The following is a 55,815-nucleotide window of genomic DNA, read 5'->3' as shown; positions in this document are numbered from 1 at the left end:
TCCTGCAGCCAGGCGTCCACGGCGATCATCGCGCGCTTGATGATGTCCGCCGCGGTGCCCTGCATCGGCGCGTTGATCGCCGCGCGCTCGGCGCCCTTGCGCATGGCCTGGTTCTGCGCGTGGATTTCCGGCAGGTACAGGCGGCGGCCGAAGACGGTTTCCACATAACCCTGCTCGGCGGCCTGCGCGCGGGTGCGTTCCATATAGCTCAGCACGCCGGGATAGCGGGCGAAGTAACGGTCGATATAGGCCTGCGCCTGCTTGCGGTCGACGTCGATCTGCTTAGCCAGACCGAAGGCGCTCATGCCGTAGATCAGGCCGAAGTTGATCGCCTTGGCCTTGCGCCGCTGATCGCTGCTCACCTCCTCCAGCGCCACGCCGAACACTTCGGCGGCAGTGGCCTTGTGCACGTCGCGGTCGTGGCGGAAGGCATCCAGCAGGCCTTCGTCCTTGGCCAGGTGGGCCATGATGCGCAGCTCGATCTGCGAGTAGTCCGCCGCCAGCAGCTGGTAGCCCTTGGGCGCGACGAAGGCCTGGCGGATGCGCCGCCCTTCGGCGGTGCGGATCGGGATGTTCTGCAGGTTCGGATCGCTCGACGACAGCCGACCGGTGGCCGCCACCGCCTGGTGGTAGCTGGTGTGGATGCGCCCGGTGCGCGGGTTGATCTGGTCCGGCAGCTTGTCGGTGTAGGTGCTCTTGAGCTTGCTTAAGCTACGGTACTGCATCAGCACCTTGGGCAGCTCGAAATCCTGTTCGGCCAGTTCCGCGAGCACCGCCTCGGCGGTGGACGGCTGGCCCTTGGCGGTCTTGCTGATCACCGGGTAGCCGAGCTTTTCGTAGAGGATCACGCCAAGCTGCTTGGGCGAGGCCAGGTTGAACTCCTCGCCGGCGATGGCGAACGCCTCGCGCTCCAGTTCCACCAGCTTGTCGCCCAGCTCGACGCTCTGCTCGCCGAGCAGCTTGGCGTCGACCAGTGCGCCGTTGCGCTCGATGCGCGCCAGCACCGGCACCAGCGGCATCTCGATTTCGCGCAGCACCTTGGCCAAGGACGGCACGGCTTCGAGCCGGCGCCACAGTTCCTGGTGCAGGCGCAGGGTGACGTCGGCATCCTCGGCGGCGTAGGGGCCGGCCTGTTCCAGGGCGATCTGGTCGAAGGTCAGCTGCTTGGCGCCCTTGCCGGCGATGTCCTCGAAACGGATGGTGCTGTGATTGAGGTACTTCAGCGCCAGGCTGTCCATGTCGTGGCGGGTGGCGGTGGAATCCAGCACGTAGGATTCGAGCATGGTGTCGAAGGCCACGCCCTGCACGGCAATCGGCGGCGTCGCGTTGGCCAGGACGTTGATGTCGTACTTGGCGTGCTGGCCGACCTTGGCCTTGGCCGGGTCTTCGAGGATCGGCTTGAGCGCGTTCAAGACCTGGTCGCGGTCGAGCTGCTGCGGCACGCCCATATAGCTGTGCGCCAGCGGGATATAGGCGGCCTCGCCGGCCTTGACCGCGAAGGACAGGCCGACCAGTTGCGCCTGCTGGGCGTCGACGCTGGTGGTCTCGCTGTCGAAGGCGATCAGCTCGGCCTGCTCGAGCTTCTGCAGCCAGGCGTCGAACTGCGCCTGTTCCAGCACCAGCTGGTAGTCGCCGGCACTCGGCGGCAGCGCTTCGGCGACGTCCTCGGCGCCGTCGCTGGCCGGCTCGGCGAACAGGTCGCCGGCCGGGGCCGCGGCCTTGGCCGCCAGGTGCTTGTTCTGCCGCAGCAGCTCGTCGAGCCAGTTCTTGAATTCCAGCTCGCCGTACAGCTCGACCAGCGCCGCCTGATCCGGCTCGCCCGGGTGCAGGTCGTCGATGGCGATGTTCAGTTCGACGTCGGTCTTGATGGTGGCCAGCTGGTAGGACAGGTAGGCCATATCGCGGTGTTCTTCGAGCTTGGCCGGCAGGCTCTTGGCACCGCGAATCGGCAGCTCGGGCACCTTGTCGAGGTTGGCGTAGAGCACGTCGAGCCCGCCACCGACGCCGACCAGCAGGCCCAGGGCAGTCTTCTCGCCGACCCCGGGCACCCCAGGGATGTTGTCGACCTTGTCGCCCATCAGCGCCAGGTAGTCGATGATCAGCTCGGGACCGACACCGAATTTCTCTTTCACGCCATCGGCATCGTAGACGCTTCCGGTCATGGTATTGACCAGCGTAACGTGCGGGCAGACCAGCTGGGCCATGTCCTTGTCGCCGGTGGAGATCACCACGTCGCGTTTCTCGCCGGCGGCCTGACGGGCCAGGGTGCCGATCACGTCGTCGGCCTCCACCCCTTCCACGCACAGCAGCGGCAGGCCGAGGGCGCGCACGCTGGCGTGCAGCGGCTCGACCTGCACACGCAGCTCGTCCGGCATGGACGGGCGGTTGGCCTTGTATTCGGCGAACAGCTCGTCGCGGAAGGTGCCGCCCTTGGCGTCGAAGACCACGGCGAAGGGGCTGTTCGGATACTGCTTGCGCAGGCTCTTGAGCATGTTCAGCACGCCCTTGACCGCCCCGGTGGGCAGGCCCTTGGAGGTGGTCAGCGGCGGCAGGGCGTGGAAGGCGCGGTACAGGTAGGAGGAACCGTCGACCAGGATCAGCGGGGCTTGGCTCATGAGCGGGATCAACCTTTTCGGCGGGTGCGGCGCTAGAATGACCGCATCATTGAAATCAAGGAGCAAGGTTACCATGGGTACAGTCAAACGCCTTTTGCTGGTCGGCCTGCTGGCTTGCGCCCCCCTCGCCGCGCATGCCGAAGATCCGGTTTCCGGCGACCCGGATGTGACCATCCGCCAGGACGGCGACCGCACCATCCAGGAATACCGGGTCAACGGTTTTCTCTACGCGATCAAGGTCATTCCGAAAAACGGCAAACCCTACTTCCTGGTTCGCGCCGACGGCAGCGACGGCAACTTCATACGTTCGGACGATCCGGACATGCTGATCCCTTCCTGGGAAATCTTTAGCTGGTAAGGCAATTAAGGTCTGATATGTCGGTATTCACCCCCCTGGAACGTCACGAGCTCGAAGTCTTCCTGGCGCCCTACGGGCTCGGCCGGTTGCGCGACTTCCAGGGCATCGCCGCGGGTAGCGAAAACAGCAACTTCTTCGTCAGCCTGGAGCAGGGCGAGTACGTCCTGACCCTGGTCGAGCGCGGCCCGGTGGCCGACCTGCCGTTCTTCATCGAACTGCTTGACGTGCTCCACGACGCCGGTCTGCCGGTGCCCTACGCCCTGCGCACGGAAGATGGCCAGGCGCTGCGCAGCCTGGCGGAAAAACCAGCGCTGCTGCAGCCGCGCCTGGCCGGCAAGCACGTGCACGCGGCCAACGCCCACCATTGCCAGGAGGTCGGCAGCCTGCTGGCGCGTATCCACCTGGCCACCCGCGAGCGGCCGCTGGAGCGGCGCAGCGACCGCGGCCTGGACTGGATGCTGGCCGAGGGCCCGAGCCTGGCGCTCAGGCTGCCGGAAGCGGAACTGCCGCTGCTGCGCGACGCGCTGGCCGAGATCGCCGTGCTGAAAGCCCGCATCCTCGCCCTGCCCCGGGCCAACCTGCATGCCGACCTGTTCCGCGACAACGTGCTGTTCGACGGCAACCACCTGGCCGGGGTGATCGACTTCTACAACGCCTGCTCGGGGCCGATGCTCTACGACCTGGCGATCTGCCTGAACGACTGGTGCTCGCACGAGGACGGCAGCCTGGACGGCGCCCGCGCCCGCGCCCTGCTCGGCGCCTATGCCGCGCTGCGGCCTTTCACGGCTGCCGAGGCCGAGCTGTGGCCGGCGATGCTGCGCATCGCCTGCGTGCGCTTCTGGCTGTCGCGGCTGATCGCCGCCGAGTCCTTCGCCGGGCAGGAGGTATTGATCCACGATCCGGGCGAGTTCCAACGCCGCCTGGCGCAGCGCCAGCGGGTCGAGCTGGCGCTACCGTTCGCCTTGTAGGGTGGATCACGCTTCACCGATTCACCAGAACGTTATCGGCTATAGCCCCTCTGGCGCCGAAGTGGTGGATGCAAAAGCGTCATCCACCCTACGCAGACACGGGCGTACCGTTAGCTGCCTGAAACCAGCCCCGGCAGCTGCTCGGCCAGCTTGGCGTTGTTGATCGGCGCGCGGATAAAGCCGCGCTGGGTGCCGTCCGGGCCGATGATCACCAGGTTGCCGCTGTGATCGACGGTGTAGTTGTCCTTGCTGGTGTCGGCGGGGATATAGGGGATGCTCACCGCGTTGGCGAACTTCTGCAGCGTCGCTTCCTCGCCGGTCAGGCCGACGAAGCCGGCATCGAAATAGGCCAGGTACTTCTTCAGCTGCTCCGGGGTGTCGCGCTTGGGGTCGACGCTGACCAGCACCAGGCGCAGCCGCGCGCGGGTTTCCTCGGGCAACTGGCCCTGCAGCTGGCGCAGCTGGGCGAGGGTGGCCGGGCAGATGTCCGGGCAGAAGGTGTAGCCGAAGAACAGCAGGCTCCACTGCTCCTTGAGCTGATCCACCGCCACCTCGGCGCCGTCCTGGTCGGTCAGGGTCAGCGCCGGCAGGCTGCGGCTCTGCGGCAGCAGCACGATGCCGGCGTCGAGCAGCGCGGTGGGGTCGCCCTGACCCTTGGCGGTCAGCACCTTGTTGACGGTGAGCCCCAGCACCAGGGCGACGATGGCGACGAGGACGAAGACGGTGATCTGGGTGCGGGTCATGACAGCCTTTAGATGTTCAGCAGCAGGTAGTGGTCCGCCAGCAGGGCGATGAACAGCAGGAACAGGTACCAGATACTGTACTTGAAGGTGTTGATCGCCGCGTGCGGTTTGCTGTCACGGTACAGCACCCAGGCCCAGTGCAGGAAGCGCCCGCCCAGCAGCAGCGCGCAGACCAGGTAGAGCGGCCCGCTCATGTGGATGGCGTAGGGCAGCAGGGTGACGGCGAACATCACCAGGGTGTAGAGCAGGATATGCACCTTGGTGTAGTGCTCGCCGTGGGTCACCGGCAGCATGGGGATATCCGCCTTGGCATATTCGGCCTTGCGGTGGATGGCCAGGGCCCAGAAGTGCGGCGGCGTCCAGGCGAAGATGATCAGCACCAGCAGCAGCGGCTCGGCGGACATATGCCCGGTCACGGCCACCCAGCCGAGCAGCGGCGGCGCGGCGCCGGCCAGGCCGCCGATGACGATGTTCTGCGGCGTGGCGCGCTTGAGAAAGCCGGTGTAGATCACCGCGTAGCCGAGCAGGGAGGCCAGGGTCAGCCAGGCCGCCAGGGCGTTGGTGAACAGCAGCAGCAGGGCCATGCCGGCCACGGCCAGGAGCAGGGCGAAGCTCAGCGCCGCCGCCGGCGAGACCCGCCCGGCGGTGACCGGGCGCTTGTGCGTGCGCGCCATGATCGAGTCGATGCGCCGGTCCACCACATGGTTGACCGCCGCCGCGGCCCCGGCGCACAGGCCGATGCCGAGGTTGCCGAACACCAGCACGGTCCAGGGCACGCCGGCGCGGGTGGCGAGGAACATGCCGACCAGCGAGGTGATCAGCATCAGCAGCACCACCTTGGGCTTGGTCAGCTCCAGGTAGTCGCGCCAGCTGGCGTGTTCGGAGTGAGCTCGCAGCACTGTAGCCATGGAGTGTCTCCTTGTAGTTGTCAGACGCCTTGCCCGTGCGGAACACGGCTGGACGTTGCGGGAGGTTGTAGATGGGCGGCCAATGCCGACAGCGGCGCTCGCAAACGGTAGTTGACCAGCACCAGGCTCAGCAGCAGGGCCGCACCGCCGGCGTTGTGCGCCACGGCCACCAGCAGCGGCAGGTGGAAGATCACGTTGCTGATGCCCAGGCCGACCTGCAGCGCCAGCGCTAGCAGCAGCAGGCCGGCCAGGCGCGGCAGGCCGGCGGCCTTGAGCCGCCAGGCCAGCAGCAGCAGGGCCAGGCTGACGATCAGTGCGCCGATGCGGTGGCTCATATGGATGGCGGTGCGGGCGTCGCTGTCGAGCTGCCCGCCCAGGTAGTTGGGGCCGATATGCTGGGTCAGGTGAAAACCGTTGGCGAAATCCATCGCCGGCCACCACTCGCCGTGGCAGGTCGGCAGGTCGACGCAGGCCACCGCCGCATAGTTGGAACTGACCCAGCCGCCCAAGGCGATCTGCCCGATCACCAGCAGCAGGCAGGCCGCCGCCAGGGCCCGCAGACGCGCCGGCAGCTGCAGCGGGGCGAAGCGCCCGGACAGGCGCAGGCACAGCAGCGCCAGCAGACTGAGGGTGGCGAAACCGCCGAGCAGGTGCGCGGTGACCACCTGCGGCCAGAGCTTGAGGGTCACCGTCCACATGCCGAAGGCGCCCTGCAGTATCACCAGCGCCAGCAGCGCCAGCGGCAGCTTCAGCGGCTGGCCCGGCTCGCCGCGGCGGCGCAGCGCCTGCACCGCCAGGCCGAGGATGACCAGGCCGAGGGCGCCGGCGAAGTAGCGGTGGATCATCTCGTACCAGCCCTTGGCCACCTCCACCGGCGCCTCGGGGAACCGCGCCTCGGCCAGGGCCAGCTTGTGCTCGCTCATCGGCACGCCGAGGAAGCCGTAGCAGCCGGGCCAGTCCGGGCAGCCCAGGCCGGCGTGGGTCAGCCGGGTATAGGCGCCGAGCAGTACCACCACGGCGGCCAGCAGGGTAGCGCACAGGGCGAGGCGGTAACCGGGTTTGCGCATCGTCGATCCTTAGCAGGCAGCCGCCTGCGGGTCAGCCTCAACCGATTTGGGAAATCTTCAGCAGGTAGCGCAGGTCGTCGAGAATCGCCTTGCCGTCGCTGCCGGCCGGGTAACGCAGCACCAGGTTGCCGTGCGGGTCGACCAGCCACAGCCAGGCGCCGGGCAGGGCCTCGGTGGCCCGCTGGTAAGCCTGACGATCCAGTCCGTAGCGGCCCAGTTGCGGGTACTCGCGGTCGAGCAGCGCGGCGTAGTCGGCCGTCAGCGCGGCGCCCGCCGCCAGGCCATGGCTGGCGCGGAGGATTTCGCGGTTGAGGCCGATCTGGATCTGCCGCGCCAGGTAGACCAGTTGCTGGCAGTCGGCGGCGCAGGCATCGGGGGCGGTGACCAGGATCTGCCAGCGCGGCGCCAGCTCGCCCTGCACGCCGAGGTCGGCGAGGGTCTGCCCGGTGCCGACCAGCACGCCGTGGTAGCTGCGCGTCTCCGGCACCCAGAACCGCCACTGGTACATGGCACTGGCCAGCAGCATGGGGCCGATGGCGATGGCCAGCAGCAACAACAGTTGCCAGCGGCCGCGCCCCTTGCGCGGCGCCTCAGGCAGGGCGATGGCTGGGTTCATGACGACTCTCCCGTGCATTGTGTATTCCAAGATAGATGAACAGGCCGAGCAACGCCGCGGCCAGGGCGAACCATTGCACGGCGTAGCCGGTGTGCTTGTCCGGGCTCATGGCCACCACCGGCCAGTCCACCCGGTAGCTGGCCGGGCCCGGTTCCAGGCGTGCCTCGAAGGGCAGGCCGCCGCGACCGAGCTGGCGCCACAGCGCATCGACCTCGACCGCGCCGATCAGCCGCGGCCAGCCTTGCGCCGGCGCCGCGTCCGCCAGCTGCAGGCCGCCGCCCGGTGGCAGGTAGACCCAGGCGGTCAGGGCCAAGGCATCCTCGGGGGTGGCGAACTGCGGCGGCCGGCGCCGATCCGGCCAGGGCAGCCAGCCGCGGTTGAGCAGCACCCAGAGGCCGCTGGCTTGGTCGTAGAAGGGTTGCAGCAGCTCCACGCCGACACGGCCGTCGCGCATGCGGTTGTCCAGCAGCAGGCTGTGCGCGGCGTCGAACTGGCCGTACAGGCGCACGCGCCGGTAGGCCGGGTCGCGGCTGCGCTCCAGCCGATCGAGGCCGAGCGGCGCGGCCTGGCGGCGGGCATCGAAGCTGGCCAGCAGGGCGCGCTTGTCCTCGGCGCGCTGCAACTGCCAGGTGCCCAGGCCGAGCAGCCCGGGCAGCAGCAGGGCCACCAGCAGGCTGGGCAGCCAGCCGGGACGGAAGGCGCTCATGCGGCCTCCCCACGGACAAGGTGCTGGCTGGCTATACTGCAATACATCGCCCACTCCCCCGGAGTCTCGCATGCTCAAGGCCGCGATCGTCCTCATGCTGCTGGCCACCCTGGTCAGCCTGTTCAGCGGCCTGGTCTTCCTGGTCAAGGACGAGGGCCGTGGTTCCCGCGTGGTCAACGCCCTGACCGTCCGTGTCGGGCTGACCGCCATCACCGTCGCCCTGGTCGCCTGGGGCTTCTACTCGGGGCAACTGGTGTCTCATGTCAGCTGGTAGCGGCAGCCTCTAGCTGCCGCTTGAAACCTGTGGCGTGCTGCTGCCTCAAAGCACATAGACGAAGACGAACAGCCCCAGCCAGACCACATCGACGAAGTGCCAGTACCAGGCGGCGGCCTCGAAGCCGAAGTGCTGGTCGGCGTCGAAGTGCCCGCGCAGGATGCGCACCAGCATCACCGTGAGGATGATCGCGCCGAGGGTCACATGGGCGCCGTGGAAGCCGGTGAGCATGAAGAAGGTGGCGCCGTAGATGCCCGAGCCGAGGGTCAGGCCCAACTCGGTGTAGGCCTCGATGTATTCCTCGATCTGGAAGAACAGGAACACCGCGCCGAGCAGAATGGTGGCCGCCAGCCAGGCCTTGAGCGGGCCGCGCCGGTTCTTCTTCAGCGCGTGGTGGGCGAAGGTCACGGTGAAGCTGGAACTCACCAGCAAGATGGTGTTGATCAGCGGCAGGTGCCAGGGGTCGATCACCGCCGTCGGCGGCGGGAACAGCTTGGAGTCGGGGTTCTGCAGCAGCGGCCAGCTGTACTCGAAGCCTTCCCAGAGCATGTTGGTCACGCCCTTGTCGCCCTCGCCGCCGAGCCAGGGCCCGGCGAAGGTGCGGATATAGAACAGGGCGCCGAAGAAGGCGGCGAAGAACATCACCTCGGAGAAGATGAACCAGCTCATGCCCCAGCGGAACGAGCGATCCATCTGCGCGCTGTACAGGCCGCCGCGGCTCTCCTTGATCACGTTGCCGAACCAGCCGAACAGCATCCAGGCCAGGATCAGGCCGCCGACGAAGAAGATCAGCGGGCCATTGGAGCCGTCGCGGCCGGCGCTCATGTCGTTGAACCAGGTGCCCACGCCATAGACGCTGACCAGCATGCCGAGGGTGGCGATGATCGGCCACTTACTCTGCGCGGGGACGTAATAGTTTTCGTGATTCTCGTGACTCGACATTGTTGTTCTCCTTATGGAGCCTGCGCCACGGGCGGCTTGCGCGCGGTGATATCGAACAGGGTGTAGCCCAGGGTCAGGTGCTTGACGTCCTGCGGCAAATCTCTATCGACGATAAAACGCACCGGCATCTCGATGCGCTCGCCCGGCTGCAGCACCTGCTGGGTGAAGCAGAAGCATTCGGTCTTGTGGAAGAAGGCCGCCGCCTTGGACGGCGACACGCTGGGAATGGCCTGCGCGGTCATCGGCTCGCTGCTCGGGTTGTAGGCGACGAACAGCATGTCGCGCGGCTCGCCGGGGTGCACCAGGATCTCGTCGGCCTGCGGGCCGAACTCCCAGACCATGCCGGCGGCGTTGGTGGCGAGGAACTGCACGCGCACCTGGCGCGCCGCGTCCACCCGCTGCTCGCCCTGGTAGGCGCCGGCGGTCTTGCCGTTGATGCCGAACACCTTGCACATGGCGTCGTAGAACGGCGGCAGGACGAACACGCCGAAGCAGAACATCGCCACCACCACCAGCAGCAGGCGTACGACCAGACGACGGGTGCCGATCACTTCACTCACGGCCGGCCTCCTACTTCACGTCGGGCGGCGTGCTGAAGGTGTGATAGGGCGCCGGCGAGGGCACCGTCCACTCCAGCCCCTCGGCGCCGTCCCAGGGCTTGGCCGGGGCCGGTTTGCCGCCGCGGATGCACTTGATGACGATGAACAGGAACAGCAGCTGGGTGGCGCCGAACATGAAGGCGCCGATGGACGAGACCATGTTGAAGTTGGCGAACATCATGTTGTAGTCGGGAATGCGCCGCGGCATGCCGGCCAGGCCGACGAAGTGCATGGGGAAGAACGCCAGGTTCATGCCGACGAAGCTCATCCAGAAATGCAGCTTGGCCAGGGTCTCGTCGTACATGTGCCCGGTCCACTTCGGCAGCCAGTAGTAGGCCGAGGCGAAGATGCCGAAGATCGCCCCGGGCACCAGCACGTAATGGAAGTGCGCCACCACGAAGTAGGTGTCGTGGTACTGGAAGTCCGCCGGGGCGATGGCCAGCATCAGCCCGGAGAAGCCGCCGATGGTGAACAGGATGACGAAGGCCACCGAGAACAGCATCGGCGCTTCGAAGGTCATCGAGCCCTGCCACATGGTGCTGGCCCAGTTGAACACCTTCACCCCGGTGGGCACGGCGATCAGCATGGTGGCGTACATGAAGAACAGCTCGCCGGTCAGCGGGATGCCGACGGTGAACATATGGTGCGCCCAGACGATGAACGACAGGAAGGCGATGGAGGCGGTGGCGTAGACCATCGAGGTGTAGCCGAACAGCGGCTTGCGGGCGAAGGCCGGGATGATCGAGCTGACCGCGCCGAACGCCGGCAGGATCATGATGTACACCTCGGGGTGGCCGAAGAACCAGAACACGTGCTGGAACAGCACCGGGTCGCCGCCGCCGGCGGCGTTGAAGAAGCTGGTGCCGAAGTGCACGTCCATCAGCATCATGGTCACGCAGCCGGCCAGCACCGGCATCACCGCGATCAGCAGGAAGGCGGTGATCAGCCAGGTCCAGACGAACAGCGGCATCTTCATCAGGGTCATGCCGGGGGCGCGCAGGTTGAGGATGGTGGCGATCACGTTGATCGCGCCCATGATCGAGCTGATGCCCATCAGGTGCACGGCGAAGATGAAGAAAGTCACCGACTCCGGCGCGTAGGTGGTCGACAGCGGCGCGTAGAAGGTCCAGCCGAAGTTGGGCCCGCCGCCCTCCATGAACAGCGTGCTGATCAGCAGGCCGAAGGCCGCCGGCAGCAGCCAGAAGCTGAAGTTGTTCATCCGTGGCAGGGCCATGTCCGGCGCGCCGACCATCAGCGGGATCATCCAGTTGGCCAGGCCGACGAAGGCCGGCATCACCGCGCCGAACACCATGATCAGGCCGTGCATGGTGGTCATCTGGTTGAAGAATTCCGGCTGCACGATCTGCAGGCCGGGCTGGAACAGCTCGGCGCGGATCACCATGGCCATGGTCCCGCCGAGCAGGAACATGGCGAAGCTGAACCACAGGTACATGGTGCCGATGTCCTTGTGGTTAGTGGTCAGCACCCAGCGCATCAGGCCCTTGGCCGGACCGTGGTGATGGTCATGCGCGGCATGGCCATGGGAATCGATCACTGCACTCATGTCCTTACTCCTGAGCCTTCTTGAAGTCGAGGATGTCCTTGGGCGTGACCATGTCGCCGACCTTGTTGCCCCAGGCGTTGCGCTCGTAAGTGATGATGGCGGCCAGATCGACCTCCGACAGTTGCTTGCCGAAGGCGGCCATGGAGGTGCCCGGCTTGCCGTTGACCACTATGTCGATATGGCCTGCGGCCGGCCCGGTGGCGATGGCCGAGCCCTTGAGCGCCGGGAACATCGGCGGCAGGCCCTCGCCACCGGCCTGGTGGCAGGCGGCGCAGGCGGTGCCGTAGGCCTTCTCGCCGCGCGCCATCAGCTCGTCCAGGGTCCATTCCTTGCTGGTCAGCTCGCGTTCGGCGGCAGCCGCCGCCTTGCGCTCGGCCAGCCAGGCAGCGAAGTCCTCCTTGGATTTGGCCTCGACCACCACCGGCATGAAGCCGTGATCCTTGCCGCACAGCTCGGTGCACTGGCCGCGGTAGATGCCGGGCTCGTCGATGCGCGTCCAGGATTCGTTGATGAAGCCGGGGATGGCGTCCTTCTTCACCGCCAGCGCCGGTACCCACCAGGAGTGGATGACGTCGGCGGCGGTGATCAGGAAGCGCACCTTGGTGCCCACCGGCACTACCAGCGGCTCGTCCACCTCCAGCAGGTAGTGCTCGCCCTTGGCCGCGCGGTTGTCGATCTGCGCCTTGGGCGTGGCCAGGTTGCTGAAGAACTCGACGTCCTGGCCCAAATACTTGTAGTGCCACTTCCACTGGTAGCCGGTGACCTGGATATCCAGTTCCGACTCGGAGGTGTCGTAGATCTCGATCAGGGTCTTGGTCGCCGGAATCGCCATCAGCACCAGGATCGCCAGCGGCACCACGGTCCAGAGGATCTCGACCGTGGTGCTTTCGTGGAAGTGCGCGGGCTCCTGGCCGGTGGCGCGGCGGTGGACGATCATCGACCAGAACATGGCGCCGAACACCACCACGCCGATCACGACGCAGATCCAGAAGATGGTCATGTGCAGGTCGAAGACCGAGCGGCTGACCTCGGTGACACCGGGCGCCATGTTGACCGCCCACTCGGCGTGCGCCGAGCCCAATGCCAGCCACAGCAGGAGGCCCATCCAGACTCGTGGATGTCGCATCATTGCGGGTTCCCCTTATGATTCTTGTTATCCCGCCGGCGGAGCCTGCGGCTAAGGGATCGACTGCCGTACGGGGCGACCATGCCGGCGCTCACTGCCCGCGCTGGTGCCCCTGACTGCTGGCGACTGCTGTCGAAACCTCTCCGTGCCTAAGCCCGTCCGGTTCCATCAGGTACTGCCTTTCGAACTCGAGTATAGACGGCGACTTTCAGCTCGCAACGTCACCGCGAAAATGGCCGAAGCCGCGCAAGCCTTGTCCTAAACGCCCCGGCCGGAGCGGGCTGGAGAAAGATCGGCGAGTCCCTATATAGCGAGCTCGCATAAGTATTAAAAAATTATGACAATCGCGTCTTAGCCAGCCACACGCGCCGGCTAAGGTTCACGTCCATGTCCTCAAATCGTAGGAGCAGTCATGAACACCGCCGCCATCCGCCAACTGATCGACCGGGCCCGCCAGCACGAGGCCGGCAGCCAGGCCCTCGCACAGTTCCTGCAGGCCCAGCTGGAGCGCCTGCACCCGGCCATCCGCCTGCCCACCGAGAACGCCGGCGCCACCCTGAATGCCTTTGTCGTCGCCTATATCGAGCAGGTGCCGGACGTGCTCGACGCCGCCGCCACGGTGGCCAGCGAAGCCGGTATCGAGCGCGTGATCCGGCCGGTGCTGCAGGTGGCCGAGCAGTTCTTCCTGCAGCCGCCGGCGCTGATGGCCGGGCACAACGGCCTCGAGGGCCTGCTCGACGAGGCCTACCTGGCCCACCGCCTGGTCGAGGAGGTCAACGACCGCTACATCGGCCACCTCGGCCAGCCGCTGATCCCGCTGGACACCACCCGCGCCAACCTGATCGCCCATCAGTTGATCGGCGAGCCCTTCGCTAACCAGCTGGACGAGGCGGTGCACCACGCCCTGGCCGGCCTGCTCGACGACGCGAGCTTCGCCCAGCCCTCGGTGCAGGCCTACCGCGAGCGCCTCGCCGCGCCGGGTACGGTCGCCGCCTGGCAACGCTGGCCCTGCCTGTCGCAGCGACTGGGCGTCGAGTTGCGGCTGCCGCAGGAGCGCTGAGCGCCTGTGATTCCCGGTCGCCGGCGGGCGTCTAGCTGCGGTACGCCGGGCCTCGCCCGGCCCTGCCGCGAGCCCGAGCATGCAAGCGCTGTTGAACGAGATACTCGATGAAGTCCGCCCGCTGATCGGCCAGGGCAAAGTGGCCGACTACATTCCCGCCCTGGCCGGGGTGCCGGCCAACCAGCTGGGCATCGCCGTGTACGGCAACGACGGTCAGCTGCACGTGGCCGGCGAGGCGCGCACGCCGTTCTCGATCCAGAGCATCTCCAAGGTGTTCAGCCTGGTGCAGGCCATCGGCCACAGCGGCGAGGCCATCTGGCAGCGCCTCGGCCACGAGCCGTCCGGGCAGCCGTTCAACTCGCTGGTGCAGCTCGAATTCGAGCGCGGCAAGCCGCGCAACCCCTTTATCAACGCCGGCGCGCTGGTGATCTGCGACATCAACCAGTCGCGCTTCGCCGCGCCGGCGCTGTCAATGCGCGACTTCGTCCGGCGCCTGTCGGGCAACCCCGAGGTGACGGTGGACAACCAGGTCGCCGAGTCGGAATACCAGCACCGCGCGCGCAACGCCGCGGCGGCCTACCTGATGCAGTCGTTCGGCAATTTCCACAACGAGGTGGAGGCGGTGCTGCGCAGCTACTTCAGCTGCTGCGCGCTGCGCATGAGCTGCGTCGACCTGGCCCGCGCCTTCGGCTTCCTGGCCAACCAGGGCTTCTGCCGGCACAGCGGCGAGCAGGTGCTGTCGCCGCGGCAGAGCAAGCAGATCAACGCCATCATGGCCACCAGCGGGCTGTACGACGAGGCCGGCAACTTCGCCTACCGGGTCGGCCTGCCGGGCAAGAGCGGCGTCGGCGGCGGCATAGTCGCGGTGGTGCCGGGGCGTTTCAGCGTCTGCGTGTGGTCGCCGGAACTCAACGCCGCCGGCAACTCGCTGGCCGGGATGAAAGCCCTGGAGCTGCTCAGCCAGCGCATCGGCTGGTCGGTGTTCTAAGCCTTACTGCACCAAGGCGCCCTGGTGCGCGCGGCGCACCCTGCAGCCGCGCGTCGCCACGGCGCGCTACAGCAGCTTGCGGTACTGGACGAAACCGGAGCGCTCGCCGATGCGTTCGTAGAGCAGCATGGCCTGGCTGTTGCTCTCGTGGGTCAGCCAGTGCACCCGCGAGCAGCCGGCTTCGCGCGCCTGCTGGTAGACGTGCTGGATCAGCTGGCGGCCGATCCCGCCGCTGCGCTGGCCCTTGGCGACGAACAGGTCCTGCAGGTAGCAGTAGTCGCCGACCGTCCAGGTCGAGCGGTGGATCACCCAGTGCACCAGGCCGACCGCCTCATCGCCCTGCCAGGCCAGCGCCGCGCCCATCGGCTCGGCCGGATCGAGAAAGCGCTGCCAGGTCACGGCGCTGGTCTCGGCGGCGATCTCGGTCATGTAGAAACGCTGGTAGCCCTGCCACAGCGGCAGCCAGGCGGCGTGGTCGGCGGCGCTGACGGGACGGATCTCGAGGCTCATGGCTTCCCTCCTGGTTGGCGTGAGGCGTCAGTCGCTCATCTCACCACAGAGATCGCGCGCCAGCCAGTGCTCCACCTCGGCCGGCGCCAGCCCGGCGCCGAGCAGGGCGAACAGCTTGCCCAGCGCCGCCTCGCGGGTCATGCCGCCGCAGGACACCAGACCGGCCTCGGCCAGGCGGCTGCCGGCGGCGTACACGCCGAACTCGACATGCCCCTGCGGGCACTGGCTGATCGCCGCCAGCACCACGCCGCGGGCGTGCGCCTCGTCCAGGACCGCCAGCAGCTCGGCGTCGCCGGCCGGGCCGGTGCCGCTGCCGTAGCATTCCAGCAACAGCCCCTGCACGCCGCTGCCCAGCAGGGCGCGCAGCTGGGCGGCCTGCAGCGCCGGGTGCAGGGGCAGCACGGCCAGATTGGTCGCCCGCCGCGGCTGGCGATAGTCGATGCGCGCGTCGATGGCGGCGCGCTCGGCCTGGCGCCGACGCGGCAGCACCTGGAAGGCGTCGAAGGCGTCGCTGCGCAGCTTGGAGCAGCGCGCGCCGTGCAGCAGCTGGCCGTTGAAGTACAGGTGCACGCCCGGCGCCACACCGCGCCGCAACGCGCGCATGGCACCGAACAGGTTGGGCCAGGCGTCGCCACCGGCCACGCCGGCCGGCTGCATGGCGCCGGTCAGCAGCACCGGCACGCCCAGGCCGAGCAGCAAGAAGCTCAGCGCCGCGGCGCTGTAGGCCAGGGTGTCGGTGCCGTGCAGCACCAGCACGGCATCATGGCCGTCGACCTCGACGGCGGCGACTATGGCGTCGCGCAGGGCCAGCCAGTGGCCCGGGTTCATGTTGGCGCTGTCGATCAGCGGCAGCAGCTCGCGAAACTGCCACTGCGGCAGCTCGCCCTGCGCCTCCTCGGCCTGCTGCGCACGCATCCGCGCCTCGAAGCCGGAGGCCGGCGCCAGGCCCGCTTCGCTCATCTGCATGCCAATGGTGCCGCCGGTGTACAGCACCAGCAGTTTCTCAGGGGTCGCCATGGACTCTCCTCGCAAATCACGGGCAAAAGAAAGGGGGCCTTGGCCCCCTCCTTCCTTGCTTGGGTCAACTCAACGCTGGTGCACCCGGTCGCCGATCTCGGCCGGGTCCGCGGCGACGACGGGCTTGGCCGCCTGGCCGGTCCACACCGCCGGGTCGAGGTCCAGGTCGGCGAACTGCTTGGCGTCGAATACCGGCGACTCTACACCAGCCTTGATCTGGCTGTCGTAGTCGCGCATCAGGCGCAGGCCGACCTTGAACAGCAGCGCCAGGGCCACCAGGTTGCAGATGGCCAGCAGGCCCATGGTGACGTCGGCGAAGGCGAACACGGTGCCCAGGTCCTGCACCGAACCCCACAGCACCAGGCACACCACCAGCACGCGGTAGACGATGACCGGCATGCGCTTCTGGCTGAAGAAGCCGAGGGCGTTCTCGCCGAGGTAGTAGTTGTAGATCAGGGTGGTGAAGACGAACAGCAGCAGCGCCAGGCTGACGAACACCCGGCCCCACTCGCCGACCACGGCCGCCAGGGCAGTCTGGGTCAGGACCACGCCGGCCATTTCGCTGCCCGGCTGATAGACGCCGGAGAGCAGGATGATCAGCGCGGTGCTGGTGCACACCAGCAGGGTGTCGATGAACACGCTGAGCGACTGCACGATGCCCTGCGCGGCCGGATGCTTGACCTCGGCCACCGCGGCCACGTTCGGCGCGCTGCCGAGGCCCGCCTCGTTGGAGAACAGGCCGCGCTTGACGCCCATCATGATCGCCGCGCCAATGCCGCCGGCGAAGGCCGGCTCCAGGCCGAAGGCGCTCTTGACGATCAGGGCGAATACCGCCGGCACCTCAGGCAGGTTCAGGCCGATCACCACCAGCGCCATGCCGATGTAGGAGAAGGCCATCACCGGCACCAGCACGTCGGCCATGCTGGCGATGCGCTTGATGCCGCCGAAGATGATCAGGCCGATCACCGCGGTCAGGATCAGGCCGCTGACGATGGTGGGCAGGCCGAAGGTGTCGTGCAGCGAGCTGGCCACGGTGAAGGACTGCACGGCGTTGAAGCCGAAGCCGAAGGTCACCAGCAGCAGGATCGACACCACGATGCCCAGCCAGCGCTGGCCGAGGCCGTGCTGGATGTAGAAGGCCGGGCCGCCGCGGTAGCTGCCGTCGGCTTCGCGGCGCTTGTACAGCTGCGCCAGGGAGCACTCGAAGTAGCTGGTGGCCATGCCGACCAGGGCCACGACCCACATCCAGAAGATGGCGCCGGGGCCGCCGAGCATGATCGCCACCGACACGCCGGCGATGTTGCCGGCGCCGACGCGGCCGGCTACCGAGAGCATCAGTGCCTGGAACGAGCTGAGCTGACCGGGCTGACGCTGGAAGGCCTCGGCGAAGATGCGGAACATGCTGCTGAAGTAGCGGAACTGGACGAAACGCGAGGCGACGGTGAAGTACAGGCCGAGACCGATCAGCATCACGATCAGCAGCTTGCTCCAGATAAGGTCGTTGAGAAGATCGAGCATGGGAGGCTTTCTCTCTTGTTGTTCTGAATGGGAATGCAGCCCCGCCGGGCGGCTGGCGAATGGTTGGCGATAGGGGCCTTGCCAGACAATTTCGCGGGTCGCGGCAACCTGACGCGAGTTGATGCTAGAATCGCGTCACTTGCATCAGCCGGTACGCCCCCATGTCCGATGCCCTCGGCGCCAACCTGAAACTGCTGTGCAGCCACTACCGCTCGATCGCCGAGGTGTGCCGCAAACTGTCGCTCAACCGCGCCCAGTTCAACCGCTACCTGGCCGGGCAGAGCCGGCCGACCGCGCACAACCTCAAGCGCATCTGCGACTTCTTCGGCGTCGAACCCTTCGAGCTGGCCATGCCGAGCGAGCAGTTCGCCCGCCTGGTCGGTGCACGCAGCCCCGGCGCCCAGGCGCAGGCCGGCAGCGACCCGCTGCTGGAGCTGTTCGAGCCACTGCGCCAGCAGGCCAGCCCGATGGGCCGCTACTGCGGCTACTACTTCGAGTACTCCAACTGCATGTCGGTGCCGGGCCAGGTGCTGCTGTCGCTGGTGCACCTGCGCGAGGAGCGCGGCAACTACCTGTTCGAGCGCCAGGAACGCCAGGAGCGTCAGGAACGCACCCGCGGCGGCGCCGAGGACTGGGTGCGCTGCCGCTACCTGGGCGCGGCCTTCTACCTGCAGGACCGGCTGTTCCTCATCGACTACGAGTCGCTGACCGGCAACGAGATCAGCCAGACCATCCTCATCCCCAGCTTCAAGAGCCGCATCACCCGCCTCAACGGCATCAAGACCGGGGTGTCCAGCGGCGACCGGCGCACCCCGGCCTGCACCCGGGTGGTCTGGCAATACCTGGGTAACGAGATCAACCGGGTCAACGCCTACCGCCAGCTGATGCTCTACGCCCCGGACGACGCGCGGATCGACGATGACATCCGCCAGCGCCTGAGCGGCACCCAGCTGCACGACGGCCTGTTCGTGCTGGAATAGCGCGGCGCCATGTGACGATGGCCAGGATCGGCCAGGGCCGTGGCCGGCTGGCGTGGATAAGGGGTGCGCACGCCGCACCCGGCAATGCGCCGGCAAAAAAAGGGATGGCCGAGGCCATCCCTGAGGAGCGAGGCTGGTGAGGCCTCCTATGAAAATCGTCGTTCAGGCCGCGTTGTCGCTGTTGTAGACGTCGCGATCCAGCTCCTGCTCGCTGCTACCCACCAGGGTGGTGGTCATCAGGTCGCCGGCGACGTTGACCGTGGTGCGCGCCATGTCGAGGATGCGGTCGATACCGGCGATCAGCGCCACGCCTTCCAGCGGCAGGCCGACCGAGGTCAGCACCAGGCCGAGCATGATCAGGCCGGCGCCGGGCACGCCGGCGGTGCCGATCGAGGCCAGGGTAGCGGTGAGGATGATCATCAGGTACTGACCGGCATTCAGGTCGACGCCGAAGGCCTGGGCGATGAACAGCGCCAGCACGCCCTGGTAGATGGCGGTGCCGTCCATGTTGATGGTGGCGCCCACCGGCAGCACGAAGCCGGCAACGCCCTGCGACACACCGAGGTTCTTGCGCGCGCATTCGATGGACACCGGCAGGGTGCCGGCGCTGCTCGAGGTGCTGAAGGCCACCGCCAGCGCCGGGGCAATGCCCTGGAAGAAGCGCAGCGGGCTGAGTCGCGCCAGGCCGCCGATCAGGCCGCCGTAGACCAGCAGCATATGGGCGATGCTGGCCAGGTAGATCACCCCGATCACGCTTGCCAGCGGCAGCAGCACCTCGATGCCGTGGGCGGCGACCACGCCGGCGATCAGCGCGAACACGCCGATGGGCGCCAGGCGCATCACCAGGTCGGTGAGCTTGTAGAACACCTCGGCCAGGCTGTCGAACAGCTTGACCGCCGGCGCCGCCTTGTCGCCGATCAGGTTCATGCTCACGCCCAAGGCGATGGCGAACACGATGATCTGCAGGATGTTGCCCTCGGCGAAGGCGGTCACCGGGTTGGTCGGCACCAGGCCCACCAGGATCTGCACCAGCGAGGGCGCCTGCTTGGCCTCTTCGCTGCCGCTGGCGACCATGTGCATGCCCTCGCCGGGGCTGAACAGGGCGCCGAACGCCAGGCCGATGCTCACCGCGAAGGCGGTGGTGATCAGGTAGATGGCGATGGTCTTGACGCTGATGCGGCCGAGCTTGGCGCTGTCGCTCATGGCGGTGATGCCCGCCACCAGGGAGACGAACACCAGCGGCACGATCAGCATCTTGATCGCATTGAGGAACAGCGCGCCGATTGGCGCCAGCGCCTGGGCGCCGCTCTTGAACAGCATGCCGACGGCGACACCGAGGGCCAGACCGACGAGGATCTGCTGCCACAGCGGCACGCGCGCAAGGAGGGAGAGGGAAGCGGTATTGCTCTGACTCATGGTTATCACCCGGATTGTCGTTGTTGTGGGGCCGTCTGTGCGGCCTTGAGCGGTGCCGCCCGGCAGGCTAGGGCGGAAAGCAACGCGCCGCACTCGAACGAGGGCGGCGCGGGTGTTGCCAGGAAGATCAGCCCTGCAGCGGAACCAGGCGCGGGGCGATCATGTTCTCGGGGCGCAGGATGTCGGCCAGGGTGGCCTCGTCCAGCAGCTGCTCCTCGCGCACCAGCTCCAGCACGCCGCGCCCGCTGTCCAGGGCGACCTTGGCGATGCGGGTGGCGTTCTCGTAGCCGATGTAGGGGTTGAGCGCGGTGATCAGGCCGATGGAGTTCTCCATCAGCGCACGGCAATGCGCCTCGTTGGCGGTGATGCCGTCGATGCACAGCTCGCGCAGCATGTCCATGGCGCGGGTCAGCAGGCGGATCGAGTCGAAGATCTTGTAGGCGATCAAGGGCTCCATCACGTTGAGCTGCAGCTGGCCGCCCTCGGCCGCCATGGTCAGCGCCAGGTCGTTGCCGATCACTTCGAAGGCCACCTGGTTGACCGCCTCGGGGATCACCGGGTTGACCTTGCCCGGCATGATGGAGCTGCCCGGCTGACGCGGCGGCAGGTTGATCTCGTTGATCCCGGTGCGCGGGCCGCTGGACAGCAGGCGCAGGTCGTTGCAGATCTTCGACAGCTTGACCGCGGTGCGCTTGAGCATGCCGGAGAACAGCACGAAGGCGCCCATGTCGCTGGTGGCCTCGATCAGGTCGGCCGCCGGCACCACCGGGTGGCCGCTGATGATGGCCAGGCGCTTGACCGCCAGGGCCTGGTATTTCGGGTCGGCGTTGATCCCGGTGCCGATGGCGGTGCCGCCCAGGTTGACCTCGGTGAGCAGGGTCGGCGCCAGCAGCTTGAGGTGCTGCAGGTCTTCGCCGAGGGTGGTGGCGAAGGCGCGGAATTCCTGGCCGAGGGTCATGGGTACGGCGTCCTGCAGCTGGGTGCGGCCCATCTTCAGCACGTGACCGAACTCCAGGCCCTTGGCGGCGAAGGACTGGATCAGCTTGTCCAGCGCGCTGAGCAGGCTGTCGTGGCCGAGCAGCAGACCGAGGCGGATGGCGGTCGGGTAGGCGTCGTTGGTCGACTGCGCCATGTTCACGTCGTTATTAGGGTGCAGGTGCTGGTACTGGCCCTTCTCAAAGCCCATGGCCTCCAACGCGATGTTCGCGATGACTTCGTTCGCGTTCATATTGGTCGAGGTGCCGGCGCCGCCCTGGATCATGTCGACCACGAACTGCTCGTGGAACTCGCCCTGGATGATGCGTGCGCAGGCGGTGCTGATCGCCGTGTGCTTGGCCGCGGACAGGTGGCCCAGCTCGCGGTTGGCGTCGGCCGAGGCCTGCTTGACCATGGCCAGGCCGATCACCAGTTTCGGGTAGTGCGACAGCGGCACGCCGGACAGGCGGAAGTTCTGCACGGCGCGCAGGGTCTGGATGCCGTAATAGGCATCGGCGGGGACTTCGAGGGTGCCGAGCAGGTCTTTTTCGACGCGAACAGATGCAGCAGAGGACATGATGGGGATGGCTCTTGGGAAATGCGGCGAGTGCCGCGATGCCCATAGACTATGGGCTCAGCCACTAGCTCGGCCAATGCCGTTGCTTGCTGCCCTATGCACAATCGGCATAATGCCGGTGTGACTGCGGGATGGCGGCAAACGTAGGGTGGGTTAGCCGCATGCTGCCATTGGCGAACATCACCTCGTTCGAGACGCGGCGTAACCCAGCATCGGCGCAACGTGATCCATCGCCTGGTGGGTTACGCGACGCACCACGGCAGCTGCGTCTGCCGAACCGAGTTCAGCGTCGCTAACCCACCCTACGCCTCGTGCAAGCCTCGGAAGCCTACGATGAACCTGGAAACCAAATGGCTGGAGGACTTTATCGTCCTGGCCGCCACCCGCAGCTTCTCCCAGGCCGCGGAAAAGCGCTTCGTCACCCAGCCGGCCTTCAGCCGACGTATCCGCAGCCTGGAAGGCATGCTCGGCCTGACCCTGGTCGACCGCTCCTGCACGCCCGTCGAACTCACCGAAGCCGGCCGGCTGTTTCTGGTCACCGCGCGCAGCCTGGTCGAACAGCTCGGCGAAGTGGTGCGCCACCTGCACAACCTGGAAGGTCAGCAGGGCGAGATGCTGTCGATTGCCGCCGCCCACTCGCTGACCCTGGGCTTCTTCCCCGAATGGATCGCCCGCCTGCGCCGCGAAGGCCTGCCACTGACCACCCGACTGGTGGCGACCAACGTCGGCGAAGCGGTGCACTCGCTGCGTGAAGGCGCCTGCGACCTGATCCTCGCCTACTACGACCCGGACGCCGCGCTGCAGATGGACCCGGAGATCTTCCCCTCGCTGCACCTGGGCACCACCTCCATGCTGCCGGTGTGTGCGGTCGACGAGGCCGGCGCGCCCCTGTTCGACCTCGACGGCGGGCAGAGCGTGCCGCTGCTGGCCTACAGCGCCGGTGCCTTCCTCGGCCGTTCGGTCAACCTGCTGCTGCGCCAGCGCGCGCTGCGCTCGACCACGGTGTACGAAACCGCCATGGCCGACAGCCTCAAGAGCATGGCCCTGCAAGGCATGGGCGTGGCCTGGGTGCCACGCCTGTCGGTCACCGCCGAACTGGCCCGTGGCGAACTGGCGATCTGCGGCGGCGAGCACTGGCAGATCCCGCTGGAAATCCGCCTGTACCGCTGCGCCCTGGTGCGCAAGGCCGCGGTGCGCCTGCTGTGGCGCAAGCTGGAGGGTGGTCTGGCCATGTAGGTGTTCGGAGGTGCGCGCGGCGCACCCTACGCCGCCGTGCAGCTCGGGCTTGCCGCGGCACCCAGTTGGCCATCGAGAAACTCCAGCACGCGCCGGGCATAGGCCTCCGGCTGGGCGACATAGGCCAGGGTATGGTCGGCGCCCGGCACATGCCAGAACTCGCACTGGGTGGCGGCGGTCAGCGCCGCGTGCAGTTGCTGGCCGTCCTCGAGCGGGGTGTGGCGATCCTCCTCGCCGTAGATCAGCAGCAGCGGCGGGCGGCCGACCAGGCGCTGCGCGGCATGCAGCGGGCGCAGGCGACGTTCGCCGGCCGGATAGAGCAGGCGGCTGAGCTGGATGCCCAGGCGCGGCAGCGGATAGGGCCGCCAGAAGTGCAGCAGGGTGGGGAAGGCCGACTCCAGCACCGCCGCCTTGAACGGATGCTGCGCCAGCGCCAGGGCGCACAGGCCCATGGCCGCGCCCATCGAGGCGCCGAGCAGCGCCACCGGCAGGTCCGGGTAGCGCGCCTGCAGCGCCTGGCCGGCGGCGAGCACGTCGAGCGGGTAGTCCATGGTGGTGGAACTGCTCTCGCCGAAGCCGTTGAGGTCGAACAGCATCACGTGATAACCGGCCGCGCGCAGCAGCTCGGCATGCCCGTGCTTGAGCCAGAAGCCCTTGGCCGCGGTGCCCATCGGGTGACACAGCAGCACCGCGCCGCGCACCTGCCCCGCGCGCGCCTCGCCCAGCAGCGCGGCCAGGCTGGCCCCCGATTCGCTGGTCAGCGACAGGCGCTGCCAACGTGCGGCATCGACCTGCTCGGGCCAGCGCCAGGGCTTCATGAAGCGCCCGAAAAAGGGTTTTTTGAAGAGCCGGTAGGCTGTATGTTTCATCGCCGCTGTTCTCCTGCCTGATGGGTCGCGGGCCGCCAGTGGCGCCCGGGTGAGGCCATGCTAGGAAGCGCAGCGGCGCCTCACCATGGGCAAAAACGACCAATAACAGGCGGATAATTCCGCCAGCGGGGCGGGAAGGATGAAGGTCACGGTGGTGATGGCCGAGCGCTGCTCGGCCACCAGCGTCTCGGCGGCGCTGGAGTTTCTCGAATGCGCCAACGTGCTGCAGCGCTTTCTCACCGGCGACCCGGCGGCGACCCCGTTCGAGGTGCACAGCGCCTCCCTCGACGGCGCCCCGGTCGAGTGCACCGGCGGCCTGCGCCTGACCCCGCAGCGGGCGCTGAGCGAGGTGCCGCACAGCGATCTGGTGATAGTGCCCGGCTTCATGTTCAACATCCTCGCCGTGCTGCCGGCCCTGGAGCCGCTGAGCGCCTGGCTGCGCGAGCGCCATGCGCAGGGCAGCTACATCGCCAGCATGTGCACCGGCGCCTTCGTCACCGCCCAGGCCGGCCTGCTCGACGGTCGCCGCGCCACCACCCACTGGATCTTCAGCGAGCAGTTCGCCCGGCGTTTTCCGCGGGTGCAGCTGCAGGCCGAACGCAGCGTCACCGACGACGGCCAGCTGCTGTGCTCGGCCGGTTCGACCACCGGCAGCGACCTGCTGCTGCACATCATCCGCCGCTTCGCCTCGCCGCAGCTGGCCATCGAGTGTTCGAAGAAGCTCCTGGTCGATAGCGCCGAGCGCCTGCAGACGCCCTACATGAGCGCCTCGTTCAACAAGGCACACCAGGACGCCGAGGTGCTCAGGGTGCAGATCTGGCTGGAGAAGCACAGCGCCGAGCGCATCGTCCTCGACGAGGTCGCCGCGCGCTTCGCCCTGAGCCCGCGCAACCTGATCCGCCGCTTCAAGGACGCCACCGGGCAGACGCCGGTGCAGTACCTGCAGAGCCTGCGCCTGGAGCGGGCCAAGCACCTGCTGGAGGCCAGCCAGGAGCACTTCGAGCGCATCACCCAGCAGGTCGGCTACGAGGACGGCAGTTCCTTCCGCCGCCTGTTCAAGGAGCGCGTCGGCCTGTCGCCGGGCGCCTACCGGCGACGCTTCAACCGCCTGGCCTGAACGCCCCGCCAGCGGGGCGCCCGGTCGCCGCTCACTTGCCCGACTTGATCGAGGTCCAGGCCCGCGTACGCACCCGCTCGATCTTCTGCGGCAGCGGCTGCACCACGTACAGCGACTTCTGCAGCTCCGGCGTCGGCGTCAGGTCGGCGTCGGCGGCAATCGCCTTGCCCACCAGCTGCATGCCCGGCACGTTGGGGTTGGGGTAGCCGAGAAAATCGCTGATCGGCGCGATCACCCCAGGCTCGAGCAGGTGGTTGATAAAGGCATGCGCCTCGTCGACGTTCTGCGCACTCTTGGGAATGGCCCAGGTGTCGAACCAGATCGGCGCGCCTTCCTTGGGCAGGCGCCAGTTGATCACCACGCCGTTGCCGGCTTCCTTGGCGCGGTTGGCGAACTGGTAGAAGCTGCCGGAATAGCCGATGGCCACGCAGATGTCGCCGTTGGCGATGTCGGTCATGTACTTGGCCGAATGGAAGTAGGCCACATAGGGACGCACCTTGAGCAGCAGCTCGGTGACCTTGTCGTAGTCGGCGGGATTGGCGCTGTTGGGGTCCAGGCCCAGGTAGTGCAGGGCGATGGGGATGATCTCGGTGGGCGAGTCGAGCATGGCCACGCCGCAGGATTTCAGCTTCTTCATGTACTCGGGCTTGAACACCAGGTCCCAGCTGTTGACCGGGGCGTCTTCGCCGAGCGCGGCCTTGACCTTGTCCGGGTTGTAGCCGAGCAGCACGGTGCCGTACATGTAGGGCACGCCGTACTGGTTGCCCGGGTCGTTCTTCTCCAGCAGGCCGAGCAGCACCGGGTCGAGGTTCTTCCAGTTGGGCAGCTTGGACTTGTCCAGCGGCATGAACACGCCGGCCCTGATCTGGGTTTCGAGGAACTGGTTGGAAGGGATCACCAGGTCATAGCCGGAGTTGCCGGTGAGCAGCTTGGCCTCCAGCGCCTCGTTGGTCTCGAAGGTGTCCCAGGTCAGCTGGATGCCGGACGCTTTCTGGAAGTCCTTGGGCACCGACGGCAGGATGTAGTCGGCCCAGTTGTACACGCGCAGCTCCTTGGCCTGCAGCGCGCCGCTGAGCAGGGTGGCGCCGCACAGGGCGACGCCGAGCAGGTGTTTGATCGTTGTCATCGTATTCACCCTTGCAGACGTTATGAAATAGAGAGGGTGGACCTGGCGCCGCCTTGCCCACCCTTGGGCGGACAGGCCGCCCTAGGCGCCCTCGAAGCCTTCCAGCACGTTGACCGCGTTGACCCCGATGGCCTCCACCGCGTAGCCGCCCTCCATGACGAACAGGGTCGGCAGGCCGAGCGCGGCGATGCGCCGGCCCATGGCCAGGTAGTCCGGGCTGTCCAGCTTGAACTGCGAGATCGGGTCTTCCAGGTAGGTGTCCACGCCGAGCGACACCACCAGCACCTCGGCACCGTACTCGGCGATGCGCCGGCAGGCGTGCTCCAGCGCCTGGTTCCACACCTCCCAGGAACTGCCCATGGGCAGCGGGTAGTTGAGGTTGCAACCCTCGCCGGCGCCCTCGCCGTGCTCGTCGGCGTAACCGAGGAAGAACGGGAATTCCTCGGCCGGGTCGCCGTGGATCGAGGCGAACAGCACGTCGCCGCGGCGGTAGAAGATGTCCTGGGTGCCGTTGCCATGGTGGTAGTCGACGTCGAGGATGGCCACCTTGCTGCGGCCCTGGTCGATAAAGGCCTGGGCGGCGATGGCGGCGTTGTTCAGGTAACAGTAGCCGCCCATCAGGTCACCGGCGGCGTGGTGGCCCGGCGGCCGGCACAGGGCGAAGGCGCTGCGCGCGCCGTTGGCGATCTCGGCCTGGGCACTGAGCGCCACCTGCGCGGCGCTGTAGGCGGCCTGCCAGGTGCCGGCGGTGATCGGCGCGCCGCCGTCGAAGCTGTAGTAGCCGAGCTGGCCGTGCAGGTCGTTGGGGGTGATCCGGCGCAGGGTGCGCGCCGGCCAGGTGAAGGGCAGCAGGTCGCCCTGGCCGCCCTGTTCCTGCCAGCGCGCCCAGGCACCCTGGAAGAAGTCCAGGTAGGCCTTGCTGTGGATGCGCTCGATGGGCGCCAGGCCGAAGTCCTTGGGCGCGCGGACGTCGCCGAGCTGGCGATTCTTCACGCGGGCCAGAATATGGTCGGCGCGCTGCGGCTTCTCGAAGCAGGGCATCAGCTGGCCGTCGATCAGCTCGCACTTGCCGTGGTGCAGGTGGTGGTCGTCGCTGTAGTAGGTGAGCATGCGAGGCGGCTCCGGGCTTGTTGTTGTGCCGCAATTGTTCGCCCGCCGCGCCCCGGCGGAAAACGCTGGCAACGGCCAAAAGGGGATCGAAATGGCCAAACTGCGCTGGCCCTGCCGTCGTAGCCCGGATGCAATCCGGGAATGCCTGACACCCTGTCCCCGGATTGCGGCCAGGGTGCGCCATGCGCGCCGATTGGTTCCAGGTGGATGACGCTCTTCTCATCCACCTTCCTTCACATGGCCCTGGTGGATGGATAAAGCGCCATCCACCCTACGCGCGAAAGCGACTCGGCGGCACGCCGCTCCAGCGCTGGAAGGCATGACGAAAGCTGGCGGTCTCGCTGAAGCCGAGCGCCTCGGCGATGCGGTACACCGGCCAGTCCTGCTGGCCGAGCAGGGCCTTGGCGCGCTCGAAGCGCAGTTCGTCGAGCAGGCCCTGGTAGCTGGTACCCAGCTCCTGCAGGTGGCGGCGCAGGGTGCGCGGCGAGCAGTGCAGCTGCTGCGCCAGCGCCTCCAGCCCCGGCGGCGCGGCCAGCTGCGCGGCGAGCGCCTGGCGCACCCGCTCCAGCCAGGCCTGACGGCTGGTGAATTCGGCGTTCTGCCGGCGGCAGCGCTCGACCACCTCGCAGTGGGTCACCGGGTCGGCCAGCGGCAGGCGCCGAGTCAGCAGTTCGGCGGGAAAGGCGAAGGCATTGCGCGCAGCGTCGAAGCCCAGCGGGCAGTCGAAGCTCAGCTCGTAGCGCGCCACATAGGCCGGCCTGGCATGGCGGAACTCGGCGCGGGCCAGCGGCAGCGGCCGGCCGAGCAGCTCGTCGCCGATCAGCTTGAGCGAGGCCAGGCACATCTCCACGTTGAACACCTCCAGTTCGGCGGCGTCGCGGTAGTCGCCGGCGCTGACCCAGGCCAGGCCGTCCGCCACCTGCAGTTGCAGGTCGAAGTAGGTGCCGAGCAGCGCCGGGTACTGCAGCAGCAGGCGCCAGGCGTCACCAAAGGTGGCAGCCGAGAGCGCGGCGTAACCGAGCAGACCGTAGGACGACACATGCAGGCTGCGCCCCAGCTCCAGGCCGAGGTCGGCGCGCAGGGCCAGGGCATTGGCGCACACCTGCAGCTCCTGCACCCGGGTGATGCGCGCCTCGCCATTGCCCGGCTCGTCCGCGGCGATGCCGCTGCCTTCGAGCAGCCGGGGGATCAGCTCGGGCTGCGCGGCGAAGCGTTGCAGGATCAGGGCGACCACGTGCAGGGTGGTCAGGTGGGCGTGCAGCATGGGGTCTTCCGTCTTCGCAGGTCAGCGAAAGAACGCAAGAAGCATGCCGCGGTATGGTGGGCCTTACCCGCCAGAGGCGATCAACGGTTGCGCAGAATCGCGTTGATGAAGTCGCCCTGGTTCGGCTCGTCCTTGCGCGTGGTGAACAGCAGCTGGCCGTTTTCCTCGCGCAGCTTCATCGCCTCGCCGAAGCGGCACTCGACGCCCTTGATGCTGCGCGCCTCGGCCTTGTACGGCGCGGCACGCTCGCACAGGTAGGCGATCTGCCTGACCACCTCGCCGCAGAAGTGCGGCACGCTCAGGCTCATCAACCGCTCGTCGTCGATGGCGTTCCAGTCCACCCGGGTCGCCAGCGGCGTGTCGCAGGCCTGCGAGGCCTCGCGGTCCATCTGCTGCAGGCGCTGGCTGTAGTCCTGCAGGCGCTTCTTGCGGTCGAAGGCGGCGAAGCGCGCCTGCAGTCCGGCCCTTTCCTGGCGCTGGTAGAGCGCCAGCAGCTCGTCGAGGTTCAGCGCCTGGGTCTGCGCCTGGTCGTAGCCCAGCTCGAAACCCGGGGTGTCCGGCAGGTTGAGCTGATAGCTCTCGCCGCCCCAGGCACGGCGGCGGTTGAGCAGGTTGTAGTCGCGGCCGTCGAGGCGGATGGCGAAGTCGCTCTGCTCGTGGCCCAGCTCGCGCACCTGGGTGAGGAACACCACCTCGTCGAGCGGATGATTGATGCCCCTGACCTGTACCAGGGCCTGCCGGCCGTCGGCGCTGGGGGCGAGGATCAGGCTGACGCCCTGGCCGGCGTCGAACGCCTGCGGATGCTTGGCCAGCTCCAGGGCGGCGACCTGCAGCGAGCACAGCGCCAGGGCGACGAACGAAACAGGCTGCTTCATGGCGATACGTCCTTGTACGGGTGAAGAGTACGCAGTATAGACCGCGGCGCCGCCGCGGTCGGCGCAGGCTAGAACTGCAGCACCACCCGCCCCTCGATCTGGCCGCCGCGCTTGCGCGCGAAGATGGCGTTGATATCGTCCAGCCTGTCAGCCTGCACCGTGGCCTTGACCAGGCCCTCTCCGGCGAAGTCCAGCGCCTCCTGCAGATCGGCCCGGGTGCCGACGATGGAGGCGGTGATGCCGATGGCCTTGAGCACCACGTCGAAGATCGGCGCGGGGAAGTCGCCCGGCGGGGCACGCCGGCATTGCTGCAGAGCAAGGTTCGGGTGGCTTTTCCCCGCTGCCACAGCTTGCATGACAAACGGTCATGGCCAGTGCCCGCCAGCCGCGGCTTTGCGTTATACTGCGCGGCCTTCGGCCGGCTGCACCCGGCCACCTGTCGCTCACAAGCCACGCCGGTTCTCCCGCGTGGCTTGTTGGTTTTTGACGCGCCGACCGGCGCCGATAGTTAACGCGCCGCAAGGCGCCGATATTTGCCGCGCCGCAAGGCGCCCGATAGAGAGGCACGACGATGAGCGCACTGGTTGGCGTGATCATGGGCTCCAAGTCCGATTGGTCCACCCTTAGCCACACCGCCGAGATGCTGGACAAGCTGGGCATCCCCTACGAGGTCAAGGTGGTCTCCGCCCACCGCACCCCGGACCTGCTGTTCCAGTACGCCGAACAGGCCGAGGAACGCGGCATCCAGGTGATCATCGCCGGCGCCGGCGGCGCCGCCCACCTGCCGGGCATGTGCGCGGCCAAGACCCACCTGCCGGTGCTCGGCGTGCCGGTGCAGTCGTCGATGCTCTCGGGCGTCGACTCGCTGCTGTCGATCGTGCAGATGCCGGCCGGCATCCCGGTCGCCACCCTGGCCATCGGCAAGGCCGGCGCGGTCAACGCCGCCCTGCTCGCCGCCAGCATCCTCGGCCACCAGCACCCGCAGTTCCACGCGGCGCTCAAGCAGTTCCGCGACGAGCAGACCGAGACCGTGCTGAGCAACCCGGACCCGCGCGAGGCCTGATGCGATGAAGATCGGAGTAATAGGCGGCGGCCAGCTGGGCCGCATGCTGGCCCTGGCCGGCACCCCGCTGGGGATGAACTTCGCCTTCCTCGACCCGGCGCCGGACGCCTGCGCCCAGGCCCTCGGCGAACATATCCGCGCCGACTACGGCGACCAGGATCATCTGCGCCAGCTGGCCGACGAGGTCGACCTGGTCACCTTCGAGTTCGAAAGCGTGCCGGCCGAGACCGTGGCCTTCCTCTCCCAGTTCGTGCCGGTCTACCCCTCGGCCGAGGCGCTGCGCATCGCCCGCGACCGCTGGTTCGAAAAATCCATGTTCAAGGACCTGGGCATCCCCACGCCGGACTTCGCCGATATCCAGTCGCAGGCCGACCTGGATGCCGCGGTGGCCGCCATCGGTCTGCCGGCGGTGCTCAAGACCCGCACCCTGGGCTACGACGGCAAGGGCCAGAAGGTCCTGCGCAAGCCCGAGGACGTGGTCGGCGCCTTCGCCGAACTGGGCAGCGTGCCGTGCATCCTCGAGGGCTTCGTACCCTTCACCGGCGAGGTGTCGCTGATCGCCGTGCGCGCCCGCGACGGCGAGACGCGCTTCTACCCGCTGGTGCACAACCGCCACGACAGCGGCATCCTCGCCCTCTCCGTGGCCAGCAGCGCGCATCCGCTGCAGGCGCTGGCCGAGGACTACGTCGGCCGCGTGCTGGAGAAACTCGACTACGTCGGCGTGCTGGCCTTCGAGTTCTTCGAGGTGGACGGCGGCCTCAAGGCCAACGAGATCGCCCCGCGCGTGCACAACTCCGGGCACTGGACCATCGAAGGCGCCGAGTGCAGCCAGTTCGAGAACCACCTGCGAGCCGTCGCCGGCCTGCCGCTGGGCTCCACCGCCAAGCTGGGCGAGAGCGCCATGCTCAACTTCATCGGCACGGTACCGGCGGTGAGCGACGTGGTGGCGATCAAGGACTGCCATCTGCACCACTACGGCAAGGCGTTCAAGGTCGGCCGCAAGGTTGGCCACGCCACCCTGCGCAGCGCCGACCGCGCCAGTCTCGACACCGGCATAGCGGCCGTCGAAGCGCTGATCGCCAAGGGCTGAAACGGCGATTGGCGACTAAGCTCTTGGACGACGGCCGTCGTCCAAGAGCCCCCTCCATGAAGCGCCTGCTCGCCCTGCTGCCCCTGCTGTTCGCCATGACCGGCGTCGCTGCACAGGAGGTGCTGCGCGTCGATTTCCGCGAACGCCCGCCGGAGATGCGCGCCGTCGACGGCCTGCCCAGCGGCCCGCTGATCAGCGTGCTGGAAACCGCCGCACAACGCCTCGGCGTGCGCCTGCACTGGCGCCAGGCGCCCTTCCTGCGCAGCCTCGACGACCTGCGCTCGGGGCGCGTCGACCTCGTACCGCGGGTGCTGCTCACCGAGCAGCGCCGCGCCTATATCCACTACCTGCCGAGCATTGGCAGCCAGCGCCTGAACGTGCGCTTTATCGTCCGCCCGGGACGCGAAGCCGAACTGGCGCGCTACGCCGACCTGTACCAGCAGAACCTGGGGGTCAAACGCGGCACCGCCTATTTCGAGCCGTTCGACAGCGACGACCGACTCGGTCGCGTCTACGCCAGCGACGACGCGCAGCTCGCGGCGATGTTCCGCGCCGGCCGCCTGGACGCCCTGGCCATTCTCGACCCGGCGGCCATCGAGGCGCAGTTCGCCGCGATGAAGTTCCGCGACTACAGCTACGCGCAGTACGCCCACGAACAGCTGCTCGGCAACCACTTCGGTGCCTCGCTCAAGCGCTACCACAGCGACCACCGCGCCCTCTACGAACGCCTGGGCGAGGAACTCCAGCGCATGCGCGAGCAGGGCGAAGTCAGCCTGATCTACCACCGTTACGGCGTACCGGCGCCGGACATGGCGAACTGACAGCGCCTCGCGCCTGTCTCATGCAACGTCTGCCGCACGCGCGGCGCCCCTCAAGGAGAAACGCCACATGGGTATCATCGGCACCATCTTCATCGGCCTGATCGTCGGCCTGATCGCCCGCTTCCTCAAGCCGGGCGACGACAGCATGGGCTGGATCATGACCATCCTGCTCGGCATCGGCGGCTCCATCGCCGCCACCTACGGCGGCCAGGCGCTGGGCATTTACCAGGCCGGCCAGGCGGCCGGTTTCGTCGGCGCGGTGATCGGCGCCGTCGTTCTGCTGATAATCTACGGCGCCATCAAGAAGGGCTAAGCGCTCCTCTGCAGGAGCCGGTTGGCCGGCGATGTTGCCGTCAACAATCGCCCGCTTGGCCGGCTCTGGCTTTTCCGCCGTCACGAGACTCCACCCACCATGCGCCACCTGCTGCTCGCCCTACTGCTGCTCACCGGCCTGGCCCACGCCGAACTGCCGGAAACCGACTGGCTCGACCTGATGCCTCCCGAGGACCGCCAGGCCCTCGAAGAAATGCCCGAACTCCAGCACCAGGGCCCGGAGGGCGACAGCACCTTCTACGCCCCGGGCGGCCTGCGCCAGCAGGAGCAGAACCTGCCGGCGGTGATGTACTCGAGCAAAACCGTGGCCGAGCTGGACGGCAAGGCCCTGCGCCTGGGCGGCTACCCGGTGCCGCTGGAGAACGACGAGCAGGGCAACAGCACCCTGTTCTTCCTCGTGCCCTACCCCGGCGCCTGCATCCATGTCCCGCCACCGCCGCCCAACCAGCTGGTGCTGGTGCGCTACCCCAAGGGCATCCCGCTCGAGGACATCTATGCCCCGCTGTGGGTCAGCGGCACGCTGAAGGTGGAACAGGTCAGCAACGACCTGGCCGACGCCGCCTACGCCATGGACGCGGGCGAAGTACGCCTGGTGACCGACGAAGACCTCTACTGATCGCCCCGGAGCCCGCGCATGCGAGCCGTCGCAAACCGCGCAGTGGGCTCGCCTGACTGTCACGGACAGGGGGTCGGCCTCCCATGCGGCTCGGCCTCCGTTGCGCGTCGTCGATTCGCCATGCAACCGCCATCACTCGGTCATCCTGCCGACATACGCCTGTCCCATCCTGCTCCCTCCAACCAGACAGGGAGCCTTCCATGCACAAGTCAGTTCTCGCCGCCGGCCTGCTCGCCTGCGGCCTGGCCCAAGCCGCCGCCTCGCCCAAAGCCATCCAGCTGACGCCGCTCGGCAGTTACACCAGCGGCCTGTTCGGCCAGTCGGCAGCGGAGATCGTCGCCCACGACCCGGCCAGCCAGCGGCTGTTCGTGGTCAACGCCGCCAGCGGCCTGATCGACGTGCTGGACATACGCGAGCCGAGCCGGCCCACATTACTGTTCAACCTCGACCTGTCTGCCCATGGCGGGGCGGTGAACAGCGTCGCGGTGCGCGGCGGGCTGATCGCCGCAGCGGTGGAGAATCGGGTGAAGACCGAGCCCGGTCGCGCCGTGTTCCTCAATCGCGACGGCCAGGTACTGGCCTCGGTGCAGGTCGGTGCCCTGCCGGACATGCTCGTCTTCACTCCGGACGGCAAACACCTGCTGGTAGCCAACGAGGGCGAACCGAGCGACGACTACCTGACCGATCCGGAAGGCTCGGTGAGCATCGTCGAGCTGCCGAAGGACATCGCCAAACTGACCCAGGCCCAGGTCCGTACCGCCGACTTCCGCGCCTTCTCCCGCGCCGACCTGGACCCGTCGGTGCGCATCTTCGGCCCCAATGCCAGTGTCGCCCAGGACCTGGAGCCGGAGTACATCAGCGTCGCCCACGACTCCAGAACCGCCTGGGTGACCCTGCAGGAAAACAACGCGGTGGCCGTGCTGGATATCAAGCGCGGTCAGTTCAAGGCCATTCACGGGCTTGGCCTGAAAGATCACAGTCTGACCGGTAACGAGCTGGACGCCAGCGACCGCGACAACCAGATCAATATCCGCACCTGGCCGGTGCTGGGCATGTACCAGCCCGACGCCATCGCCAGCTACCAGTACCGCGGGCGCACCTACCTGGTCACCGCCAACGAGGGCGACGCGCGCGACTACCCCGGATTCAGCGAAGAGGTGCGCCTGGGCAGCGCCAACTACCCGCTCAGTCCGCTGCACTTCCCGGATGCCGCCAACCTCAAGCAAAACGCCAACCTTGGCCGCCTGACCGTCTCCAGCGCCAGCGGCTACAACCCGGACAGCGGCCACTACGAAGCCATCCACGCCTTTGGTGGGCGCTCCTTCTCGATCTGGAGCGAAGACCTCACCCAGGTCTACGACAGCGGCGCCGACTTCGAGCGCATCACCGCCGCGGCCAATCCGCAGTTCTTCAACGCCGACCACGCCAGCAACAGCTTCGACAACCGCAGCGACAACAAGGGCCCGGAGCCGGAGGGGGTGACCCTGGCCAAGCTGTGGGGCAAGACCTACGCCTTCATCGGCCTGGAGCGCATCGGCGGGGTGATGGTCTATGACATCAGCCAGCCGCAGGCGCCGCAGTTCGTGCAGTACTTCAACAATCGCGACTTCGCCACCACCCCGGGCAGCGCCACCGCGGGCGACCTGGGTCCCGAGGGGCTGATGGTGATCGAAGCCGAGCACAGCCCGATCGGCGTGCCACTGCTGGTGGTGGGCAACGAAGTCAGCGGCACCACCAGTTTGTTCCGTATCGATCGCCAGCATCGCTGAACGGAGCCGGCGGCAGAGAAAAGGCCGGGGGACGTGTCTGGCCTTTTCGATTCACGGAGGACCGTTTGCCCTCTACTGACGTCAGACCGGCTAATGGGCGTCCCCTTTTTCTCCAGGCAGCATTCCTCGCCGACATCAACCGCATGCCTAGCGTCATCGCCACCCCTGTCGCCCTGCTGAAGATGCGCGACTACAACTACCGCATCCTCCTCGACCGCGACACGCGGCTGGCGAGGGCGAAGTGCTGTGGTTGCAGTTGCAAGATGGGCGCTTGGTGGCGGCAGCGGGCATTCAAGGAGGCCGGTGCGCTGGAGCAGGCATTGGCCGCAGAGCGGCCCTGACCGCTGCGCGCTATTTTCTCTCCAGCACGCGCGGCGGGATCCTCGCCTGCTTCTGGGCGGCGAGCATTTTCTCGTAGTACTGGTTGTAGGCTTCCCGAGCCTGCTCCCGCTCGTCCAGCGCCCAGTACGCATCCGCCAGGTTGAGGTAGGCAACGACCCTGTCCGGGTGTTTCCGGGTGATGTGTTTCAGCAGTTCGACCGCCTCCGGGTAATGACCGGCCTGCTCGAACAAGAAGCCGAGGTCGTTCGACCAGCCGACCCTTTGCGGGAAATAGTATTTCTCGACGATATAGCTTCTGGGGTCGCAGGCGCCGTCCTCCTCACCGGCGAGAAAGTAGCCGACGAGAGTCTTCAGTTCTTGCTCGTTACCGGCCTTGTAGGCCCTCAGAGCCGTGTCGAAGTTGCTGGCGACCGTCTCCGGCATCAGCTTCTCCGCCGTGACGGCAGATGATCTCTGATGCGCCAGGCGCAACGCCCTCAATGCGTCGAAGGCGCGGGCGCCATCGAAGTCGGCGACCGACGTGACGCCAACGGCCTTGCTGTCGATCGCATAGCTGCTCAACAGCGACTGGTCACACTCGGTGTTGTTTTCGTTCAGCAGCACCTGGGTCAGGTCGAAGGACTTCGTGGCGCCGTCGTACCTGAACTTCAGGTTGAAGTTGTAGGCGCCATTACCCTCTTCCCGGGTGGTCAGCAGCAGGTGATCCCCGGCCTTGTTCACGGGTGAGAGCAGGGTATGGCGTTCACCTTGCAGATCGACCACCGTCGACTTGCCCTGGCGCTCAGCGAGCAGATCCGCCATGTAGCCGTCGTGGCTGTGGGGCGAATACTCGTTCTCGATGCGTGGCAGAGCGCTTTCTGTGTCGAGCACCACTGCGCCTGAGTGATCGATGATCAGCAGGCGCTGCGCACCGTCGTCGTTACCGTATGCAATGCGCAGCTCCTGCAGCACGGACAGGCCTTCGGGGCGTATCGCTTCGGCGTGGGCGATGACACTGGCCAGCATCAGGAGGGAGGTGAGCGCCATATATCGCCTGTCACGTTTATTTCCGTGCAATCTTGGCATCTGTTCCCTTGGAATTTTATTCACAGCTCATGTGTCGAGTAATAAAAGGTGTAACTACCCTATCCATGAATGCTAGGGAAGTTCTGAAAAAAGCCATTTATCGTCACTCCCGCGAAGGCGGGAGCCCAGGGACTACGCAGGTTCTGGATTCCCGCCTACGCGGGAATGACGGTTATTTCAGAGTTCCCTAGTGGCGCTCATATGTCAGGCGCGATGTGCTTCAAATAATCCGCCCTATCATTACTCATCCTTGATAGGCAGTTGTTAATCGTTACCTGATACGCTTCTGCAGTTTCTTCTATTTCAAAAGCCTCAAGTTTGCAATCGGCATCTCGTAATTTGATCCACTCTCGCTGCGCGCCCCTCAGCAGAGAAATATATTGATCCGCCAGCAAGGGCGCTTGCTTGTACTGGTGCCTGATTCGATCAAGAGCTGCCTTGTAGGCTGAATTCAGAAGTTTATCCGATATGTCTTTTCTATATTCTGCACACTGTGCGATCTGCTGAGAGGCTTCAACTCTTTCACATGGATCTTCAACGGTGTTACTGAGTGCTGGAAATGTACAAAAAAGCAAGAGAAATGGATATATTCTTCTCATACTAAGAGCTCTAGTTATTCCTGAGATAGCGGGTTCTATTTCTTCCCGGTTCGTATTGGCTAATAGCAGGTGTGTTTTCTATATAGCGAATCAATTCTTCCTTGTTATTTTTCATCCCTGCCTTCATCGGATTTGGCCCCTTAGTGAAGCCTTGATAAACAAAATCTACCAGCACATCCCTGATGACTTGGTCAAGAGCGCTCCATTCGACTCTATTCGACTCGCTCGAAGTCCAGTAATTGTAGTTTTTAATAGCGCGCTCTACATAGTCTGGATAAATTGTATTGAAGAGAATAATTTCCTGCTCTACAGTTATTTCCCCAATGCTTGCCTTATTCTCTCTTACAAATTGCTGAGCAGCCGCGCCTTTCTTCCCGAAAGCCTGAGAAATCTTCGTTGCCTGATCATGCTCGATGCCGGCATTTTTCATATGGTTGTAGATTTCTGACTCGTTTCTGGAACCCATATCATAACCACGCCCCAGAGTTACCCCTGACAGATCGTTTCCTGGCCAGTGAATGACACGACTGAAGTACGGAGAAGTGGGGATATTATTCCCTTCAGCGTCAAATGTTATTTGCCCTTCTTTAATCGTGGGGACAGCCTTATCGGCTGTACTGAACGCACCGATAAGAGCGAGCGGTTGCAAGTGCCACGCTTTTCCGTCCGTGCTAATACCATATTTCCCAGCCACATCGCTCCACCAGCTCAGGGCCTGGATGCGCTTCTTCTCTTCGACCCAGTCCTGGTTGGGGTCATCGGCTGCGTGGCCCATCAGGCCGTCGAGTTCGTCCCAGCGCGCAGCATCCCAGAACCACTCGCTGTCATGGCGCGTGACGAGCTGCGAGATGGATTGGGCATGCCAGGGCTTTTCCAGTGCTGCCTTGACTTCTTCGGCGGTCATCTTGCCGTCGCGGTTGGTGTCGATGATGTCGTAAAGACGGTTGCGCACCGGGCCTTTGTCGGACTGGTCGATGGCGCCCTGGTAGCTTGCCTGTTCATCCTCGGAGAGGCGGCGAGCCGCATTGAGGTAGTAGGCCAGCCCCGAGCTGGGGGGATCGGCATCTTCAAGAAAATCGAAGCCTTCCCATTCCCATGGGCTATGGCGGGTGGTGATCAGTTCCTGCTCCGCCAGCCAGCCGTTGATCGGCTTGCCGTCCTTGTCGGCCAGCAGATCGTCGAGTCGCCACCAGTGGACTTCGGGCGTGCAGCCGGTTGCTGTGTTGCTGGCCGGAACCTTGACCCTGGCCTCGGCCGGGATAGCATTCAGCACGCTCTGCGGCAGGATCAGGTCGACGCCGATCTCAGTACCTTCATCGCTCAGTTTCGGCGGATTATCGCTTTTGATGTCATCGCGGTGCGCAATGAGTTTGCTGGCTCCGGCGTGGATCTTGAGCAGGGTCTTTTCCTCGTCCGGCAGGCTCTGCGCCCAGCTGCGGCTTTGGCTGACGAACGCAGGCACGTCCTCGCAACTGAAGACTTCCAGATGCAGCAGTTCCTGAAGCGAACCGTCGCTCTGATTCTGGTACTTACCGACATGGCCGATCAGGTCGCCGGCCTTGATCGGCACGGGCGGATCGAGGAGTACCACCGAGCCCGTGGCCTTGGGCTGCGATTGAGCCGTCAGGAAGGAGGAGGCGACATAGCCCGGCAGGCTGCCGTCCTCTCTTGGCGTGAGGGCGGCCTGGTCATTGCCGCTGATCACCTGTTCGAGCTTGAGGAAGGCGCCCTCGCCCGAGGCGCGAACCTGGGCACCCTTGCTGAGTTTGCCGATGATCGGCGCATTACTGCGGGCTTCGGCCCTGACGTTGAGTTCGCCACTGCGGGTGTTGACGGTATAGATGCCGGAACCCCAGAAGGCTGGCCGCTCCAGCTTCTCGTCCTGTCGGTAGTCTTTCCAACATTTGAGGTGCATGTAGAGGCTGTAGAGGGTCAGCGCAGGCGGCTTGGGCTTCGACTCGTCAGCGGTTGCGGGTACCTTGGGCTGCAGCGTGTGCCTGACAAGAACGAAGCCGGTGGAGAACGGCGCCCTGACCTGCAGCGGTGGTCGACCGGCGTAGGTGCTGACAGGGTATTCATTGTCGATGCGATAAGCGACCACTTCACCATGGGTCATGCAGTTGACACGGCTCTGATCGAAGACTTCAGAGGTGCCCTTGTCCAGGTGGATGCCGCCGTGCCAGAGGCCGTTTCCACCGATGGGGTAGAACCCGGCCCTGGCCTTGCTCAAGGCGGTCAGGTGTTGCAGTGCATGGCCGGCGGACGCCGAGCATGGGTAGCACCAGTCCCCCCTGGCTGCGCTTTCGCCGCCACCGACAACGTCCGGTTTTTCCTCGTCCGGGTTGAGGGTGCCGCTGACCATGTCGGCGATGTAGCGCTTGAAATCGCCTTCCTCCAGCTCGGCATGGACGTGGATGGCGTAACTCTGTGCCCCCGTCCTGCCCGTTCCGGCCTGGAGGCCAATGTGCTGGCCGTAGGTGATAGCGTCTCCGTCGTTGACCTTGAACGTGGGGTGAAGGTGCAGAATCTGCCCGATCAGTTGGCCGTTGCTGGGGGCGTCATAAATCTTCAGCGTGCCGTAAGCGCGGCTGGTCTTGGCATAGCCGGTCAGGGGGCTGGGAACCGGGATGGATTGGTTGCTGCCATCAACGAGCAGCACGAAATCCTTTTTGATAAGCGTGCGGCCACCGACATGACGCACCTCTTCGAGCTGGCCGTTGATGGTCTCGTAATCCCGGTTGGGTTCACGGCCAGCCGAAGGGTGATGCTTGGCAAGATCTTCGTAGCGGTTTACATCCTCGATGCGGCTTCCAACACTTTCAACGATTTTGTAGCGACGTCCTGTCATGACTTGTCCTATGAAAAGCTTGTAATCGTATTCAACGGTCAGAGGCCACAGGCCGCTCCGAAGGTCTTGTAGGTCTCTGTCTCTCCGGCCGATTCGAAGGTGAGGTCAACGTGCCGGTCATGTGACTCGCCGTACTCCGAATGATTGAACTGCCTGACCGTAGTGAGCGTGGCACTCATGTCCTCGTAGGCGTAGGACGTGCGGGTCTCGCTGATATCGGTCTGTTGCAGCTCTTGGACGGTGCCGGCGATCTTGACGAACAGCACCTCATCTATTTCGACGGCTATCGGCTGAGCGTCACGCAGGGCCTGATACTGCTCATCAGCCGGAACCAGCGCGCAGCGGTAATTCTCGATACCGCCGCCCTCCTGGTACTGGGTGACGGCTTCCTGGTAGGTGATGGGTTCAAGTTCGATGGCAGCACAACCCGCCAGATACCCGCAGGACAGGATGAACAGCAGCACCTGACCTGTGGAGTGTTGAAAGGGTCGTTTCTTGATCCTGGTATTCATCGTTTGGTTCAGCCCGAAAAATTCATGGTTCTTTTCACTTTCTTTTTAGGGTTGAGCAGATTGGCGAATGCCTGCTCCAACAAACTCCCCGCTTTGTCGCTATCGGCCGCTCCCGGCAGCACCGGTGGCTTGATCTTGAGTCCCGAGCCCTTGCCCGGCGCGCCTCCGGCGTTGATCCTGGCCAGCGGGCCGGAGATGGTGATGCCGCCGGGGTCGAGTTTGATAAAGCTGCCGCCGGCCTTGATGGTCAGTTCGATGCCGGCTTCGATGACCATTTTCTGCCCGGCCTTCAGATGTATCTCGCGGCCGGCCTTGGTCAGTTGCGCGGTGCCCAGCTTGATGTGCTGGTCGGTCGCCACCGTCAGGTGATCCTGGGGTTTGACCTCCACCTTGCGGTCGGCGGTGACGGTGAGGTGCTCCTCGGCCAGCAGTTCGGTGTAGCTGTTCTTCTCCACGGTGTCGTGGCGTTCGTTGCCGACGCGGATCTTCTGGTCGTGCTCGATGTTTTCGTCCCAGTCGCGCTGGGCGTGGATGTAGATCTGCTCGGCGCCCTTGCGATCCTCGATGCGCAGTTCGTTGTAGCCACCGCCTCCGGGGCTACTCAGGGTCTTGAACACGCTGCGGGTCTTGTTCGCCGGCAGGTCGTAGGGCACCACGTGTTCGGCGTGGTACAGGCAGCCGGTGATCAGCGGCTGGTCGGGGTCGCCTTCGAGGAAGGTGACCAGCACTTCCATGCCGATGCGCGGGATGGTGATGGCGCCGTAGCGATCACCGGCCCGGCTGGAGCTGACGCGCAGCCAGCAGCTGGTTTTTTCGTCGGCCTGACCTTCCCGGTCCCAGAAGAACTGCACCTTCACTCGACCATATTCGTCGCAATGGATTTCTTCGCCAGCCGGTCCCGTGACCACGGCGCTCTGGCTGCCCAGCACGCGGGGTTTGGGGTGAGCGAGTTGCGGGCGGTAGGGCACGTCCCAGGGGGTGGCGAGGAAGCGGTTGCGGTAGCCTTGGGTGAAGTCGGCGTCGCCCTTTTTCCCCTCTCCCCGAAGGAGCGAGGGAGCCGATCTGCGTCGTGTCAGATCGCTCGTGATCGACTCCTCCAGCACCTGCGGCTGCTTGCCTTCGTGCAGCACTTCGGTCAGCAGCCACAGGTCGTTCCATTCGCGGCGTGGGTGTTCGGAGATTTCCAGCAGATGCCCGGTGACCAACCGCGGCTGGTCGCTCTGGCCTTGCAGTTGCTGGTAGTCGGCGCGGTGGCGTTCCAGGGCGCGCTTGGCCAGGTGCTTGCCGCGGGTGCGGTCGGTGTAGCGGCCGGGGTAGTCGTAGTCTTCCAGATCGGGCAGGCCGTCGTTCTCGCCGGCCTGCTCGCCCTGGTAGGCGGCCTCCAGCAGCAGGCGCGGCTGCTCGAAGTGGTAGTCGCGGCGGGCGGTGCGACGGGTGCGGGTTTCCAGGCGCAGGGCCAGGCGCTTGATCACCGGATCGTCGGCGGTCATCCCGCTGTCCTGGATATAGGGCGTAGGCTGGCCGAGCTTGGTGAAGGCGGTCTGGTCATCGCCGAAGCACAGCACGTGGCCGCTTGCGCTGTGCTGGAAGTGGTAGTGGATGCCTTCCTCCTCGCACAGGCGCTGGACGAAGTGCAGGTCGCTCTCGTCGTACTGCACGCAGTACTTGCGCTGCGGGTAGACGCTGGGGCCGAGCTGGAACTGGTAGCCACCCTGAACGATGCCGTGCTCTTCCAGCACCTGGGCGACGATCTGCGGCACCGTCAGGTGCTGGAAGATGCGCTGGTTGGTGCGGTGCGCCAGGTAGGCGAGCTGCGGCACGATGGCCAGGCGATAGCGGGTCAGGCGTTTGCCGGACTCGCCCTGCTCGACCCGGTGGATCAGGCCGTGGATGCCGTCGCCATTGGGGCTGAAGGCAAGGAAGGCGCGCTGATGCAGCAGACTGGTCAGATCGAGATCCGGCCGTTCGCTGATCAGCTCGACGTCGAAGCGATAGGGCTGGCTGATGGCCTCACGGCCGTTGAATTCGAGCACCTGCAGATCGTGCTCGACGCCTTCGATGGTCAGGCTGAAATGGGTTTCATTGGCCGGGTTGAACATATGCGTATCCTTTCGATTAAGTCCTTATGCCTTGCCCAGCCAGCAGCGCAGACGCGAAGCCGGTGGCCGGCGAAACGCCTCGAGCAGCTCGCTGCAGCCGATCTGCCGCTGGCTTTCGTCAAAGGCCAGCGCGGTGCGCAGGGCCTGCCAGCAGTGCAGCGGCACCTGCGCCGGGCATTGCAACTGCCTGTCCAGCTCCATGCTCTTGGCCTGCTTGGCGCTGAGGCGGCGGAACGGGTGTTGCCCGCTGGCCAGCTCGACCAGCACGCAGGCCAGCGCATAGACATCGGCGGCCGCCGACAGCGGTGCGCCTTCGAGCAACTCCAGCGCGGCGTAACGCGGTGTCCAGGCGGCGATGCGGCTACGGCACAGGCGCGGCAGGCCGGGCAGCAGGCCCTCCACCGGCTGGCCGAGACCATAGTCGAACAGGCGCAGGCCGTCTTCGGCCAGCATCACATTGCTCGGCTTGAGATCGCCATGCAGCACGCCCAGCTGGTGCGAATAGCACAGGGCTTCGAGCAGCGGGATGGCGATGCCGCGCAGCTCCTCCCAGGGCAGGCCCTCGGGGCGTTCGCAGAGCAGCTGATCGAGGGTCAGGCCGCGCAGCAGTTCCAGGGTGATGAAGGCGCGCTGGCTGGGAATGTCCACCTCGAAACCGAACAGGCGCACCACGTTGGGGTGGCTGAGCCGTGCGGTGAGGGCGAACTCGCTGTAGAGCAGGGCGTTGGCGTCCGGGTATTCGGCGAAGTCGTCGCTCAGGGTCTTCAGCGCGACATAGGGCTCGGGGTCGCCGAACTGTTCGCGCAGCAGATCGCGCGCGCGGTATACCGCGCCCATGCCGCCGACGCCGAGCAGACGCTCGATCCGGTAGCGGCCGCCGAGCACCTCCGGCAGCTCGCCGGGGGCCTGACGCGGCGTTTCGCGCACCGGTTCCCTGGCGGCGGTGGCGGCCAGGGCGAAGTAGGTGAGGTCGCTGGCTTCGGCGGCTTCGATCATTGGCGGATCACCACGGCACTGAGGTTGTCACGGGCCGGGCCGTCGAGCACGCGCTGGAACAGGCGCTCCACGGCCAGGTGCGGCGAAGGCAGGTTGAGGCAGGCGCCCAGCTCGTCAGCGGAAACGCCCTGGTAGAGGCCGTCGCTGCACAGCAGGAAGACGTCGCCGGGCAGCACGTCGAGTTCGAGGATGTCCAGCTGCAGGGTCTCGCTGGCGCCGATGGCGCGGGTCAGGGCATGCGCCGCCGGATGACGCGCGGCCTCCTGCGGCGTCAGGCCCTGTTCGTCGATCAGTTGCTGCACCAGCGAATGATCCCGGCTGAGCTGATACAGACGCGCGCCGCGCCACAGGTAGCAGCGGCTGTCGCCGGCCCAGACGCAGGCGGCGCGGTCGCCGTCGAGCAGCAGGGCGACCACGGTGCTGCCGATCACCGTGTCCGGGCGCTCGGCGGTCACCGTCAGCTCCTGACCGAGGCGATGATTGAGCCGGTGCAGCGCCTGACGCAGCGCCACCAGACGCTGCTCCAGGCTACCCTGAGCCAGCTCGGCGAGCTGCTCGACGATCAGGCGGCTGGCCAGGGCGCCGTTCTGGTGCCCACCCATGCCGTCGGCCACCACCCACAGGCCCTGCTCGGGCAGGGCCAGGAAGGCGTCCTCGTTGCGCGCGCGCACCTTGCCGGTGTCGGTGCGCGCCGCGCTGCGCCAGGCTTTGGCGACTGCCGGCATCAGAGCGTCGCCGGCAGCTTGAAGCTGCGCAGCAGGCCGATGTCGAACGGGTTCGGCGAACGCTGGCTGTGCAGCAGGTAGTTGGCGTGCAGACCGCCCAGGTTGGCCTTGAGGATCAGCACGTCTCGACCGCTGTGGTAGTCCACGTCCATCAGGTCGAGCAGGCGGAACAGCGACCAGGGACCGGTGTTCTTCTCGATGCCGACGCGGCGACCGCCGAGTTCCTCGACCACCAGGCTGGTGCGGTCTTCCTCGCTCGCCGCCGGCCAGCGGAAGGCGGTGGCGACGATCGGGCCGTGGCGGTATTCCAGCTGCTGCTTGCCGAAGCGGAAGTCGGCGCGGCTCAGGCTGGAGTCCAGCGAGTAGGGCTCGAGCTTGAACAGCACCTGCGGCTCGGCCGGGTTCTCGGCGAAGAAGCTGCGACGGATCACCTGGGCGCGGCTCATCTGCAGGAGGAACTCGCGCGACAGCGGCAGGCCGCGGCCATCGACGCGGCGCAGGCGATACTCGTCAGCGCTGCCGCTGACGAAGGGGCGCAGGTACTGGTCGAAGAAGCGCTCGGCGATGCCCTGGGCCTTGAAGAACTCGCGGAAATCCGCCACTGCCACGTCGCTCTCGCTGTGCGCGCTGAACGGATAGCGCTGCTTCAGCGAGTTGTCGTAGGCGGCGTACAGCTCGCTCTGATAGCGCTGATTGAGGAAGTGGTAGGCGTCGCCCAGCACCAGGGTCCAGCTGTCCTCGGCCAGCAGCGCCAGCCAGTTGCCCACCGGCTGCGGCAGGCGCGCGGCGGCGCTGCGCACCTGGTTGATCGCATCGCGCTTGCCGGCCATGCGCGCCTTGGCCATCTCGAACGCGGCCTGGTCGCTGGCACCGGCATTGGCCAGGCTGGCCAGCTGGCGCTGCAGTTCGTCCAATGCCTGCAGGCTGGCGGCCAGTTCGACGCCGGCACCGCCGTTGTCGTCGAGCAGCTTGTGCAGCACCTCGAAGCGGCGCTCCAGGGTCTTGCGCGCGGTGTCCGGGGTGTTCTTGGCCAGGGCCTGCTGCGCCTGTTCGGCGGCGGCGCTGGCCAGCTTGGCGGCCTTGCCCAGCTTGCCCTTGGCGCCTTCCAGCGCTTCGGCGGCGGCACCGGCGTCGTCGGCGGCCTCGGCCAGGCCCTTGAAGCGGGTGTTGTCGCGCACTTCCACCAGCAGTTGCAGCAACGGCGAATTGGCCGCGGTCAGGCCGCCGAGCAGGGCGGCACCTCGGCCGGCACTGCCGATCGGCTCCAGGCTGAGCTGGGCGATGGCCTCGCCCCAGTAGTTGCCGTAATCGCGGAAGTACAGCTGCTCCAGCTCCACCATCAGGCGGCCGAGGTCCCCGGCGCTGAGGCTCTCACCCTCGCCCAGCACCCAGTTGTCACGCAGGATCTCGCGCACCAGGTTGCCGCCTTGGGCGGTGAAGGTCTTGCTGTAGCCGGCCTGGGTGTAGAAGCCGGGGATGGCGTAGTCGCTGCCATTGATCAGCCCGGCCTGCGGCCCGAGCTTCTGACTCAGGCGGTAGTCCGGCAGGCTGCGCGCCTGTTCGCGCAGCATGCGGTAGACCACATTGGCCAGCGACTCGCTGCGCAGCACCTGGCGCGCCTGGGCGACCAGCTGGGCGTTGAGCGCATAGGGCGCGAAGGACTCGTCGAGCAGACGGGCGAAATGGGTGTTGAGGCCATGCTGCGCCGGGCTGTTGCCGGCATAGCGCAGCGACCAGTCGGCGGCTACCCACTCCTTGAGGAAGGCGGCGTCGCGGCGCTCTTCCAGGTTGAGCATCAGGTAGGCGCGCAGGCTGCCGAGCAGGCGCTCGCGGTCGCCGAGGTTGGCGCGGATCTGCGCCTCCAGCTGACGCGCCACACGCGGGAGCAGCAGGGTTTCCAGCTCGGCGCGGTAGGTCGAATACACCGGTGGATTGACCGCCTCGCCCTGGAACAGGCCGGTACGCTCCAGGTAGGACACTTCGCCCTTGGGCGGGAACACCAGGGTGGCGGCGTAGCTGCTGTCCAGCGCCTTGAGGGTCTGCAGGGCGTCGTCCTGCGGGTTGATCGCCTGGTGCTCGCGGGTGAGCTTCTGGGCGATCTCGCGCAGCTGTTCCAGGCGCCCGTGGTTGGCCGAGAAGCCGCTGGCCCAGAGCACACCGAACAGCGCCAGCACGGCGAAGGCGGTGGCGTACATGGCGCGCTGGCCCCAGTCGATGCGGCGCACTTCCTTCTGGTCGAGCCCGGCCAGGTCGGCCTCGGGGAAGATCACGCGGCTGAGCAGGTGGTTGATGAAGCGTGCACGGCCGGTGCGGAAGGTCGGCAGCGCGCTGCCGGCCAGGCCGAGGTTGCGGCCGATGCCGGCGGTCAGCGGGTCGAGCTGCTCGTTGAGCTGCGGTGCGCTGGTCAGGTAGAAGCCGCGCAGCTTGCTGGCGCGCTGGTAGCGGTTACCGGCGAAGGCCAGCTCGATGAACAGGCACAGGCGCTCGCCGATCTGGCCGAGCTGGTGCGGGAAGTCGAGGATGCGGCCACGGCGCTGGGTGTCGCGCTCCTGGTGCATGCGCAGGATCACCTGGCTGTTGAGGCGGCGCAGCAGTTCCTCGAACTCCTGGCGCACCACGCTCACGTCGCTGGCGTTCTGCTCCTTGCGGAAGCTGGCGCCGAGCACCTGCTCGCTCTCCTCGCGCGACAGCTGGTCGAAGAACTCGTCGAAGCCCAGCACCTTGTCGGCCTTGCTCAGCACCAGGTAGACCGGCACGTCGGCGCCCAGGCGCTGATGGATCTCGTGCAGGCGCTGGCGGGTCTGGCGGGCCAGGGTTTCCAGCTCCACTTCGCTGCCGCCCTGCAGCTGCTCGACCGGAATGCTCACCAGCACGCCGTTGAGCGGGCGCGCGCGACGCTGGCGCAGCAGGCCGAGCAGGGTGCCCCAGGCGCGGCCGTCGACCTGCGCGTCGGGCTGGGTCAGGTAGCGCCCGGCGGTGTCGATCAGCACGGCGTGATCGGCGAAGTACCAGTCGGCATAACGGGTGCCGGAGACGTCCTTGGTCAGGCGCTGGCTGTCGCCGCGGTTGAGCGGGAAGTCCAGGCCGGAGAAGTCCAGCAGGCTGGTCTTGCCGCTGCCCTGCGGGCCGAGCAGCAGGTACCAGGGCAGGTCGTTGCGCCACTTCTCGCTGCGCCCGCGGTACAGGCTGGAGCGCTTGAGGGTGCGCAGGGCGTCCTTGAAGCGGTGGCGCAGCTCATTCTGCTCCTCGCCGATCTGCTCCTCGCGGCGCAGGCGCTCCTGCGCCTCGGCGTCGTTCTCCTCGGCCTTCTTGCGTGCGGTGGCGCGCCAGCTGGCGAACACCATGGCCAGCCCCCAGAGCAGGAACAGCCCGCTGATGGTCAGCAAGCGGCTGGTGGCCGACTCCCAGAACTTATGGTCGTCGACCGCCAGCAGCGGACCGACGAACCACACCAGCAGGGCGAGGACCAGCACCAGCAGCAGGCTCCAGACCCAGGTCTTGCGGAAAAAGGCGCCCAATTTGGCGAAGAAGCTCTTCATTTCACGTCATCCATGCTGACACCCGAGGCCGGGTCGAGTTGCTGATACGGCTTGAGGACGGTGTCGCGCTGCTCGCCGAGCACCCAGGCGAAACCGGCATACATCATCACCAGGCACATCAGGGTGAACAGCGCCACCAGCCACCACGGCACGATGCGCACCAGGCGCCGGCGGGTGTCCTTCAGGCCCTGCCAGTGCGGCGAGACTTCGCGCGGCACGTCGCCGCGCAGCTGGCGGATCTGCCGATAGAGGCTGTCGCGCACCGCTTCCAGCTCGAGCATGCCGCGCGGCAGCACGCGGTACTTGCCCTCGAAACCGAGCGACAGGCACAGGTACATCAGCTCCAGCATCGGCAGGTGCTTGACCGGGTTGCGCGACAGGCGCTCGAGCAGCTGGAAGAACTTCTCGCCGCCGAAGGTCTCGTTGTGGAAGGAGGACAGCAGGCTCATCTGCGACCACTGGCTCTCGTTGCCCCAGGGCGTGGTCACCACGGCCTCGTCGACCACGGTGCACAGCACATAACGCGCGGCCATCACCTGGCTGCTTTCCGCGCCGTCGTGCAGGGCGCGGTGTTCGAACAGCTTGATCTCGCGGGTCAGGCGCTGGTTGAGGGCGTCCAGGTCCTCGCTGTCGAAGCTGTGCTTGAGCCGCACCACCTCAGAGAGCAGCGCGGAGGCCGCCGCCACCAGCGGGTTGAGGCTGATGTTGAAGCTCTCCGCCGGGCGCAGGCGCGCGGCGAAGATCATGCGCTCTTCCAGCTGCTCGAATTTCGGCGGCGCGCTGAAGTCGGTCAGCGGGCTTTCGGCGCGGGCTTCGCCCTTGCGGTTGAGGATGACCGTCTTGTCATCCTGGCCGTATTCCATTTCCTTGATGGTCATCGTCAGTTCCTGATCGCCCAGAATTTCAGCTCAAGCCCGGAGAACTCGCCGGACACGTGGAAGGCGAAGCCGCCGGAGCGTTCCAGCTGCGCCAGTTCCTCGGAGCTGAGCTCCAAGGCGAAGTAGGTCTTGCCCGAGTGGAAGGGAATCTGCCGCGGTGCCACCGGCAGCGGTTTGACCTTGATCCCCGGCAGGTGCAGGTTGACCAGCTGGCGGATGCGCTCCACCGGGCCGACCTTGAGGTGTGCCGGCAAGCGCTGGCGCAGCTCCTCGGAGTCGCACTGGGCGCTGGCGGCGAGCACGAAGCTGGAGGTGCCGAGCAGCTTGTGGTCGTGCAGCGGCGACACCTGGATGCCGTACTGGCGCTGCTGCAGGAGCATCTCGATGGCGTGCTGTTCGAGCACCATCGACAGCACCTGGCGAATGGCGTCCATCAGCTTGCGGAAGCTCATGCCCTGGTCGCTGTGCAGGTAGCGGCCTTCCAGGCGCGGGCGCTTGGTCTCGCTGGAGAAGGTGGCCAGCTCGCCGAGCAGGCCGACCAGCTCGCGGTAGATCTGCTCCGGATGCACCTGCTCGACGCCCAGGTGGTGACGCAGGATCGGCTCGTAGCGGTTGATCAGCTGCAGCATCATGAAATCGCCGACCTCGGCGCCGCCCACCTTGCCGGTGGCGCGGATGCGCTCGGCGAGGATGTCGCCGCGGTGGGCGAGCATGCTGATCACTTCCTTGAGGCAGGAGAGCAGGTAGCCGGAAGCCTGGAAGTTGACGTAGGTCGGGCTGAATTCCGGGTCGAGGCTGATCACCCCGTCCGGCGTGGTGTCGAGCACCTCGCACAGCTTGAGCTTCACATAGGCCTGGTCGCTCTGCTGCTCGCCGAGCAGCAGGCGAAAATCCGGGCGACCGGTGCTGACCTGACTGTGGCTGCTGTCGCCGGCGTTGCAGTCGGCGACTTCCTCGTCGAAGGCGACGTAGCGCGCCAGCACATCCTTCTGCTCCGGGCGGCGGCTCTCGATATGGTTGCCGGTGACCAGCGGCAGCGCCAGGTACACCGGGGTGTTGCCGGTGTTCGGCGGCACGTCCAGGCCCAGCGGCTCGCGCTCGGCGCCGAGGTCGAAGAGGCTGCCGTCAGGCAGCACGCCGCTGGCCTTGCTCACCACCAGCTTGCCCATGTTGAGAAACTGGCGGTCGATCTCCAGTTCGAAGAAGCCCCATGCGTAGCTGGCCAGCTTCTGCGTGCGCACCTTGAGCTGGTGCTCGAAGTAACGATCGTTCTGCTGGAAGTGCTGCGGGCGCAGCAGCATGCCCTCCTGCCAGATGACTTTATGCTGACTCATCGGCTTTGCTCCTGCTCGGCATCGAGATTGCGAATGCCGCGCTCGTCGAGGCGCAGGCGCGCCTGGTTGCGCTGCTGCGCGTCGATGGCGATGACGTAGCGCCAGTTGGCTTCCGGCAGGTCGCGGTAGGCGGCGAGCACGCCGACGTAGCGGCTGCCTTCCTGCACCGACACCTTGAGTTCACGGGTCTCGCCCGGGCGCAGCTCCAGTTCCTCGAGGGTCACCAGGTCGGGAGCCAGGGCCTCCTTGGGCCGCTGGTAGAGGGAGAAGAAATCGGCGTTCTCGAAGGCCACCGGGTGCTTGAGCTCCATCAGGCGCAGCACGATGGGCGAGGGACGGCCGTGCAGGTCCGGGTTGAGCTGGTCGCTGCCGGCCAGGCTCAGGTCCAGCTTGGTCATGCTCGAATAGGGCGACAGCGCGGCGCAGCCGGCCAGGCTCAGCAGCGCGGCGATGAAGGCGAGGGAAAGCAGGCGAGGCATGGGCATCATCCTTGAAGGTCGGTATTGAGGGTGGCGATCAGGCGAACCTGCTCTTCGTAGGCACTGGCGAAATCGCGGGTGAACAGGCGGTCGCTCCAGTCGTCGTTCTGCGCCAGATCCGCATGCAGGCGGCGGTAGGCGCGCCAGCGGCTGCCGGCGGTGGCGAGCAGCGGCTTGCGGCCGTTGCGTTCGAAGCGCATGGCCAGCTGCTCCGGAGCGAACTGCTCGAACATGCCCTTGACCGCCGCGCGGCTGGCGGCGAGCAGCGCCACCTGGTGCGCCTGCAGGTCGCGAAAGCCACGACTGATGGCCTGTTCGGCGGGCAGCTGACCGGGTTTGCCGCCACGCAGCAGGGCGCTCAGCGTCTCTCCGGCATCCAGACCCTGCTTGAGCGGGTTATTGCCGGCGCCCTGCACGGTGGTCAGGGCCAGACGCAGCTCGTTCTTCAGCTCGCCGCGCGTGCGCAGGGCCTGCTGCAGACTGCCGACGCTCTGCTTGAGCAGCTTGGCGGCATTGAGCGCCAGCGCTTCGCGGGCCTCAATGTCGAGATCGTCGAGGCGCACGCCGAGGGCATCGGCGAACTTCTCCCAGAAACTCGGCGGCAGGCGCTCGGGCTCCGGCGCGGGTTTCGGCTGCGGCGCCGGCGTCGGCATCACCAGCTCGGGCACCAGCAGGTTTTCCTCGTCGATCTGCGCATAGTCGCGCTGCTGCGCCTGGGCAGTGCTGGGGCGCAGCACGGCGGTCAGATCGTCCACCTCGGCATAGACGCGCTCCTGCTGCTCCAGCGCGGTGAGCGGGTCGAGATCGAGGAAGGCGTCGTCGGGGATGATGCTGCCGGCCGCCTGCGGCAGGCCGATATCGCCCTCGAACATGGCCGGGTCGCGCACCAGCCGCGCACGAATCTCGAAGTCGCCCAGGCAGTACACGCTGCCGTGCTCGATGCGCTGCGGACGACCCTTGGCCAGGCTGGCGCCGCTGTCCTTGAGGGCGATGCCGTTGCTGCTGGTGTCGGTGAGAAAGAACGCGCCGTCGCGATAGCTGACTTCGGCGTGACGGCTGGAGAGGATGCGCTTGCGATCGGGGATCACCCAGTCGCAATCCTCGGCGCGGCCGATCACGCCGCCGGCCTGCTTGAAGGTCTTGGTGGTCAGCAGACCCGGCACGAACTGCTGTGCGCTGACCATCTCGAATACCAGTTCCATGGTGACTGTGCTCCTCGCGGTCAGTGGCCGCGCTTCTCGGCTTGCGGATCGCCCAGCGGGCGGTATTGGTCGTCGCTGAACTTGTAGTTGCCGGTGCAGCCGGCCAGGACGATGGCCAGCGTCAGCAGGGCGGCGGTCCGGTAGCGATGCAGCATGGAATGCGCTCCTTGGATGAAAGTGAGTGGAAGAGGGGCGGGCATGCTCAGACCTCGCTCGGGCTGATCTTCAGCCGTTGCATGCGGTACAGCAGGGTGCGCCTGGGCAGGCCCAGCTCGTTGGCGGCATTGGTCTGGTTGCCGCGGTTCTTGCGCAGGCAGTCGAGCAGCAGGTTGCGTTCGAGCCGGTCCATGCGCTCGCGCAGGCTTAGCGGCGCGCTATCGGGGTTCTGCGTGTGTTCCAGGTTGAAGTGCTCGGGCAGCAGCTCGCCGCCTTCGCACAGCAGCACCGCGCGCTCGACCAGGCCCTTGAGCTCGCGCACGTTGCCGGGGAAGGCGTAGCCGGCCAGGTGCTCCAGGGCGGCGTCGCTCCAGCGGCAGGCGTCGCGCTGCAGCAGGCCACTGGCGGTGCTGGCGAAGTGGCGGGCGAGCAGCAGGATGTCCTCGTCGCGCTCGCGCAGCGCCGGCAGCTCGATGGGGAAATGCGACAGGCGATAGAACAGGTCTTCGCGGAAACGGCCTTCCTCGACACGTTTGCGCAGTTCCTGGTGGGTGGCCGCGACGATGCGCACGTCCACCCTGTGCGTCTCGCTGCTGCCCAGGGGACGCACTTCGCCCTCCTGCAGCACGCGCAGCAGCTTGGCTTGCAGGGTCAGCGGCATGTCGCCGATCTCGTCGAGGAACAGGGTGCCGCCATCGGCGGCATCGAACAGGCCCGGCTTGTCACGGTCGGCACCGGTGAAGGCGCCGCGGCGGTAGCCGAACAGTTCGCTCTCCAGCAGATTCTCCGGCAATGCTGCGCAGTTCTGCACGATAAAGGCCTTGCTGCGCCGCGCGCCGCAATCGTGGATGGCGCGGGCGACCAGCTCTTTGCCGGTGCCGGTCTCGCCAGTGAGCAGCACACTGACCGGGCTGTGCAGCACCTTGCCGATCAGTTGATAGACGCGGCGCATGGCCTGGCTCTGGCCGAGCAGGCCATAACCGCTGGCGCAGGGTGTACCCGGAGCGGGCGAAGCCGGTTCAGGGGTCTCTGGAGCACGTAGGCGCTGCAGCAGTTGCAGCTGGGCCAGGGCGAAACGGCCGAGCTGGGCGAAGGAGGCGGCGAAACCCTGCAGGCTGCGCCGCTCGTGGCTGGCCACCAGCAGCAGGCCGCGGGTATGGCCGGCGGCGTCCTGCAACGGCAGGCACAACAGGCTGCGCCAGGCACGCGTCGCTTCCGGCAGGCAGGCGATGCTGTGCAGGGCGCTGTCCAGCTCATCGATACACAGCACCTGGTTCTGGCACAGGCAGTACTGCAGCAGCTGTTCGCCGTCGTAGTCGCTGGGCAGGCTGGCCGCCTCGCGCGGTTGCAGCAGGCCGTCGAGCCACTCCGCGCTCATCATCAGGCGGGTATTGGTGTGATCCAGCAGGTACAGCTGGCCCAGCGCGCAGTCGGCCAGCTCGGCGGCGGCGCGCACCAGCTCGGCGAGCAGGCGCTCGCCGCTGGCGGCGCCAGCCAGCGTAGCGTAGCGGCCGAGCAGGGCTTCGGCGTAACGCAGCGGTTGCGGGACTTCGGCGAACATCGGCAGCACCTCAGGCGAACTCGCAGGTCACCGCCGAATCGGCGTCCAGCGTGGCGTGCACGCGCTGTAGGCTTTCGCCGGCGGCCATGGCGTCGAGCAGGCGGTCGACCACCAGCGGCTGCAGGTGCTGGTCGATCAGGTGGTCGATCAGACGGGCGCCGCTGTCGCCATGGGTGCAGCGCTCGGCCAGGTGCTCGACCAGGCCGTCGCAGTGGCTGAAGGCGAGCTGGCGACGGGCCAGGCGCTCGCCGAAACGGGCCAGCTTGAGACCGACCAGCTGGCGCAGCAGGTCGCCGTCCATGGGGTAGTAGGGCACCACGCGCATACGGCCGAGCAGGGCCGGCTTGAAGTGCTGGGTCAGTTGCGGGCGGATGGCCAGTTCCAGGTCCTCGGCGGCCGGGCGCGCGCCGCCGGCGCAGAGGCTGGCGATGCGCTCGCTGGCGAGGTTGCTGGTCATCAGGATCAGGCAGTTGCGGAAGTTGATCTCGCGCCCTTCGCCGTCGTTGGCCACGCCCTTGTCGAAGATCTGGTAGAAGACGTTCATCACGTCCGGGTCGGCCTTCTCCACCTCGTCGAGGAGGATCACCGAGTAGGGCTTCTGCCGCACCGCTTCGGTGAGCATGCCGCCTTCACCGTAACCGACGTAGCCGGGCGGCGCGCCGATCAGACGCGAGACGGTGTGTTTTTCCTGGAACTCGGACATGTTGATCACGGTGAGGAAGCGTTCACCGCCATACAGCAGGTCGGCCAGGGCCAGGGCGGTCTCGGTCTTGCCGACGCCGCTGGGGCCGACCAGGAGGAACACGCCCACCGGCGCATCGGGCCGGTTGAGGCCGGCGGCGGTGGCGCGCATGGCCTTGTCCAGCGCCTGGATCGCCTGCTCCTGGCCACGCACGCGCTGGCGCAGGTCATCGGCGAAGGTGATGACCTTGGTGTTGTGCTCACGGGCCAGCTGGCTCAGCGGCACGCCGGTCCAGTGGCTGATCACCTCGGCCACCAGGCGCGGGCAGACCTCGAAGCTGACCAGGCGCTCGCTGGCCTGAGCCGCGGCCAGCTCGGCCTGGAGGGCGCGCAGCTCGGCTTCCAGCTCTTCCAGGCTCGCACGTGGCTCCCCGGTTTCCTCTTCATCGCCAGCCAGACGGGCGGCGGCGCACTGCTTGCGCTGCTCCAGCAGGCGCTCGGCCAGGTCGCGCTGGATCGCCCAGCGAGTTTCCACCTGCTCCAGTTCGGCGCGCGCGGCGACCAGGCGGGTTTGCAGGGCATCCAGCGCTTCGCCGTCGATACTCAGGCCGGCGTCCAGGTCGCGGCGCATGGCCTCGCCCTGGCGCTCGCCCTCGGCGATCTCGCCGCGCAGGCGCTCCAGCGCCTCGGGCGCGGCAGCCAGGCTGATGCGCACGCGGGCGCAGGCGGTATCGAGTACGTCCACCGCCTTGTCCGGCAGCTGACGGCCGGCCAGGTAGCGCGCCGACAGTTCGGCGGCGGCGACCACCGCGTCGTCTCGCAGGTAGATGCCGTGGCTCTTCTCGTACACCGGCGCCAGGCCGCGAAGAATGGTCACCGCCTCGTCGACAGTGGGCTCGTGCAGTTGCACCGGCTGGAAGCGACGGGCCAGGGCCGGGTCCTTCTCGAAGTACTTCTTGTATTCGCTCCAGGTGGTGGCGGCGATGGTGCGCAGCTCGCCGCGAGCCAGCGCCGGCTTGAGCAGGTTGGCGGCATCGCCGCTGCCGGCCTGGCCACCGGCGCCGATCAGGGTATGGGCCTCGTCGATAAACAGGATGATCGGCTTGGGCGAGGCCTTGACCTCGTCGATCACGCCCTGCAGGCGGCGCTCGAACTCGCCCTTGACGCTGGCGCCGGCCTGCAGCAGGCCGAGGTCCAGGCACAGCAGCTCGACGCCCTTGAGCACCTGCGGCACCTCGCCGGTGGCGATGCGCAGGGCCAGGCCCTCGACGATGGCGGTCTTGCCCACGCCGGCCTCGCCGACCACGATGGGGTTGTTCTTGCGCCGGCGGGCGAGGATATCGACCATCTGGCGGATCGCGCCGTCGCGGCACAGCACCGGGTCGAGCTTGCCGTCGCGGGCCTGCTGGGTGAAGTTGTGGGTAAAGCGCGCCAGATTGGACTCGCCCGGCGCCGCCGCTTTGCCGCCCGCGGCTTGCGGCTGCTGGCTAAGGGCGAAGTCGCGCAGACGCTCGGCATTGAGCTTGCTCAGCAGCGTCTGATAACGGCTGCCGGCGTAGCGCATGGGATTGCGCAGCAGGGCGAGGATCAGCGCAGCCTGGTCGATCTGGCTGGCGCCCAGCTCCAGGTTGGCCACCAGCAGGGCGTCCTGCAGCCACTGCACCAGCTCGGCAGAAAATACCGGGTTGCGCGACTCGCTGTGCTCGCCGCGCGGCTGCAGCGCCTGGGCCAGCTCGCCGGCATCGATCTCGGCATCCTGCAGGGCACGCGCCAGCAGGCTTTCCGGGCGCTCGAGCAGGCCCAGCAGCAGGTCCTCGACGAGGATCTTGTTGCCGCCGCGTACCACGCAGCGTTCGGCGGCCATCTCCAGGTCGCGCTTGCTCGCGGCGTCCAGGGCTTGAACCAGTTGTTGCAGGTCGACGTTGATCATTTCATCTGTCCTTAATGAATCTTGCTGCCGAGGGTGACCAGACCGTCGGCGTT

At 66.8% G+C, this 55,815-nt stretch carries 50 protein-coding genes and 2 pseudogenes (2 of these 52 running past the window's edge); 15 read left to right on the top strand and 37 right to left on the bottom strand.

Annotated features, from left to right (window positions below; all coding sequences use genetic code 11):
• Positions 1–2,615, bottom strand: partial view of a DNA polymerase I gene (polA, locus tag AC1G9C_RS00545; protein ID WP_480409172.1) — the 5' portion only. Its footprint begins 181 nt before the window's first position; 2,615 of the gene's 2,796 nt are visible here — the first part of the coding sequence; the start codon lies at positions 2,613–2,615; its stop codon lies beyond the left edge, outside the window.
• 73 nt (positions 2,616–2,688) lie between these two features.
• On the opposite strand from polA, the gene AC1G9C_RS00540 reads away from it, so the two are divergent.
• Positions 2,689–2,973 (top strand): DUF2782 domain-containing protein, encoded by a 285-nt coding sequence (locus AC1G9C_RS00540; RefSeq protein WP_122109494.1) that lies wholly within the window; start codon positions 2,689–2,691, stop codon positions 2,971–2,973.
• Positions 2,974–2,990: 17 nt separating this feature from the next.
• Positions 2,991–3,941, top strand: a complete 951-nt coding sequence (locus AC1G9C_RS00535) for a homoserine kinase (protein ID WP_480409171.1) — start codon at positions 2,991–2,993, stop codon at positions 3,939–3,941.
• A gap of 110 nt (positions 3,942–4,051) precedes the next feature.
• Here AC1G9C_RS00535 and AC1G9C_RS00530 read toward each other — a convergent pair whose 3' ends face one another.
• The 5 genes from AC1G9C_RS00530 to AC1G9C_RS00510 are packed head-to-tail and all read right to left on the bottom strand — an operon-like array spanning position 4,052 to position 7,981.
• Complete coding sequence (locus AC1G9C_RS00530) at positions 4,052–4,684, bottom strand: SCO family protein (RefSeq protein ID WP_480409170.1); 633 nt, start codon at positions 4,682–4,684, stop codon at positions 4,052–4,054.
• An 8-nt stretch (positions 4,685–4,692) separates the two neighbouring features.
• Positions 4,693–5,592 (bottom strand): heme o synthase, encoded by a 900-nt coding sequence (cyoE, locus tag AC1G9C_RS00525; protein ID WP_457788370.1) that lies wholly within the window; start codon positions 5,590–5,592, stop codon positions 4,693–4,695.
• A 20-nt stretch (positions 5,593–5,612) separates the two neighbouring features.
• Positions 5,613–6,659 (bottom strand): COX15/CtaA family protein, encoded by a 1,047-nt coding sequence (locus AC1G9C_RS00520; RefSeq protein ID WP_457788371.1) that lies wholly within the window; start codon positions 6,657–6,659, stop codon positions 5,613–5,615.
• Between the two features lie 37 nt (positions 6,660–6,696).
• Positions 6,697–7,275, bottom strand: coding sequence for a hypothetical protein (locus AC1G9C_RS00515; protein ID WP_480409169.1), 579 nt, complete (start codon positions 7,273–7,275; stop codon positions 6,697–6,699).
• Positions 7,250–7,981 carry an SURF1 family protein gene (locus AC1G9C_RS00510; RefSeq protein ID WP_480409168.1) on the bottom strand — a complete coding sequence of 244 codons (732 nt, stop codon included), beginning with the start codon at positions 7,979–7,981 and terminating at the stop codon, positions 7,250–7,252. The genes AC1G9C_RS00515 and AC1G9C_RS00510 overlap by 26 nt, the downstream gene beginning before the upstream one ends.
• A 70-nt stretch (positions 7,982–8,051) precedes the next feature.
• On the opposite strand from AC1G9C_RS00510, the gene AC1G9C_RS00505 reads away from it, so the two are divergent.
• Positions 8,052–8,255: a twin transmembrane helix small protein gene (locus AC1G9C_RS00505; protein WP_021443181.1), complete on the top strand. Its 204-nt coding sequence runs from the start codon at positions 8,052–8,054 to the stop codon at positions 8,253–8,255.
• A 45-nt stretch (positions 8,256–8,300) separates the two neighbouring features.
• Here AC1G9C_RS00505 and AC1G9C_RS00500 read toward each other — a convergent pair whose 3' ends face one another.
• The 4 genes from AC1G9C_RS00500 to coxB are packed head-to-tail and all read right to left on the bottom strand — an operon-like array spanning position 8,301 to position 12,489.
• Positions 8,301–9,197, bottom strand: coding sequence for a cytochrome c oxidase subunit 3 (locus tag AC1G9C_RS00500; protein ID WP_021443182.1), 897 nt, complete (start codon positions 9,195–9,197; stop codon positions 8,301–8,303).
• 11 nt (positions 9,198–9,208) lie between these two features.
• Positions 9,209–9,757 carry a cytochrome c oxidase assembly protein gene (locus tag AC1G9C_RS00495; RefSeq protein ID WP_122109501.1) on the bottom strand — a complete coding sequence of 183 codons (549 nt, stop codon included), beginning with the start codon at positions 9,755–9,757 and terminating at the stop codon, positions 9,209–9,211.
• 10 nt (positions 9,758–9,767) lie between these two features.
• Positions 9,768–11,360: a cytochrome c oxidase subunit I gene (gene ctaD / locus AC1G9C_RS00490; protein WP_021443184.1), complete on the bottom strand. Its 1,593-nt coding sequence runs from the start codon at positions 11,358–11,360 to the stop codon at positions 9,768–9,770.
• 4 nt (positions 11,361–11,364) lie between these two features.
• Positions 11,365–12,489, bottom strand: a complete 1,125-nt coding sequence (gene coxB / locus AC1G9C_RS00485) for a cytochrome c oxidase subunit II (protein WP_031302908.1) — start codon at positions 12,487–12,489, stop codon at positions 11,365–11,367.
• A gap of 409 nt (positions 12,490–12,898) precedes the next feature.
• Between coxB and AC1G9C_RS00480 the strand changes: the two genes are divergently transcribed.
• Together AC1G9C_RS00480 and glsB are read left to right on the top strand one after the other, a co-directional pair.
• The gene (locus AC1G9C_RS00480) at positions 12,899–13,546 is read left to right on the top strand and encodes a hypothetical protein (protein ID WP_480409167.1); all 648 of its coding nucleotides are present in this window, start codon (positions 12,899–12,901) and stop codon (positions 13,544–13,546) included.
• A gap of 79 nt (positions 13,547–13,625) precedes the next feature.
• Positions 13,626–14,534, top strand: coding sequence for a glutaminase B (gene glsB / locus AC1G9C_RS00475; RefSeq protein ID WP_021443187.1), 909 nt, complete (start codon positions 13,626–13,628; stop codon positions 14,532–14,534).
• Between the two features lie 66 nt (positions 14,535–14,600).
• Here glsB and AC1G9C_RS00470 read toward each other — a convergent pair whose 3' ends face one another.
• The 3 genes from AC1G9C_RS00470 to AC1G9C_RS00460 all read right to left on the bottom strand — a co-directional run bounded on the left by AC1G9C_RS00470 (position 14,601) and on the right by AC1G9C_RS00460 (position 17,579).
• A complete protein-coding gene (locus tag AC1G9C_RS00470; RefSeq protein ID WP_021443188.1) occupies positions 14,601–15,044 on the bottom strand; it encodes a GNAT family N-acetyltransferase in 444 nt (147 codons plus the stop codon).
• A gap of 27 nt (positions 15,045–15,071) precedes the next feature.
• Entirely contained in the window at positions 15,072–16,061 is a 990-nt protein-coding gene (locus AC1G9C_RS00465) for an asparaginase (RefSeq protein ID WP_480409166.1), read from the bottom strand.
• 69 nt (positions 16,062–16,130) lie between these two features.
• On the bottom strand, positions 16,131–17,579 hold the full coding sequence (locus AC1G9C_RS00460) for an alanine/glycine:cation symporter family protein (protein ID WP_021442069.1): 1,449 nt from the start codon (positions 17,577–17,579) through the stop codon (positions 16,131–16,133).
• A gap of 161 nt (positions 17,580–17,740) precedes the next feature.
• Here AC1G9C_RS00460 and AC1G9C_RS00455 point away from each other — a divergent pair, with 161 nt between their 5' ends.
• Positions 17,741–18,559, top strand: coding sequence for a helix-turn-helix domain-containing protein (locus AC1G9C_RS00455; RefSeq protein ID WP_480409165.1), 819 nt, complete (start codon positions 17,741–17,743; stop codon positions 18,557–18,559).
• A 162-nt stretch (positions 18,560–18,721) separates the two neighbouring features.
• Here AC1G9C_RS00455 and AC1G9C_RS00450 read toward each other — a convergent pair whose 3' ends face one another.
• On the bottom strand, positions 18,722–19,975 hold the full coding sequence (locus AC1G9C_RS00450) for a dicarboxylate/amino acid:cation symporter (protein ID WP_122109505.1): 1,254 nt from the start codon (positions 19,973–19,975) through the stop codon (positions 18,722–18,724).
• Positions 19,976–20,102: 127 nt separating this feature from the next.
• Complete coding sequence (locus tag AC1G9C_RS00445; protein ID WP_021442072.1) at positions 20,103–21,527, bottom strand: aspartate ammonia-lyase; 1,425 nt, start codon at positions 21,525–21,527, stop codon at positions 20,103–20,105.
• 333 nt (positions 21,528–21,860) lie between these two features.
• Between AC1G9C_RS00445 and AC1G9C_RS00440 the strand changes: the two genes are divergently transcribed.
• Positions 21,861–22,763: a LysR substrate-binding domain-containing protein gene (locus AC1G9C_RS00440; RefSeq protein ID WP_480409164.1), complete on the top strand. Its 903-nt coding sequence runs from the start codon at positions 21,861–21,863 to the stop codon at positions 22,761–22,763.
• Between the two features lie 26 nt (positions 22,764–22,789).
• Here the strand turns inward: AC1G9C_RS00440 and AC1G9C_RS00435 are convergent, their stop codons facing one another.
• Positions 22,790–23,632, bottom strand: a complete 843-nt coding sequence (locus AC1G9C_RS00435) for an alpha/beta hydrolase family protein (RefSeq protein WP_480409163.1) — start codon at positions 23,630–23,632, stop codon at positions 22,790–22,792.
• A gap of 139 nt (positions 23,633–23,771) precedes the next feature.
• Between AC1G9C_RS00435 and AC1G9C_RS00430 the strand changes: the two genes are divergently transcribed.
• Entirely contained in the window at positions 23,772–24,749 is a 978-nt protein-coding gene (locus AC1G9C_RS00430) for a GlxA family transcriptional regulator (RefSeq protein WP_480409162.1), read from the top strand.
• 31 nt (positions 24,750–24,780) lie between these two features.
• On the opposite strand, the gene AC1G9C_RS00425 is transcribed toward AC1G9C_RS00430, so the two are convergent.
• From AC1G9C_RS00425 to AC1G9C_RS00405, 5 genes and pseudogenes are all read right to left on the bottom strand, one after another.
• Positions 24,781–25,875 (bottom strand): polyamine ABC transporter substrate-binding protein, encoded by a 1,095-nt coding sequence (locus AC1G9C_RS00425; RefSeq protein ID WP_480409161.1) that lies wholly within the window; start codon positions 25,873–25,875, stop codon positions 24,781–24,783.
• Positions 25,876–25,956: 81 nt separating this feature from the next.
• A complete protein-coding gene (locus AC1G9C_RS00420; RefSeq protein WP_480409160.1) occupies positions 25,957–26,985 on the bottom strand; it encodes a histone deacetylase family protein in 1,029 nt (342 codons plus the stop codon).
• A gap of 271 nt (positions 26,986–27,256) precedes the next feature.
• Complete coding sequence (locus tag AC1G9C_RS00415) at positions 27,257–28,249, bottom strand: AraC family transcriptional regulator (RefSeq protein ID WP_480409159.1); 993 nt, start codon at positions 28,247–28,249, stop codon at positions 27,257–27,259.
• 80 nt (positions 28,250–28,329) lie between these two features.
• Positions 28,330–29,124 carry a hypothetical protein gene (locus AC1G9C_RS00410; protein WP_480409158.1) on the bottom strand — a complete coding sequence of 265 codons (795 nt, stop codon included), beginning with the start codon at positions 29,122–29,124 and terminating at the stop codon, positions 28,330–28,332.
• 68 nt (positions 29,125–29,192) lie between these two features.
• Positions 29,193–29,417 (bottom strand): annotated as a pseudogene (locus tag AC1G9C_RS00405) (zinc-dependent alcohol dehydrogenase); the annotation flags it as partial.
• A 278-nt stretch (positions 29,418–29,695) separates the two neighbouring features.
• On the opposite strand from AC1G9C_RS00405, the gene purE reads away from it, so the two are divergent.
• The 7 genes and pseudogenes from purE to AC1G9C_RS00370 form a co-directional block, all read left to right on the top strand.
• Positions 29,696–30,187, top strand: a complete 492-nt coding sequence (gene purE / locus AC1G9C_RS00400; RefSeq protein WP_021444079.1) for a 5-(carboxyamino)imidazole ribonucleotide mutase — start codon at positions 29,696–29,698, stop codon at positions 30,185–30,187.
• A 4-nt stretch (positions 30,188–30,191) separates the two neighbouring features.
• The gene (locus AC1G9C_RS00395; protein ID WP_480409157.1) at positions 30,192–31,277 is read left to right on the top strand and encodes a 5-(carboxyamino)imidazole ribonucleotide synthase; all 1,086 of its coding nucleotides are present in this window, start codon (positions 30,192–30,194) and stop codon (positions 31,275–31,277) included.
• Positions 31,278–31,333: 56 nt separating this feature from the next.
• Positions 31,334–32,098, top strand: a complete 765-nt coding sequence (locus AC1G9C_RS00390; RefSeq protein ID WP_397498069.1) for a substrate-binding periplasmic protein — start codon at positions 31,334–31,336, stop codon at positions 32,096–32,098.
• 67 nt (positions 32,099–32,165) lie between these two features.
• Positions 32,166–32,411 carry a GlsB/YeaQ/YmgE family stress response membrane protein gene (locus AC1G9C_RS00385; RefSeq protein WP_021444076.1) on the top strand — a complete coding sequence of 82 codons (246 nt, stop codon included), beginning with the start codon at positions 32,166–32,168 and terminating at the stop codon, positions 32,409–32,411.
• Positions 32,412–32,510: 99 nt separating this feature from the next.
• Positions 32,511–33,047, top strand: coding sequence for a DUF3299 domain-containing protein (locus tag AC1G9C_RS00380; RefSeq protein ID WP_021444075.1), 537 nt, complete (start codon positions 32,511–32,513; stop codon positions 33,045–33,047).
• 200 nt (positions 33,048–33,247) lie between these two features.
• Positions 33,248–34,816 carry a choice-of-anchor I family protein gene (locus AC1G9C_RS00375; protein ID WP_480409156.1) on the top strand — a complete coding sequence of 523 codons (1,569 nt, stop codon included), beginning with the start codon at positions 33,248–33,250 and terminating at the stop codon, positions 34,814–34,816.
• A gap of 116 nt (positions 34,817–34,932) precedes the next feature.
• Positions 34,933–35,157 (top strand): annotated as a pseudogene (locus AC1G9C_RS00370) (FAD/FMN-containing dehydrogenase); the annotation flags it as partial.
• A 10-nt stretch (positions 35,158–35,167) separates the two neighbouring features.
• Here the strand turns inward: AC1G9C_RS00370 and AC1G9C_RS00365 are convergent.
• The 16 genes from AC1G9C_RS00365 to tssG form a co-directional block, all read right to left on the bottom strand.
• On the bottom strand, positions 35,168–36,184 hold the full coding sequence (locus AC1G9C_RS00365; protein WP_480409155.1) for a tetratricopeptide repeat protein: 1,017 nt from the start codon (positions 36,182–36,184) through the stop codon (positions 35,168–35,170).
• 236 nt (positions 36,185–36,420) lie between these two features.
• The gene (locus AC1G9C_RS00360) at positions 36,421–36,822 is read right to left on the bottom strand and encodes a lysozyme inhibitor LprI family protein (RefSeq protein WP_457788388.1); all 402 of its coding nucleotides are present in this window, start codon (positions 36,820–36,822) and stop codon (positions 36,421–36,423) included.
• A gap of 10 nt (positions 36,823–36,832) precedes the next feature.
• A complete protein-coding gene (locus AC1G9C_RS00355) occupies positions 36,833–39,670 on the bottom strand; it encodes a pesticin C-terminus-like muramidase (protein ID WP_480409154.1) in 2,838 nt (945 codons plus the stop codon).
• 38 nt (positions 39,671–39,708) lie between these two features.
• Entirely contained in the window at positions 39,709–40,182 is a 474-nt protein-coding gene (locus tag AC1G9C_RS00350) for a hypothetical protein (protein WP_480409153.1), read from the bottom strand.
• 8 nt (positions 40,183–40,190) lie between these two features.
• Entirely contained in the window at positions 40,191–42,281 is a 2,091-nt protein-coding gene (locus AC1G9C_RS00345) for a type VI secretion system Vgr family protein (protein WP_480409152.1), read from the bottom strand.
• Between the two features lie 24 nt (positions 42,282–42,305).
• A complete protein-coding gene (locus tag AC1G9C_RS00340; protein ID WP_480409151.1) occupies positions 42,306–43,277 on the bottom strand; it encodes a serine/threonine-protein kinase in 972 nt (323 codons plus the stop codon).
• Positions 43,274–44,002 carry a PP2C family protein-serine/threonine phosphatase gene (locus tag AC1G9C_RS00335; protein WP_480409150.1) on the bottom strand — a complete coding sequence of 243 codons (729 nt, stop codon included), beginning with the start codon at positions 44,000–44,002 and terminating at the stop codon, positions 43,274–43,276. Before AC1G9C_RS00335 ends, AC1G9C_RS00340 begins: the two co-directional genes overlap by 4 nt.
• Positions 44,002–47,541: a type VI secretion system membrane subunit TssM gene (tssM, locus tag AC1G9C_RS00330; RefSeq protein WP_480409149.1), complete on the bottom strand. Its 3,540-nt coding sequence runs from the start codon at positions 47,539–47,541 to the stop codon at positions 44,002–44,004. Before tssM ends, AC1G9C_RS00335 begins: the two co-directional genes overlap by 1 nt.
• Entirely contained in the window at positions 47,538–48,419 is an 882-nt protein-coding gene (gene icmH, locus AC1G9C_RS00325; protein WP_021444065.1) for a type IVB secretion system protein IcmH/DotU, read from the bottom strand. The genes tssM and icmH overlap by 4 nt, the downstream gene beginning before the upstream one ends.
• Positions 48,420–48,421: 2 nt before the next feature.
• Positions 48,422–49,753, bottom strand: a complete 1,332-nt coding sequence (tssK, locus tag AC1G9C_RS00320; protein WP_397498077.1) for a type VI secretion system baseplate subunit TssK — start codon at positions 49,751–49,753, stop codon at positions 48,422–48,424.
• Positions 49,750–50,232 carry a type VI secretion system lipoprotein TssJ gene (gene tssJ, locus AC1G9C_RS00315; RefSeq protein WP_480409148.1) on the bottom strand — a complete coding sequence of 161 codons (483 nt, stop codon included), beginning with the start codon at positions 50,230–50,232 and terminating at the stop codon, positions 49,750–49,752. Before tssJ ends, tssK begins: the two co-directional genes overlap by 4 nt.
• Before the next feature lie 5 nt (positions 50,233–50,237).
• Complete coding sequence (tagH, locus tag AC1G9C_RS00310; protein WP_480409147.1) at positions 50,238–51,434, bottom strand: type VI secretion system-associated FHA domain protein TagH; 1,197 nt, start codon at positions 51,432–51,434, stop codon at positions 50,238–50,240.
• A 20-nt stretch (positions 51,435–51,454) separates the two neighbouring features.
• Complete coding sequence (locus AC1G9C_RS00305; protein ID WP_480409146.1) at positions 51,455–51,589, bottom strand: type VI secretion protein; 135 nt, start codon at positions 51,587–51,589, stop codon at positions 51,455–51,457.
• A 47-nt stretch (positions 51,590–51,636) separates the two neighbouring features.
• Entirely contained in the window at positions 51,637–53,151 is a 1,515-nt protein-coding gene (locus AC1G9C_RS00300) for a sigma-54 interaction domain-containing protein (protein WP_480409145.1), read from the bottom strand.
• Between the two features lie 10 nt (positions 53,152–53,161).
• A complete protein-coding gene (tssH, locus tag AC1G9C_RS00295) occupies positions 53,162–55,762 on the bottom strand; it encodes a type VI secretion system ATPase TssH (protein ID WP_480409144.1) in 2,601 nt (866 codons plus the stop codon).
• 11 nt (positions 55,763–55,773) lie between these two features.
• A protein-coding gene (gene tssG / locus AC1G9C_RS00290) for a type VI secretion system baseplate subunit TssG (RefSeq protein ID WP_480409143.1) crosses the window boundary here: on the bottom strand, positions 55,774–55,815 show its final stretch. Its footprint extends 966 nt past the window's final position; 42 of the gene's 1,008 nt are visible here — the last part of the coding sequence; its start codon lies off the right edge, out of view — the gene reads right to left on this strand; its stop codon occupies positions 55,774–55,776.

The organism is Pseudomonas sp. ABa2, assembly GCF_056676075.1.
The sequence above is the reverse complement of the archived record's forward strand: the minus strand, read 5'-3'. Positions and strand labels throughout refer to the sequence as shown.

Excerpts from the sequence above, each read along its gene's own strand:
- AC1G9C_RS00540 (WP_122109494.1), top strand. The coding sequence starts at position 2,689 with ATGGGTACAGTCAAACGCCTTTTGCTGGTCGGCCTGCTGGCTTGCGCC.
- AC1G9C_RS00535 (WP_480409171.1), top strand. The coding sequence starts at position 2,991 with ATGTCGGTATTCACCCCCCTGGAACGTCACGAGCTCGAAGTCTTCCTG.
- AC1G9C_RS00530 (WP_480409170.1), bottom strand. The coding sequence starts at position 4,684 with ATGACCCGCACCCAGATCACCGTCTTCGTCCTCGTCGCCATCGTCGCC.
- cyoE (WP_457788370.1), bottom strand. The coding sequence starts at position 5,592 with ATGGCTACAGTGCTGCGAGCTCACTCCGAACACGCCAGCTGGCGCGAC.
- AC1G9C_RS00520 (WP_457788371.1), bottom strand. The coding sequence starts at position 6,659 with ATGCGCAAACCCGGTTACCGCCTCGCCCTGTGCGCTACCCTGCTGGCC.
- AC1G9C_RS00515 (WP_480409169.1), bottom strand. The coding sequence starts at position 7,275 with ATGAACCCAGCCATCGCCCTGCCTGAGGCGCCGCGCAAGGGGCGCGGC.
- AC1G9C_RS00510 (WP_480409168.1), bottom strand. The coding sequence starts at position 7,981 with ATGAGCGCCTTCCGTCCCGGCTGGCTGCCCAGCCTGCTGGTGGCCCTG.
- AC1G9C_RS00505 (WP_021443181.1), top strand. The coding sequence starts at position 8,052 with ATGCTCAAGGCCGCGATCGTCCTCATGCTGCTGGCCACCCTGGTCAGC.
- AC1G9C_RS00500 (WP_021443182.1), bottom strand. The coding sequence starts at position 9,197 with ATGTCGAGTCACGAGAATCACGAAAACTATTACGTCCCCGCGCAGAGT.
- ctaD (WP_021443184.1), bottom strand. The coding sequence starts at position 11,360 with ATGAGTGCAGTGATCGATTCCCATGGCCATGCCGCGCATGACCATCAC.
- coxB (WP_031302908.1), bottom strand. The coding sequence starts at position 12,489 with ATGATGCGACATCCACGAGTCTGGATGGGCCTCCTGCTGTGGCTGGCA.
- AC1G9C_RS00480 (WP_480409167.1), top strand. The coding sequence starts at position 12,899 with ATGAACACCGCCGCCATCCGCCAACTGATCGACCGGGCCCGCCAGCAC.
- glsB (WP_021443187.1), top strand. The coding sequence starts at position 13,626 with ATGCAAGCGCTGTTGAACGAGATACTCGATGAAGTCCGCCCGCTGATC.
- AC1G9C_RS00470 (WP_021443188.1), bottom strand. The coding sequence starts at position 15,044 with ATGAGCCTCGAGATCCGTCCCGTCAGCGCCGCCGACCACGCCGCCTGG.
- AC1G9C_RS00465 (WP_480409166.1), bottom strand. The coding sequence starts at position 16,061 with ATGGCGACCCCTGAGAAACTGCTGGTGCTGTACACCGGCGGCACCATT.
- AC1G9C_RS00460 (WP_021442069.1), bottom strand. The coding sequence starts at position 17,579 with ATGCTCGATCTTCTCAACGACCTTATCTGGAGCAAGCTGCTGATCGTG.
- AC1G9C_RS00455 (WP_480409165.1), top strand. The coding sequence starts at position 17,741 with ATGTCCGATGCCCTCGGCGCCAACCTGAAACTGCTGTGCAGCCACTAC.
- AC1G9C_RS00450 (WP_122109505.1), bottom strand. The coding sequence starts at position 19,975 with ATGAGTCAGAGCAATACCGCTTCCCTCTCCCTCCTTGCGCGCGTGCCG.
- AC1G9C_RS00445 (WP_021442072.1), bottom strand. The coding sequence starts at position 21,527 with ATGTCCTCTGCTGCATCTGTTCGCGTCGAAAAAGACCTGCTCGGCACC.
- AC1G9C_RS00440 (WP_480409164.1), top strand. The coding sequence starts at position 21,861 with ATGAACCTGGAAACCAAATGGCTGGAGGACTTTATCGTCCTGGCCGCC.
- AC1G9C_RS00435 (WP_480409163.1), bottom strand. The coding sequence starts at position 23,632 with ATGAAACATACAGCCTACCGGCTCTTCAAAAAACCCTTTTTCGGGCGC.
- AC1G9C_RS00430 (WP_480409162.1), top strand. The coding sequence starts at position 23,772 with ATGAAGGTCACGGTGGTGATGGCCGAGCGCTGCTCGGCCACCAGCGTC.
- AC1G9C_RS00425 (WP_480409161.1), bottom strand. The coding sequence starts at position 25,875 with ATGACAACGATCAAACACCTGCTCGGCGTCGCCCTGTGCGGCGCCACC.
- AC1G9C_RS00420 (WP_480409160.1), bottom strand. The coding sequence starts at position 26,985 with ATGCTCACCTACTACAGCGACGACCACCACCTGCACCACGGCAAGTGC.
- AC1G9C_RS00415 (WP_480409159.1), bottom strand. The coding sequence starts at position 28,249 with ATGCTGCACGCCCACCTGACCACCCTGCACGTGGTCGCCCTGATCCTG.
- AC1G9C_RS00410 (WP_480409158.1), bottom strand. The coding sequence starts at position 29,124 with ATGAAGCAGCCTGTTTCGTTCGTCGCCCTGGCGCTGTGCTCGCTGCAG.
- purE (WP_021444079.1), top strand. The coding sequence starts at position 29,696 with ATGAGCGCACTGGTTGGCGTGATCATGGGCTCCAAGTCCGATTGGTCC.
- AC1G9C_RS00395 (WP_480409157.1), top strand. The coding sequence starts at position 30,192 with ATGAAGATCGGAGTAATAGGCGGCGGCCAGCTGGGCCGCATGCTGGCC.
- AC1G9C_RS00390 (WP_397498069.1), top strand. The coding sequence starts at position 31,334 with ATGAAGCGCCTGCTCGCCCTGCTGCCCCTGCTGTTCGCCATGACCGGC.
- AC1G9C_RS00385 (WP_021444076.1), top strand. The coding sequence starts at position 32,166 with ATGGGTATCATCGGCACCATCTTCATCGGCCTGATCGTCGGCCTGATC.
- AC1G9C_RS00380 (WP_021444075.1), top strand. The coding sequence starts at position 32,511 with ATGCGCCACCTGCTGCTCGCCCTACTGCTGCTCACCGGCCTGGCCCAC.
- AC1G9C_RS00375 (WP_480409156.1), top strand. The coding sequence starts at position 33,248 with ATGCACAAGTCAGTTCTCGCCGCCGGCCTGCTCGCCTGCGGCCTGGCC.
- AC1G9C_RS00365 (WP_480409155.1), bottom strand. The coding sequence starts at position 36,184 with ATGGCGCTCACCTCCCTCCTGATGCTGGCCAGTGTCATCGCCCACGCC.
- AC1G9C_RS00360 (WP_457788388.1), bottom strand. The coding sequence starts at position 36,822 with ATGAGAAGAATATATCCATTTCTCTTGCTTTTTTGTACATTTCCAGCA.
- AC1G9C_RS00355 (WP_480409154.1), bottom strand. The coding sequence starts at position 39,670 with ATGACAGGACGTCGCTACAAAATCGTTGAAAGTGTTGGAAGCCGCATC.
- AC1G9C_RS00350 (WP_480409153.1), bottom strand. The coding sequence starts at position 40,182 with ATGAATACCAGGATCAAGAAACGACCCTTTCAACACTCCACAGGTCAG.
- AC1G9C_RS00345 (WP_480409152.1), bottom strand. The coding sequence starts at position 42,281 with ATGTTCAACCCGGCCAATGAAACCCATTTCAGCCTGACCATCGAAGGC.
- AC1G9C_RS00340 (WP_480409151.1), bottom strand. The coding sequence starts at position 43,277 with ATGATCGAAGCCGCCGAAGCCAGCGACCTCACCTACTTCGCCCTGGCC.
- AC1G9C_RS00335 (WP_480409150.1), bottom strand. The coding sequence starts at position 44,002 with ATGCCGGCAGTCGCCAAAGCCTGGCGCAGCGCGGCGCGCACCGACACC.
- tssM (WP_480409149.1), bottom strand. The coding sequence starts at position 47,541 with ATGAAGAGCTTCTTCGCCAAATTGGGCGCCTTTTTCCGCAAGACCTGG.
- icmH (WP_021444065.1), bottom strand. The coding sequence starts at position 48,419 with ATGACCATCAAGGAAATGGAATACGGCCAGGATGACAAGACGGTCATC.
- tssK (WP_397498077.1), bottom strand. The coding sequence starts at position 49,753 with ATGAGTCAGCATAAAGTCATCTGGCAGGAGGGCATGCTGCTGCGCCCG.
- tssJ (WP_480409148.1), bottom strand. The coding sequence starts at position 50,232 with ATGCCTCGCCTGCTTTCCCTCGCCTTCATCGCCGCGCTGCTGAGCCTG.
- tagH (WP_480409147.1), bottom strand. The coding sequence starts at position 51,434 with ATGGAACTGGTATTCGAGATGGTCAGCGCACAGCAGTTCGTGCCGGGT.
- AC1G9C_RS00305 (WP_480409146.1), bottom strand. The coding sequence starts at position 51,589 with ATGCTGCATCGCTACCGGACCGCCGCCCTGCTGACGCTGGCCATCGTC.
- AC1G9C_RS00300 (WP_480409145.1), bottom strand. The coding sequence starts at position 53,151 with ATGTTCGCCGAAGTCCCGCAACCGCTGCGTTACGCCGAAGCCCTGCTC.
- tssH (WP_480409144.1), bottom strand. The coding sequence starts at position 55,762 with ATGATCAACGTCGACCTGCAACAACTGGTTCAAGCCCTGGACGCCGCG.